This is a genomic window from Streptosporangium sp. NPDC049046, from assembly GCF_040649155.1.
Lineage (GTDB): Bacteria > Actinomycetota > Actinomycetes > Streptosporangiales > Streptosporangiaceae > Streptosporangium.
Genome location: NZ_JBEZEZ010000017.1, coordinates 169620 through 209996 on the forward strand (window position 1 = coordinate 169620; position 40377 = coordinate 209996).

The window sequence follows — 40377 nt, forward strand, 5'->3', positions numbered from 1 at the left end:
CAGGTGCTCGATGGCCGGCTCCGTCACCATGCCGAGGCCGAGCGAGCACAGCGTGATGCCCAGCTGGGCTCCGGCCAGCATCAGGGAGAGCTCCCTGCTGCCGCGCACGGCGGCGCGGGCGGCGAGCCGGGTGAACCGGCCACCCTTGCCCGCCATCTCCTCCAGGCGGTGCCTGCGGGCCGAGATCACCGCGAACTCGGCGGCGACGAAGAAGGCGTTGCCGATCAGCAGGGCCACGCCGAGCAGGAGGGCGGAGACGGTGCTCATCGCCGCCTCACCCCGCTCCGCTCGATCATGGGCGGCTCGGGGCCACGCTGGATCATCCGCGGCGCGTTCATCTCCGGCTCTTCCTCGTCCCCGGTCTTCCCGGGTCTCGTCTCCGTGTCCTGGTCGCCATCGGTCTCCCGTGGCGCGTTGAGCGACAGCCGAACCCACTCGGGGACCCTGCGGTGCACGGAGAGCACCGTGAGCACCGCCTCCTCCTCGTCGACGTCGTCGCTCTCCAGCGGATCGTGCCGCGGCGTCAGCGTGACGGTCGCCTCGTCACCGGGCTCGGTCATCCGGCCGAGGGTGGCGAGCACCAGGCCCGCGACGGTGTCGTAGTCGTCGCTCTCGGGGAGCTGCAGCCCGATGGCACGCTCGATCTCGTCCAGCCGGAGCGTGCCCGGGAGGTCCCAGGTGCCCTCCTCGCCCACGACGACCCCCGCGGGCTCCGGGTCGTTCTCGTCGATGAGCTCGCCGAAGAGCTCCTCGGCGAGGTCCTCGATGGTGACCACGCCGGCCAGGCCGCCGTACTCGTCGATGACGCACGCCAGGTCGTCGCGGGCGGTGCGCATGCGCTCCAGGACGAGAGGCAGCGGTGACGAGGTGGGCACCAGGAGCGCGGGACGGGTGATCTTCTCCAGCCTGCCGTCGGTCAGCCCCGACTTGAGCAGCTCGCGTACGCCGGTGACGCCGACCACGTCGTCGCCGTTCTGGTCGCAGAGCACCGGGTAGCGGGAGTGACCGTGCCTGCGGACCGCGTCGACCAGGTCGGAGATCGGCCGGTCGTCCCTGAGCAGCACCAGGCGGGGGCGCGGCACCATCACGTCCTCCGCGGTACGGTCACCGAACTCCAAAGCCCGCTCCAGCAGCTCCGACAGCCTCGGCGGCAGGTCACCCGCCGTGGCGGACTCGGAGATGATCCGCGACAGCTCCTCGGGGCTCGCGCCGTGCTCGATCTCCTCCACCGGCTCCACGCCGACCCGGCGCAGCAGGCCGGTGGCGGCGGAGTCGAACAGCCGGACGACCGGTCCGGCGATCCGCAGGTAGATCAACGTCGAGCGGGCGAGGAACTTCGCCACGGGCTCGGGACGGGCGATGCCCAGGTTCTTGGGGGCCAGCTCGCCGAAGACCATCTGGATCACCGTGGCGATCGTGACGGCGAGCGCCACGGCGATGCCGGGCACGGCCCCCGACGGCACTCCCGCGTTCTCCAGCCAGGGACGGACGACCGTGGCGATGGCAGGTTCGGAGAGGAAGCCGACGAGCAGGGCGGTCACGGTGATGCCGAGCTGCGCGCCCGACAGCATGAACGACAGCCGTTTCGTCACCTCCAGCGCCCGTGCCGCGGCCGCGTCGCCGGAGTCGGCCTGCTCGCGCAGCACACCCCGGTCCGCCGCGACGAAGGCGAACTCCTGTGCGACGAAGTAACCGGTGGCGAAGGTCAGGAGGAGGATGGCCAGAAGGCCCAAAGCCGTGTTCACCGGGCGACTCTCCCGGTTGGTTCAGTGGTGCCCGTGCGTTCGCACGGGCAGATACTCCACGGGTCCGGAGTGGACACGATCATCCTTTCGAGCAGAGGTAGTCCTCTACCGTAACGATCCGGGTGGGGGTCAATGTTTCCGGATCGGCCGACGATCGCATTGTTGGTCGCTAACCACCTGTCTGAGTACTTTTACATAGGGAAACCTTGGCCGCCTCGCGGCAGGTTCCTGAGCCACGACGTAGCGTCGATAATGACGTTTTCACCATGAGATCGAGAAGTGGCGGGACAAGACGTGGCTGACAGGCCCGAAGACGACGATCGCACCCGCGCGTTGCGATCGCCCACGCCGGGGCCCGTGCCGTCGAGAGCGGCCGGGCAGCCCGCCTACCCCTCGCCTGGCGGCCCGGGGGCGCCCGTCAGGGGGGCGTCGGCCTCCTCACGGGATACGCCCGTCCGACAGGAGACGTCCGCGCGCGAGGTGCCGCCCTCCCGGGGAGGCGGGCGGGTGTACGGCAAGGCCAGATCGGGTTCCGGCCCGGTCAGGCCGCTGAACGCCCCCTCGGCCCAGCCGGGGGGCTCGGGCGGAGGCTCCGGCGGCCAGGGCGGCGGGTTCGCGTCGCGCATGCCCGCCTGGCGGCCGAAGCGCCCCGGCAGGCTCGCCGTGCGGATCCTCGCCGGACTGGTCGTCGTGCTGCTCATCCTGGTCGTCGTCGGGTATTTCACGGTCAACTCGCGGCTGACCCGGGTCGAGGCGCTCACCGACTACGAGGGCCGTCCCGCCGACACCCCCGGCACCAACTGGCTGCTGGTCGGCTCCGACAGCCGTGAGGGCCTGACCGCGGCCCAGCGCAAGAAGCTCGCCACGGGCAAGGCGGTGGGCCGCAGGACCGACACGATGATGCTGCTGCACATCCCCGAGGGCGACGACCGCCCGACCCTGGTCAGCCTCCCGCGTGACTCGTACGTGCCGATCGACGGCCACGGCAGCAACAAGCTCAACGCCGCCTATGCCTTCAAGGGCGGTCAGCAGTTGCTTCCCAAGACCGTGGAGCAGGTCACCGGGCTGCGCATCGACCACTACATGGAGATCGGCTTCGGCGGCTTCGTGGGGATCGTGGACGCCATCGGCGGGGTCGAGATCAACGTCAAGCAGGCGATCAAGGATCCCAAGGCGGGGATCAACCTGAAGAAGGGCCTGCAGACCATGGACGGCGGGACGGCCCTCGGCTACGTCCGCACCCGCGCCACCGGCGCGATCCCCGACCTTGACAGGACCCAGCGCCAGCGCCAGTTCTTCTCCGCGGTGGTGAAGAAGGCGGCGAGCCCCGGCGTCCTGATCAACCCCTTCACCTCCGTCCCGCTCGCGCTGAGCGCGGCCGACTCGGTGACCGTCGGCGAGGAGACCGGCGCGTTCGACCTGCTCTCCCTCGGCCTCGCCATGGGCGGCGACCCGATCACCACGGTCGTGCCCATCGGCTCCCTGCCCACCATCGACGGCCAGTCCGTCGTCAAGTGGGACCGGGAGAAGGCCCTGCGTATGTTCGAGGCCCTCGCCCAGGACAAGCCCGTCCCCAAGGACGCCCTCGGCAAGTGACCTTCTCCCCGGCCTTCCGACTCCCCGGCCTTCCGACTCCCCGGCCTTCCGACTCCCCGGCCTTCCGACTCCCCGGCCTTCCGACTCCCCGGCCTTCCGAGGACCTCGGCCCAGCCCGTTTTAGATCTTCGCGACCCGCTCGTCCCGTGCCGGACAACGGCGTCGGAGGTCGAACGGAGGCGACCGGGCCGCGTCCTTCGGAGACCGGGGAGTCCCGTCGTGTCACGCGGGAGCGGGGCGGGGCGTCGAGGGGCGGCGGGGTCGAGGCGGTCGGCGCCGTCGTGTCACGCGGGAGCGGGGCGAGGACTTCGCGGTCGTAAGCAGTCCGTAATCGATCGAGGGCGGCGCCGCGGATAGCGTCGGCGTCGAGGCCGGAGGGACATCTCGGCTTTCTCCTCGTGGCCGGAAGCCACGGGACCCGACGCCGGAGGTATCCCATGAGAGTCAAGAGGTTGCTCCGACACCCCGTCACCTGGGGCGTCCTGGCGTTGGGCGCCGTCGCGCTCGGTGTCGCGCTGTACCTGTTCCAGCCGTGGCGCCTGTTCACCGTCGTCGAGGTGAACGAGGCGCTGCCCGTGGCGACCGCGCCACCCGGAGCCGAGGCCGCCCCGCAGGGCGAGCCTTCCGCGTCCTCGGAGTCCTCGGAGTCCTCGGAGTCCTCCGCGCCCTCCGAATCCCCTGCGCCCGCTCGGGAGCCGAAGACCCTGTCCAAGGGCACGTTCATCTCCCACGAGCACAAGACCGAGGGCAGGGCGAGGGTGCTGGAGCTGCCCGACGGGAGCCGGGTCCTGCGGATCGAGGACCTGAACACCTCCGACGGGCCTGACCTGCGGGTCTGGCTCAGTGACCAGCCCGTCAAGGAGGGCACCGCGGGATGGTTCAACCTGGACGACGGCAAGCACCTCGAACTCGGCGACCTGAAGGGAAACAGGGGCAACGCCAACTACGCCATTCCCGCCGGAGCCGACCTCGACAGCCTGAAGTCCGTCACCATCTGGTGCAAGCGCTTCAGCGTCTCCTTCGGCGCCGCCGCCCTGACCTGACACAATCTCCGACCCATGAGGGTTTCTGAGGAACTGCACGCGATCGGCCGCCCGCTCGTCGAGGCGCAGCTCGCCCACCCGACGGTGGTGGGCATCGCACGGGGAGACCTGCCGGAGCGGGTGTTCCGGTCGTGGCTGGAGCAGGACTACCTGTTCCTGCTCGACTACGTCCGTGTCTTCTCGCGACTCGCCTGGCAGGCTCCGGACGGGCATCTGGGCGACCTGGTGGACCTGGCGCACGCCACCTTCCACGAGGAGCTGAGCCTGCACCGGTCGCTGTCGGCCGAGTTCGACGCCGACCTCGGCGGCGCGAGGAAGGGGCCGGCCTGCGCGGCGTACACCTCCTTCCTGCTCGACTCCGCGGCCGTCTACGCCGACGGTCTGGCCGCGCTCTACCCCTGCATGTGGGGCTACTCCACGCTCGGCCGCGTCCTGGCGGAGAACCCGCCCGAGGAGCCCCGCTACCGCGCCTGGGTGGACACCTACGCGCACCCCGCCTTCGCCGAGCTGACCGAGCGCATCGCGGTGATGATCGACGAGGTGGCGCCGGACCCCGGCAGGGCGGGGAGGCTGTTCGCCGAGGGGATGGCTCACGAACTCGCCTTCTGGGACGTGCCCTGACTTCTGGGACGTGCCCCGACAGCGGGACGTGGGTGAACGCCTCCGCGGCCGGGTCCTTCCGCCCTCCGCCGATCTGCCGGATTATCGGTTCTCCGTTGGGCGCTCCCGGCCGCCCTCGGTGAACGGCTTCCCCGCCCCGCCGGTGAACGGACAATTCGGCAGGCTGGATGTCCCCAATTAGCCTGCTATCAGGGGAAATTGAAGGTCCGGATGAGGGCATCCGAGCGGCTTCGTGCCCCATCCGGTGGGGGACGTTGGAACAATGAGCGCATGAGTGTTCCTGAAGTTGAGGTGCAGGCCGTGCCGGAAGACGCGTTCCTGCTCGACGTACGCGAGAACGACGAGTGGCGTGCCGGGCACGCGCCCGGTGCCGTCCACATCCCCCTGGGCGAGCTGCAGGCGCGGGTCGACGAGGTGCCCAAGGACACACCCGTCTACGTGGTCTGTCGGGTCGGCGGCCGTTCCGCGAACGCCGCCGCCTGGCTCAACCACGTCGGCTGGGACGCGATCAACGTCGGCGGCGGCATGCGGTCCTGGGACGGCGCGGGACGCCCGATGGTCGCCGAGAGCGGTCAGGACCCCTTCGTCGCCTGAGCCGTACGCACCGGGCGAGGGGGAGCCCTTGCTAGGAAAGGAATGAATGGCATAATCGGGGCGAATGTCTACCGCGGGAGCTCGGGCGTAACCGGGCTGAGAGGGCGGAATCACGCAGAGGGTCTCGAACCCTCCGACGCGCCGCCGACCGCATGAACCTGTCCGGGTAATGCCGGCGTAGGGAGTGTGCGTGATGACGTCTGCCGCCGTTGATTCCACCAAGGGCCCCGGAGATCCCGGGGACTCAGGGGCGGTCGAGGCGCCCCTCACGCTCGGCGAGGCTCCTCCCAAGGCCCTCGGCGTGCTCGACCAGGGCGCGCTCTGGGCCAACCTGGGAGTCAGCCTGCTCGGGTTCTCCGGTGCGATCGCCCTGATCAACCCGCTCGGGGACCGGCCGCTGAGCTTCGTGGCCGCGATCCTGGCCGCCGTCGTGGGCAGCGTCATCGGTACCGCGATGGTCGGCCTGGCCGCGATTCCCGGGCAGCGGACCGGCGCTCCGGCGATGGTCCTGCTGCGCGGCCTCTTCGGGGCCAGGCTCTCCTACCTGCCGACCGTGCTGAACATCATCCAGATGCTGGGCTGGGGGGCCTTCGAGCTGTGGGTGATCGCCCAGGGCGCCCAGGCCATCGCCGGGTCCTTCGGTGTCGAGGTGCCCTACGCGGTCTGGGTGGTCGTCGCGGGGGTGATCACCACCGCGCTCACCATCCGGCCGCTGGGAGCGGTCCGCCTGCTCCGCAGGTACGTCACCGCCGGTGTGGTGATCTCGATGATCTGGTTCACGATCGCGCTCTTCCAGCGGGGACCGGCGATCGGCGGCGGATCCTGGGAGGCGTTCGCCCCCGCGGTCGACTACGTGATCGCGCTGTCGGTCTCGTGGGTGCCGGTCGCGGCGGACTTCGCCCGCTTCTCCCGCTCCGGCAGGGCCGCGTTCACCGGGGTCGTCGGCGGCTACACGATCGCCCAGGTGGCCTGCCTCGTCCTCGGCATCGCGGCGCTCGCACTGGTCGGCAACGACCCGAACCAGGTCTGGGACCCCTTCGTCGCCGCGGCGCTCGGCCCGCTGTTCTTCGGCATCCTGGTGCTGCGCGAGACCGACCAGTCGTTCGTGAACGTCTACTCCACCGCGATGTCGCTGCAGAACCTGCTGCCCAGGCTGGACCGCCGGATCATCTCCGTCGCCATCGGCGTGCTGGTCACCCTGCTCGCGATCTTCGTCAACGCCGAGACCTACACCGGCTTCCTCGGCCTCATCGGAGCGGTCTTCGTGCCGATGTTCGCGGTGCTCGCCGCGGACTACTTCCTGCTCGGCGGCGCCGATCGCTGGGACACCTCGGAGACCGCGCCCTCGCGCCCGCTCATGGTGGTCGCGTGGGTGCTGGGCTTCGTGACGTGGTGGATGCTCGCCGCACTGCCGACCGCTCCGGAGGTCGCGTGGTGGACCTCGTTCTGGAACGGCGTCCGCGACGCGCTCGGCTTCGTCCCGCAGCCGTGGATGAGCGCGTCCGTCGGCGCGTTCCTCGTCGCGGGCCTCGCCACCCTGGCCCTCGGCGCGCTCCGGCGCCGCTCCTGACCGTGCCGGCCGTGCGGTTTCCGGTCGGTGGCATACGAGGGCGTAAGGCTTCCTGTCGCACGGGAGCGTACGCCTTCGGCCGGGCGGGGAGGGACGGGCGAGGCGGTCTACGCGCCGCCGGGCGCGCGGGCCGTGGCGGTGGACTCGATGCGCAGCAGGCGTTCCTTGGCGGCGGACCCTCCGGCGTACCCGCCCAGAACGGCCTCGCTCTCGACGACCCGGTGGCACGGCACGATGACGCACACCGGGTTGCTGCCCAGCGCGTTGCCGACCGCGCGCAGCGCCCGCGGCCTGCCGATCCGCTCGGCGATCTCGCGGTAGGTCGTCACCGTCCCGTACGGCACCGCGAGCATCATCTGCAGGACGGTCCTGGAGAACTGGGTCGCCAGGCGCAGGTCGACCGGTGTGGTGAAGGCGCGGAGCCTGGCGGAGAAGTAGGCGTCCAGCTCCCGGCGGACGGGATCGAGCCGCCGGGCGTCCGGCCCGATGAACGTGCCGACCTCCCTGCTGATCCGTTCGAAGACGACGTTCTCGTCCTCGTAGCTGCAGGCCACCACACCCCTGCCCGTCACCGCGAGGGTGAGACGCCCCAGCGGGCCGTCGAGCGTGCCGAACGCGATGTCGGGATGGCTCGTGCCGACGTAGTCGGGCGAGGTCACCCGTAGCAATGCATCGATGTCGCCGGATGACATGGCCCCACCCTTTCGTATCCAGGTGTGTGGTGACCGCAGAGTATCGGACGGATCGCCCGGCCAGTGGCAACACGTGCGGGACGAAAGTGCCAAGATCAGACCGGTTGAGACGGCACTATGGGTCTGTGGTGGACTACAGGGCCGACAGTGACGGCGGTATCGGCCGTGAGGTCGTCGCCGCGGCGCCCAACGCGATCGTCGCCATCGATCGCGAGCAGACGGTGCTCGCCTGGAATCCCGCCGCCGAGCGCCTTTTCGGCTGGTCGGCGAAGGAGATCGTCGGGCGCCGGGCGCCGGTGGTCCCCGAGGAGCTGACGGCCGAGCACAACGCGGTCCTGGAGAAGGTCCGCACCGGCGGTGAGGTCTCGCTGAGGACCAAGCGGTTTCGCCGCGACGGCAGCCTGATCGACGTACGGGTCGACACCGGCGCGCTGTCCTCGCCGGACGGCGCCCTCCTCGGCTACGTCAGCGTCTACCACCTGGCCCAGGACGACGAGACCGCGAACGAGCGCAGCGTCCGCAGGGCACAGCTCGTCCGCAGGCTCACCGACGTGGTCGCCGACATCAACGCCGAGCTGGAGCTGCCCGCCGTGCTCGACCGGATCGCGGCGAGCCTTGCCGACCTGACCGGGGCCGACGCGGGCGGGTTCGTGCTGATCGAGGGCGACAAACTCAGGCTCGTGGCCTGCCACAACCTTCCCGACACGATGCGCGACTCCACCGCCGACCTTCGCACCAGCTTGGTCGGCAAGCTGCTGCGCGAGGGCAGGACCGTCCTGCTGGAGACCGGCGACCAGAGTCGCCTGGACGATCTGATCTGGTCGCGGCTGCCCGGCCTGCACACCATCGCGCTCGGCCTCGCCGCCATGGGCGGGCGGCCGTACGGCGCGCTGTACGCGCTGTTCGCCAAGCGCAAGGTGAGCCACCTGGAGCTGGAACTGCTGGAGCTCCTCGCCGGTCACGCGGGCATCGCCGTGGGCAACGCGATGGCCTACCAGGAGGCCGTACGCCAGCGCGCCCACGAACGGGCGGTGTTCGACGCCAGCGCCGACGGCATCGCGGTCCTCGACGGCGCGGGCAGGGTCGTCCGGTGGAACCCGGCCGCGAGCGAGCTGACCGGTTTCCACGCCACCGAGGTGATCGGCGGGCCGCCGCCGTTCGAGCTGCCGAGGCCCGGGGACAAGCTCGGCATCCAGCTGCCCTCGGGCACCTGGCTGGACGTGCTCTGCGCGGAGATCGTGGAGACGGGCGAGATCGTGGTCGACTTCCGCGACGTCACCCGCGCGAAGGAGCTGGAGGAGGCCAAGGACCTCTTCCTCGCCACCACCAGCCACGAGCTGCGCACGCCGATCACCGTGGTCCGAGGCTTCGCCAGCACGCTCGACAGCCGCTGGGACGGCATGACCGACGTCGAGCGCCGTGCCGCCGTGCACACCATCGCCGAGCGGGCCCGCTCTCTCGGTCAGCTCATGGACCACCTGTTGCTGGGCTCGCGCGCCGGGGCCGGCGAGCTCGTGCTCAGGATCGAGAGCTTCGACCTGGCCGAGCTGGTCGGGCGTGCGACGCTGGGTCTGCCGATCCTGTCGGACCTGCACCGCATCGAGGTCGCAGTCCCCGACGACCTGCCCCCGGTGTCCGGTGACGCGCTGGCCACCGACATCCTGCTGGCCCAGTTGCTGGAGAACGCCTTCAAGTACTCACCGGACGGTGGCCTGATCAGGGTCGAGGCATGGGTGGACGGCGACCGGGTGGTGCTGGTCGTGGACGACGAGGGCGTGGGAATCGCCCCCGCCATGCGGGAGCGCGTCTTCGAACGTTTCGTCCAGGCGGACAGCGGTGACCGCCGCAGATTCGGCGGGGTCGGCCTCGGCCTCTACATCGTGCGGAGCCTCGCGCGGGCCCAGGAAGGGGAGGTCACGGCGCATCCGCGCCCCTCGGGCGGCACCCGGATGAGGTTGGCTCTTCGTATTGCCGACACGCCGAGCGCTCTTACCTGATCGACACGCCGAAGCGGTAACGAGCCGGTAACGGATGTGCTGATCTATTGTCGAATGTGCACAAGCTGTAATTGGTGTGCGGTTTCCAAGACTATCTAACGGGGCATTTCGGTCGTACTGGGGTGAGTTCCTCAGGGGGGAACAGGCATACGGGGAGGTGAGTGCGTCGAGCGTCGTTCTGTTGCCGTATGCACCGTCCAGCGTCGCTGTCGCACGCCAACGCCTCTGCTCTGACCTGCAGGAACGGGGTGTGTACGAGTCCGCCATCGATGACGCGGTGCTCGTGGTCAGCGAGCTGCTGAGCAATGCGCTGCGTCACGCTCACCCCCTGCCATCAGGGCAGATCAGGGTGTCATGGCGCTGGACCGAGGAGCATGTCGAGGTCGCTGTGAGTGACGGTGGCGCCGCCACCGAACCGCGGGCGGGACGCCCGGCGCTCTCCTCCCTGGGAGGGCGAGGACTCGGAATCGTCGAATATCTGGCCTCCACCTGGGGCGTCAGGCACGAGGGAGACATCACCACGGTGTGGGCGTTGGTCGCGGCGGTCGACACGGTAGGTAACGGCCGTGTTTCCACCCCCGAACCCGCCCTCAGGGAATGCGGGTAACGCTCCCGACGGTGTCCCGCCCCACCTCACACGTCACGAGGCAGGGCGGGATCCCGATCTCCGCGTGCTCACCCGGGGCCCGCCGGGCGGCGTTGTTCGGTGGGCGGCTACGCGGGTTCTACGCGTAGAGGAACCACTTGTCGTACTGGGGGACGCAGCTGTACGAGGTCCACCAGCCGCTCTGGATGCCGAGGTTTCCGACCCGGTGGCAGTCCCAGTCGTAGTAGTAGACGTTTCTGAGAGTGGCGGCCTGTGCGGGCGCCGCGCCGACGGACAGTGTCAGGCCGGTGGCCAGCACGGCCGAGGCGAGCAGGGTCAGGGTCTTGCGCATCATTCCTCCTGGGGCATGGACGAAATGCGGTTCCGCGAAGACGTGCGATCACTCCGTCGGGCCGGACGGCACCGGAAGTATCACATCGGCACTCGCCAGGAAACAGATCACCGTCCCCGTCCCGGTCCGCGGAGCGGGCCTGACCTCGTGACACCGGCGAGGAGACGTGCGGCGAACGTGAAACGTTCACGGTGGTTTTTCGCGGGTGCCGAGCCGGTGTGACGGTGGTTCTTTCGCGGGCGTCGAACCTGTGTCGCGGTGCTTCTTTCGTGGGTGTCCGAAGCGGTGTGACGGCGCCTCCTTCGCGGATGTCGAGCCGGTGTGACAGTGGTTCTTTCGCGGGTGCCGACCCCATGTCGCGGCCGTTCTTTCCTGGACGTCGAAGCGGTGTGACGGCGCTTTCCTCGTGGAGGCCGAACCGGTGTGACGGCACTCCCTCGCCGGTGCCGAGTTCGGTGGATCCGGGGACGGGACCCTCACGCCCCGGCGAGCGCCGGGCGGTGCAGCACCGCCTTCTCCCCGGCCGTCCAGGCCGTCGAGACGAGGAGGTAGATCCCCGCCGCCAGCGGCAGCACCATGGCGACCAGAACCGTCCCGTACGGCAGCAGGGGCAGCATCCGGCGCAGCGCCGCGGGCTGGAGGTCCTCGCTCATCGTGCGCCGCATCCGGCGGGAGGTGACCCACGCCACGGCGACGAGCAGCAGGAAGAGTCCGGCGAACACCATGGTCGGACCGCTGATCAGCCCGAATCCGGCCACTGTGCCCGCGAACTGCTGCCCGAGCGGCACCCCGAGGAGCCCGTGGGTCAGGAGCGTGTTGGCCTGCCCGGCGATCGTCGAGGAGACGAACACCTGGTACGTCACCATGAGGAACGGCATTTGTGCCACGGATGGCAGGCACCCGGCCAGCGGCGAGGTCTTCTCCCTGGCGTAGAGGGCGGCCATCTCCCGCTGGAGCCGCTCGGGGTCGCGGCCGTACCGCTTCTGGAGTTTCCTGAGCTCCGGCGCGAGGCGGGTCCTGACCCGCTCGCCCCTCGCCTGCATGACACCGAGCGGAAGCAGCATGAGCCGGACGAGGAGGGTGAAAACGACGATCGCGAGCGGGGCCGAGCCCAACGGCCCGGCGAGCACGGCGATGAGACCGGCGGTGAACGAGATGACGGGGTCGAACATGGAAGGGCCCTTCTGAGCGGAGTGAAGACGGCGCAGAAGGCACCCGCGAACCGCGAGGATCTTTTCGGGACGCGTGCGCGGCGCGCGAAGGCCGGGTGTCCCGGAGACATGCCGATCACGCATGTACGGGGTTACCGGTCATGTGCGCGGGTGACACACGGCGATCGCGTGCGCGTGGGCGCACGGCGACCACATCTGTGCGGACACACGGTGATCAAGAACACGGGGGACACACGGCGATCACGCGCGTCGGGCACGGAGGTCGCGAGAGGTCGCGGGGGTTACGCGGGCGCCGGGCCCACGGAGGGTGCTCTGGGCCGGGACCTCCCGGCCGCGTCGGGGTCGCACTGCCGGACGAACATCGTCAGCCTGGCCCGGTCGCGCCGGGACAGCGGTGACCGTGACCCCGTACCCGAGGTGACGGGCGCCGGACGCAGCGCCCAGGCGAGCAGGAGCACGCCCAGCCCGACCACGGCGGCGGCCGTGAGGACACCGCCGCCGTCGAACATCCAGACCGTCAGGGTCTGGACGGCGAGCAGTAGGTTCACTGCTTGAGCTTGCCGACCACGGTGACCGCGGCGACGACCACGAGGGCGAGCACCCCGAGCACGAGCGCGAACTTCAGCAGCCCGAAGAGGGCGGGCAGCACGAGCCCGAACACCACGTAGAGCGCGAGCAGGACGCCCAGAACCCCGAACACGATACGACTCATACGCTCTACCGTACGTCGGCCTGGGAAACGGCGAGGGCCTTGATCATAACGAAGGTCATAACGATCCAGTCCTTACGGACCGATGACACGAATGAGGGATCGTTCCCTCGCGGGCCTACCGTGGAGGCCATGAACGCGCGGATTCTGGTGGTCGAGGACGATCCGATGGTGGCCGAGGTCGTGGCCCGCTACCTGGAACGCGACGGTCACGCGGTCGACTGCGTCGGGGACGGCGCCGAGGCGCTCAGGCGCGCGCTGGCCAACCCGCCCGATCTGATGGTGCTCGACCTGATGCTTCCGAAGATGGACGGACTCCAGGTCTGCAGGAAACTCAGGGAGCGCTGGCCGGTCCCGGTGATCATGTTGACCGCGCTCGGCGAGGAGCTGGACAGGGTCGCCGGCCTGGAGACCGGTGCCGACGACTACGTCACGAAGCCGTTCAGCCCGCGTGAGCTGGCCCTGCGCGTACAGTCCGTGCTGCGGCGGGCGCGCGGCGCCTCCCTGCCCGCCGGTACCGGCGTGCTCAGGGACGGCGAGCTCACGGTCGACGTCGGCGCCCACGAGGTGCGCCTGCACGGCGACGAGGTCCTGCTCACCGCCCGCGAGTTCGACCTCCTCGCCCACATGATGCGCAACCCCCGCCAGGCCTTCAGCCGCTCCGCCCTGCTCGACCAGGTATGGGGCTGGTCCTTCGGCGACTCGTCCACGGTGACCGTGCACGTCCGCCGCCTCCGCGAGAAGATCGAGCCCGACCCGACCGCCCCCCGGCGCATCGTCACCGTGTGGGGCGTCGGCTACCGCTACGAACCGCTGGCGGAGTCGTGATCCCCGAGATCCTGCTGATCGTCGCGGTCACCGCCGGGCTGGGCCTGCTGGTCGCGCTGGCCGGGCTGGGCGCGATGCGACTGCTGCGCGAGCGGTCGATCGGCGTGATGCTCGCGGTGGTCGTCGTGGTGACCGTGGTGGCGACGGTGGGCGGAGTGGTCGCCATCACCCTGAAAATGATCATCGAGGGTACGCCGAGGGACATCGTGCTCAGCGTGGTCGTCGTGGGCGGCCTGGTCGGGCTGGGCGTCGCCACGGTGCTCTCGCGCCGGGTCGTGACGGCGAGCCGCAAGCTCGTCGACGCCGTGCACGCCGTATCGCCCTCGGGGGAGTTCACCCCACCGAGGGGATTGCCCGCCGAGCTCGGCACGATCGCCGGGAGCCTGGACCAGGCGTATCGGCGGCTGCGGCTCGGCCACGAGCGCGAGCGCGCCCTGGAGAGCGCCCGCCGAGAGCTCGTCGCCTGGGTCAGCCACGACCTTCGCACCCCGCTGGCGGGCATGAGGGCGATGGCCGAGGCCCTGGAGGACGGGGTGGTCTCCGACGAGGAGACCGTCCGCCGCTACCACCGGCAGATCCGCCTGGAGGTGGACCGGCTGTCGGGCATGGTCGACGACCTGTTCGAGCTGTCCAGGATCCACGCCGGGACACTGCGCCTGTCGCGCAGCAGGATCGGCCTCGGGGATCTGGTCGCCGACGCGCTGGCCGGGGTCGAACAGCTGGCCAGGGCGAAGGGGGTGCGCCTGACCGGCGAGGCCGACCAGGTGGTCCCCGTCCAGGCCGACGCCGCCGAACTCTCCCGGGCGCTGCGCAACCTCGTGGTCAACGCGATCAGGCACACCCCGGGCGACGGCACCGTCGTGGTCCGCGCCTCGGCCGAGGACGACATCGCCTGCCTGTCCGTCGCCGACTGCTGCGGCGGCATTCCGGCCGACGACCTGCCCCGCGTCTTCGACGTCGCCTTCCGCGGTGAGACGGCCCGTACCCCCAGCGCCGACGGAGCCGGAGCGGGCCTCGGCCTGGCGATCGCGCGAGGCATCGTCGAGGCCCACGAGGGGTCGATCGGCGTCGTCAACGCCGACGCCGGCTGCCGCTTCGAGATCCGGCTGTCACTCTCCGCCTGAGCGGCCGGGTGCCGGGTGCTCCTTCGTCCGGTTCGTCCGGGCTTCGTCCGGGCGGCCAGGTGCTCCTTCGCCTGGGCGTTCGTGTGTTGAACGGTCGAGCCCAGGTGCGGGGGCAGGACGGTCGAGGGACGGTCAGTTCGCGCCCGTGCCGTTGGAACCCGTGCCGCCGGCGGCCGGCGCGGGCGTGACGTGGTCATCGAGGTTCTCGGGTCTCACAGCGACCATGAGGGCCATCTGCGCGCACTCGTCACCCTCGGTGTCGCGTTCGACGTGCTGGCAGGAGGTCAGCCTCCTGGTGGTGCCGAGAGATTCCACCATCGCCCGGAACGTCGGGCACGGCCAGCGCCACATGCAGCTGCGGCAACGCAGGATCGGATGCGCGGTGTCGCTCGTGACGCCGCCCGCGTCGCGCGGCCGGTGCAGGTCGAGCAGCCTGACGCCGAGCGTGGCGAAGTCGAGGAGCTCCTCACGCGCTCCCTCAAGGAAGTCCAGGTCCTCGGTCGACAGGCGGGTCCTGATCGGGATGTGCCCCTCGTGGTCCACCAGTTTTCGCAGTGAGCTCGCCGCGTCGCGCCACGAGGTGGCCTTGTCGGTACGAGTGATCATGGACTCCAGGTGCTCCCGGAGCCGCTTCCGCTGGAGATCTTCGGGTAGGTCGGTGTTCATGATGCGTTCGAGCCCGTTTCTTGTGACTCAACGGCCGCCACTGACGTGGCGCGGGGTGATCGGGAGGTGCCGGGTCTCCTCCCTTTCGGGCCAAGCCGTTGTTGCGTAGTGTCAAGCTTCGCGCACTCAGGGTTTCCGTGAGACGGAAACGGGGGACAAAGGGCCGGACGACTCGGGTTGTTCAAGAGAACGTGACCAGCGGCTCTCGCGCCGATAGTGTGCCCGCTGTGGAGCTAAAAGTCTCAACTCGATCTCATGCCGGGCACACCGTCGTGACCATCGTTGGCGAAATCGACCTATACACCGCGCCTCGCCTGCAGGCCGAGTTCACCCGGCTGCTTGGTCAGAGCCAGACCATGCGTGTCGTCCTCGACATGTCCGCGGTGGAGTTCTGCGACTCCACCGGCATGAACGTGCTGCTGTCCGCGCTCAAGCGGTTGCGGGAGCGGGGCGGCACACTGGAGGTGGCGGCGCCCCGGCCCGCCGTACGCAAGATCCTGCAGGTCACGGGTCTCGACTCCGTCTTCGTCGTGCACGAGACCCTGCCGGAGAAGCTGCTGACCTCCGATTCCCAAGGATGACGTCCTCCCCACGGCTGATGCCCGGGGTCACCACGCTGGAGGTGTTCGATGGCCGGCACGGCGGCGATCATTCCCGCCAAGGATGAGGGCGACAGGATCGGGGCCACCGTGGCCGCGGTCCTGGCGCTGCCCGGCGTCGACCTCGTCGTGGTCGTCGACGACGGTTCCGGCGACCAGACGGGACGGGTGGCCAAGGCCGCCGGCGCCCGTGTCGTGCGACACAGCCACAACCGGGGCAAGGCCGCCGCCATGGAGAGCGGTGCCCACGCCGTGCGCCAGCTCGACGGCGAGGAGCCCCGGCACCTGCTCTTCCTCGACGCCGATCTGGGCGACACCGCCCGTACGGCCACCGCGCTGATCGAGCCGGTCGCGGCGGGCGAGGCCGACATGACGATCGCCGTCTTCGTCACCCGGGTGAAGCTCGGCGGCCACGGGTTCGTCGTGAGACTCGCGCGTGAGGGCGTCGAGCGCGCCACCGGCTGGACCCCCACCCAGCCGCTCAACGGGCAGCGCTGCCTGACCCGGGCGGCCTTCGAGGCCGCCCGCCCCCTGGCGCGCGGTTTCGGCGTGGAGACGGGTCTCACGATCGACCTGCTCAGGAAGGGCTTCCGGGTGCGCGAGGTTCAGGTCGAGATGGCACACCGGGCCACGGGTACCGACTGGAAGGCCCAGATCCATCGGGCCAGGCAGTTCCGCGACGTCGCCCGCGCCCTCCTGGCACGCCGTTAACCCGGCATCCGGGTCCGGCACCCGGTCGACCAGGTCGGCGGGCCTGGAAGCCCGCGCCGAACCGGGCACCCCGCCGGGTGTGCTGGAATTTGCGGGTGACTCGGGATGCGTCGGTCGTCGACGCCAGGCGGAGCCCCGCCGGCGATACGCCGCGAAGGCTCGGCATCGCCGCGTTCGCAGCCGTGGGGCTCTCGGCGGCGACGACGGTTCTGATCGGGCTGCTCGGCCCCTCGGCCATGGTCCCGAGGCTGCCCGGCCCTTCCTGGCAGCCGCCGTACTCGCTGGACGTCCATCCCGGCACCCATCTGGTCATCGCCATGGGCGCCTTCGCGATCGTGCTGGGCGGGCTCGGACTCGTCGGCGCGCTCAGGTCACGGTGGGGCCCCGACCCGCGCCTGCTGCTCGCGGCCGGTTGCGCCGTGTCGGGCGTGCTCGCCTTCCTGTCGCCCTCGGGCTCGGCCGACCACCTCAACTACGCCGCGTACGGTCGCCTGGTCACGCTCGGCCTGGACCCGTACGCGATCACCCCCGCCACCCTGCCCGGCGACCCCGTCACCGGCGCGGTGGAGGAGTGGGCCGGCGTGACCAGCGTCTACGGCCCGGTCGCCACCGCAGTACAGGCACTGGCGAGCCTCGTGGGGGGTGACTCGGTCAGGCTCACGGTCTTCGTGATGGCCGTCGTCAACGCGGCGGCGTTCGTCGGTACGGCGCTGCTGCTGCACCGTTTCGCCAGGGGGGACGCGAACCTCCAGCGGCGGGCGGCGCTGCTGTGGGTGGCGAACCCGCTGATGATCTACCACCTCGCCGCCGGGATACACGTCGACACCCTCGCCGTCGCCTGCATGGTCGCCGCGCTCACGGTGCGCGGCGCAGCCTCGGGGCTGATGCTCGGTGTGGGCATCGGGGTCAAGCTCAACGCCGGGCTCGTCGCCCTCGGACCCGCGTGGGAGTTACGTCGCTCGCCGGGCAGGCTCGCCGTGGTGGCGGGGACCGCGACGGCCACCGTGGTGGCGATCTACGCCGTCGCCGGGCCGCACGTGCTCGATCAGGTGAGCGCCGCCAGTAAGAGGGTCTCCCTCGCCACCCCCTGGCAACTGGTCAAGGTGGGGCTCCAGTCGCTCTTCGGGCCGGGCGCGTACTCGGCGTGGATCCAGATCGGGTCCCTGCTCCTGATGGCCTGCCTGGCCTGGCTCGTGCTGCGGGCGCTGCCCGCCGACACCGTGCCGGCTGCGGGGCCGAATGTGGGTCCGTCCGTGGCCGCCGCGATGGTGGTCGCCTGGCTGTTCGCCGCCCCGTACGCGCTGCCCTGGTACGACGGGCTGGCCTTCGCGCTGCTGGCGATGGCGTCCTGGCCCGCGTTGGAGGCGTTCATGGTGGCCAGGGTCGCCGTGCTGTCGCTCGCCTACCTCCCGGCCAGGGAGATAGCGCGGCCCGATGACCTGCTCTGGACCAAGACCCTGCTCAGGGAGACGGTGGTGCCGTGGACGCTGCTGGCACTGACGATCGCCCTGGTGTGGTGGGCGGCGAGAGCCGGACTGCGCGCACGCAGGCGGCCAGCGTCAGCGGCACCGCGACCGTGAGCGCCATCGCGGGGATCGCGATGCCCGAGTCGTTCATCAGAAACCCGATCAGCGAGCAGGCCAGCGCCCCGATCAGCCCGGCGCGCAGCGCGGGCGCGAGCGTGTAGGCCCGGCCCAGGGCCGAGGCTCCCCACCGCGAAGGGCGGTCGAGCACCAGGAACAGGAACGCCAGCGCGACCAGCGTGAGCAGCGACAGCGACCAGTTGCCGACCGTGACCCCGATCATCGCGCCGAACTTGCGGCCGACCACGGTCCAGGCCTCCCCGTCCAGCACCTGCTGCACGAAGGCACCCAGGTGGGTGCGTTGGTCGGCGGGCCGCATCCAGTCGGCCACTGCTATGGCGCCGATCAGCAGGCTGCCCGCCAGGCCGACCAGGATCAGTCTCATCGGTGAGACCCGCCCGCCGGACACCAGGATCATGAGGATCGCGACCCCCACCAGGAACGCCGGGACCCCGCCGAAGTCGGCGCCCCACGCGGGCCAGCCGTCGGCGAACACCGCCAGTCCTCCGTACGCCGCGCACACCGCGAGCGCGAGCGTCCGACGGCCACCCGAGATCAGCCACTGGGCGATTCCGGCGAGGGCGAGGATCGTGCCGGCGGCGTAGACGGCGAAGGCGATGTTGCTGAAACCGTAGAAGCGTCCGCCGGTGACCGGCTCGTAGCCGGTGACCGCGTTCACCTGAAGTGCCGAGCCGGTCATCACGTCGGCCAGCAGCGCGACCGAGGTGATGGCGGCGACCACCGTCAGCGGGCCGAGCGGGTGCGCCCGCCACGGTCCGGAGAGCGCCACCCCGGCGACCGCGCAGGCGAAGCCGAGGATCGTCACGATCACCCAGACCATCGGCGCGGGCAGGCTCCACCAGGGGATCAGCTGCGCCAGGAAGGTGGAGACCGCGATCGCCCCGCTGACCACGGCGACGACCTGGATGGCCGTCAGGGCACGAGAACCACCCCAGCCCCGGCGGATCGCGACGGCGGCCAGCAGGTAGAACAGGATCTGCACCGCCACGAACACCGCGAAGAACGGCCCCCTCACCTCGCGCAGCACCTGGCTCGCCAGGTCGTCGTCGGCGAGCTTCTCGACCGTCGCCGCGACCGGCTCCTCGCTCGCCCCGCCGCCCTGCCAGGCGCGTCCCACGACCCCGTTGGGGGACTGGAGGCCCAGCAGGCCGATCGCGGTGGCGGTCAGGTCGGTGTTCGTGACCAGGCCGTCCTGGCGGGTGGAGGCGGCGGTGAGGTAGCCGCGCGGGTACGTTTCCCCGCCGGGGGACGGCCCCCGGGCGATCGCCACGTGCAGGTGAGGCGCGACCGAGGTGTCGGCCAGGCCGGCGACCAGGACCGTGGTCCCCGTTCCGGGCGCGGCCGTTCCGGGGACGGTGCCTTCGGAGGGCGTGGCCTCGGGCGTCGTGGCTCCGGGAGCGGTGGTTTCCGGCGTCGTGGTTTCCGGTGCCCGGGTCCCGGATGCGGTGGTTTCCGGTGCCGGTGCCGGGGTTTCGGGCGCGGTGGTCTCCGGGGCCGTGCTCGCCGTGGGCGACGCCGGGGTCGTGCCGTCGGCGAGCGAGGGGGGCAGGCGGTCGAGGACCGTGCCCACCACGCGGTCGGCCCTGGCCACGGCCTCCCGCCTGGCCTGGGTGGTCATCGTGGCGAGGACGTCGTCCGCGGCGAGGGCGTCACCGGTCCAGGCCCTGGCGAGGTCATCGGCCTCGACCACGATCAGCCCGTACAGGGACAGGTCGCCCAGCTCCTCGACACTCGCCGCGTATTTCCCGATTTTTCCGGACTTGTCGGCGGCGGCGAGGGCGGCTCCCGGCCCGACGGCCGCCACCTTCAGACCCGCCTCCGCCGCGAGCCCGCCCAGCTGCCCGAGAACCGGCCGGTAGGAGGTGGTGGCGTTGAAAGCGGTCAGCTCGTCCCAGCCGGGCACGCTCGCCCCGCCGCCGGGGGTCGCCTCCGGTGCCCGAGGGGGCTCGCAACCCGTGCCGGGAGCGCCCGCGCGCTGGCCGGCCGACACCGTCAGCCAGCCCGCCGCCGGGCAGGTGATCCCCCGTTCGGGCGGCGGGACCGCCCGGGTGGACATGGACGCGGACCCGCCCTCACCCGCGAGCCTCCACAGGTTCGGGGTCCGCTCCCGGTCGAGATCGCTCCACTCCAGGCCGGGCACCCCGATGATCACGACCCTTCCGGGAGGCGTCACCGCCGAGGCGCCCGTCACGCCGTCACCGGAGCCCCCCGAAACACCGGAGCCCCCCGAAACACCGGGGGCACCCGAGGCGCCCGTACCGGCACCCGAGGCGTCGAGGGCACCCGAGATCCCCTGGGCTCCCGAGGTATGGGGAACAGCGGAGGCGGCGAAGGCCTCCGGAGTGCCCGGGAGGCCGAGCAGGACGAAGAGCAGGGCCGACAGCAGGGACGCGGCGGTCGGCACGGTCCCGGCGACCCGGCGGAACGCCGGCCGTGTCGCGGGTCCCCCGGTCGCCGGGCACGCGCGCCCGTGACCGCTGTGTGCCGAAGCCATCCGGTTCCCCCTGTCCGTGCCCGTTGGGCGGCCACTTTTCCCCGCCCCCACGGTAACCTGCCTGCTCGTGAGGACTGGCGAGGCGACCACGACCGAGCGGCGCCCATGGACGTGGCCGTCGTGGTCGGCGTGGCTGCCCTGGCTGCCCGCGCTGCTGCTCGTCGCCGCCGCGGTGGCCCCGCTGGTGCTCCACTGGCTGGGCAATGTGGACGACCAGCGTCTGGTCGACCTGGATGTGTACCGTACCGGCGGAGCGGCGATCTTGGAGGGTCGGTCCGTCTACGGGTTCGTCACGCCCGCGCCGCAGTTGCTGCCCTTCACCTATCCGCCGGTGGCGGCGCTGTTCGCCACGCCGCTGGCGGCGGTGTCGTGGACGACGGCGCAGTGGGCGTGGACGGCGTTGATCTTCCTGACACTGGGGGTCTCCGTCCGGCTCTCCTTCCGCGCCGTGTTCGACGGGGTGGGTGGCGTGCCGGGGAGGTCGGGAGCGGCGGACGAGGTCCCGCTCTCACCGGGTTCCGCTCCCCGCGCGCCCGGTGGGGATCCGGCGCCGACGGAGGGGAAACTCCGGGGCGTACGCACCCGACTGGTCGGTTCGGGGAGATTCGGCGGGCTCGGTGGGACGGGCGGGGGGCGGCTGTGGACGCCGCTGCTGTTCGCCGCCCTGATGATCGCGTGCACCTACCTGATGCCGATCAGGGACCAGGTCCGCTTCGGCCAGGTGGACATCCTGCTCGTCGCGCTCTGTCTGGCCGACTGCGTGGCCAGGCGCCCGCTGTGGCCGCGCGGCATGCTGATCGGCCTGGCCACCGCGGTCAAGCTCACCCCGGGTGTCTTCCTGATCTACTTCCTCATCGCCGGTTTCGGACCCGGCGCGAGACGGGAGCATCGAGAGACCTTCCTCGTGGCCGCGCTCACCGCCGCGCTGCTGACCCTGCTCCCGTTCCTGGTGATCCCGGCGGACGCCGCCGACTTCTGGTTCCGCGCGTTGCTCGACCCCGAGCGGCTCGGTGCCAACGCGGCGACCACCAACCAGTCGATGCGCGGCATGCTCATCCGGCTCTACCTCCCCGACGTGCTGACGAGCCTGCTCTGGCTGGCGCTGGTCGCCGTGGTCGCCTGGTACGGCTTCCGCCACGCCCGTAGAGCGCTGCTCGACGGGCACCTCGTGAGCGGGGTGGCCCTGGTCGGGCTGATGGCCGTACTGCTCTCGCCGGTCGCCTGGATCCACCATCTGGCCTGGGTGGTCGTGGTGCTCGGCGCGTTGGCCGGTGACGGGCGCGACCCGGTCAGGCTCCGGGTGGCCGCCGGGGTCTGGCTCTACTACGTGCTGCCGATCCCCTGGTGGGGAGTGACGATCAAGGCGATGGAGATCCCGGTGCTCAGCCCGGTGCTGGGCAAGATCGTGCAGAACGGATTCGGGCTGGGCGCGCTGGCCCTGGTCTGGGTGCTGGGAGTGTGGCTGCCCCGGCGAAGGGCGACGTTCGAGGCGCTCTCCCGGCGGGATACGGCCCCGGAGACGGAGCGGCCCGGAAGGGACGGGGGTCCCGGACGTGAAACGGCCGTCGAGGGGACCTGAGCGGGAGGGGGCACGGTGCGCGGCGGCCGTCGAGGGGAAGATCAACGAGGAAACGACCTCTGACGTGGGACGACTTCGACTGATCGGGTAGGATTCGGTCGTATCGGTATGTAATCCTGCGCGCATTTTCTGACAGTCGCCGGATACCCTGGGGCCATGCCGAAACTCGCTTACCTGGGACCGGAGGGGACCTTCACCGAGGAAGCCCTGCGCATCCTGGCGCCTGAGGCCGAGCGCCTGCCGAGCCCGAACGTCACCGCGGCCCTCGATGCCGTACGGCGCGGCGAGGCCGACGGAGCCGTCGTCCCGATGGAGAACTCGCTCGAAGGCGCGATCACCACGACCCTCGACGAGCTCGCCCGGGGTGAGGCGCTGCTCATCACCGCCGAGCTGCTGCTTCCCGTCGAATTCTCGCTCCTGGCGCGTCCCGACACCGAGATCGGCCACATCAAGAGGGTCTTCACCCACCCGGCGGCCATCACCCAGTGCCGCAACTTCATCGCCCGCGAGCTGCCCGACGCCGTGGTGGTCGCCGCCCCGTCGACCGCCGCCGCGGCGCAGGAGGTCGCGCTGCCCGGCTCGCCGTACGACGCGGCCATCGCCGCGCGCATCGCCGGAGAGCACTACGGACTGGTCGAGCTCGCGTCCGGGATCGGCGACCGCACCGACACCGTCACCCGGTTCGTCCAGGTGTCGCGTCCCGGACCGCTGCCGGAGCCGACCGGTGCCGACCGCACCTCCCTGGTCGTCTTCCTCGCCGACGACCACCCGGGCGCGCTGCTGGAGATGCTGACCGAGTTCTCCGTTCGCGGCGTCAACCTGTCCCGCATCGAGTCGCGGCCCACCGGCGACGGCATCGGCCGCTACTTCTTCCACTTCGACTTCGAGGGCCACGTCGCCGACGCCCGCGTCGGAGAGGCGATCTCGGGTCTCCACCGGGTCTCCGCCGAGGTGCGCTTCCTGGGCAGCTACCCGCGTGCCGACGGTCTCTTCCCGCAGATCAAGCGTGGTACGAACGACGGCGACTTCACCGAGGCCGCCAGCTGGCTCGGCAGGATCCGCAACGGTCAAGTCTGACCGTCACCCGGCTCGCGAGCCGGGGCCGATCCCAGGGGGCAGCCGGAGTATGCCCTTCGAAGGCGCCCTCCGAGAGGGATCCGGAGTGTGCCCGCCGAAGGCACGCCAGAGGGGGGCGGGGCCGGTGCGTACCCCCGCCGAAGGCGTCCGACGGGCGGAAACGGGGTCGGTGCGCCCGCTCCAAGGCGTCCCAGGGAGGCTCCAAGGCGTCCCGGGGAGGAAGACGGGGCCGGTGGGTGCCCGCCGAAACGTCCCGCCGGGCGGGAAAGCGGGTTCCGTTCCCGTGGCGCCACCCCGCCCCGGAGGGCGGGCGGTCAATCCGGGCGCGGGCGCGGGCAGTACATCGGTAGCCTTGTGGCTGTGATTGACCTGCGTACCCTTCGTGAGGATCCCGACCGGCTACGGGCGTCGCAGCGTGCCCGCGGTGAGGACGACTCTGTCGTCGACACGCTGCTCGACCTCGACGAGCGGCGGCGCGGCGCGCTGAGTCGCTTCGAGACGCTCCGCGCCGAGCAGAAAACCATCGGCAAGTCGGTCTCCCGTGCCTCGGGTGAGGAGAAGGCGACCCTGCTGGAGCGGGCGAAGGATCTCTCCGCGCAGGTGAAGTCCGCCGAGGCCGAGGCGGAGAAGCTCGGCTCCGAACTCGACGGCCTGCTCTACACGGTGTCCAACCTCGTGGAGGAGGGGGCTCCCGCCGGCGGCGAGGACGACTACGTCGTGCTGGAGGAGATCGGCGAGAAGCCGTCCTTCGACTTCGAGCCCAAGGACCACCTGGAGCTGGGAGAGCTCCTCGGCGCGATCGACATGGAGCGCGGCGCGAAGGTCTCCGGCTCGCGGTTCTTCTTTCTGAAGGGTGTCGGCGCCAGGCTGCAGCTCGGGCTGCTCAACATGGCCATGCAGCAGGCGATCGAGGCGGGCTTCGTCCCGATGATCACGCCCGTGCTGGTCAAGCCGGAGTCGATGAAGGGCACCGGTTTCCTCGGCGCCCACGCCAGCGAGGTCTACCACCTGCCCGACGACGACCTTTTCCTGGTCGGCACGAGCGAGGTGCCGATGGCGGCCTACCACGGCGACGAGATCCTCGACGGCTCCGCGCTCCCGTACCGCTACGCGGGATGGTCCTCCTGCTTCCGGCGCGAGGCCGGCTCGTACGGCAAGGACACCCGGGGCATCATCCGGGTTCACCAGTTCGACAAGGTGGAGATGTTCTCCTACGTCCGCCCCGAGGACGCCCACGCCGAGCACCTGCGTCTGCTCGCCTGGGAGAAGGAGATGCTGGCCAAGGTCGAGCTGCCCTACCGGGTGATCGACACCGCGGCCGGAGATCTGGGGTCCTCGGCCGCGCGGAAGTTCGACTGCGAGGCGTGGGTGCCCAGCCAGGGCAGCTACCGCGAGCTCACCTCGACCTCCAACTGCACCGACTTCCAGGCCCGCCGTCTCGGCGTTCGCTTCCGTGACTCCGGTGGCAAGCCCCAGCACGTGGCCACCCTGAACGGCACGCTGGCCACCACCCGCTGGATCGTCGCCATCCTGGAGAACCACCAGCAGGCCGACGGCTCCGTCGTGCTCCCCAAGGCGCTGCGCCCGTACGTCGGCCTCGACGTGCTCGAACCCGTCAAGTAAGCCCGCGCCGCGCGAAGAGACTCACAGTGAAGGCCCCGCCGCGGCGGGGCCTTTTCGTGGTCACGCCGGATGTTCCGCCGCTTTTGTCGCTTCCTCGGTCGGCGCGGCGCCCGCCCAGCCGACCAGGACGGACCCGCCGACTCCGATCGCGCCGACGAGCCAGGCGAGGAACCCCGCCGTCGGATAGTCGTCGATGACGCCCGCCTCCCAACCGGTGAAGAGCGTCCATGTCGCGAACGGCGTGCAGCAGGCGATGGTGACGAGCGCCAGCCAGGTCCGGGCCGGTACGCGCGCCCGGATCGCCGCCACCGACACGAGAATCGTCGCGGTGAGGGCGCAGGCGCCGCCGAGCAGGGCCATCAGAGCGCCGATGTCGATGACGTGCGGTTCGCCGGACGGCAGGGCGAGCACGAAACCGACCGCGGCGAGGAAGTACGCGGGCCCGGTCACGCCGGTGATCCGCCGTGTATGACGGCGTGCCACGGCCATGCCGGACATGAAGCCGAGCAGGCCGACGAAGAGACCGACGCGGTGCTCCGTCCTCAGATCGACTCCCGGCGCGTCGAGCGGGATCGCCGCGTTCGCGGAGAGACCTTCGTCGAACAGGCCCATCCGCCGCCAGTTTCCCCGCGCGTCCCGTACGGCGATGCCATCCTCACCGTTGGCCGCCACCACCACGTGCCCGTCCGGTACGCGCTGGACCGCGATGGCCGAGGAACCGTGCCATGGCCTGTCCTGCGTGCCCGCCGCCCGCCGCCGAAGGGCGTCCTCACGCCCTGGGGAGACCGCCCACACCGTTCTCCAGCTGTTCCCGCCGTCCCGCGACTCGTCCACCGCCAGCCGAGGTGGGACGACGCGGTAGCAGTGCAGGGGGTCATCGGGCAGGCAGCTCCGGGTCGCGGGGGCCTGGACGGGCGAGGAACCGAGGTCTGGGAGGCCCGAGTCCGGTGAGGGCGAAGAGATCCGGGTGCTCCGCTCCTGTGCGGGGTGACCGATCCACGTACGGCCGCCGTCACGGGAGAGGAACTCGGCACCTTGGTCCAGGACCACGGCGATGACCTCGCCACGTATGAGGACCTGCGTCGCCGCGGGCGGCCGCGGTTCACCTGCGGTGGCGGTGACCCCGACAAGGGCGATCGGGACGATGATCAACACGCGGACCCGCGATACCGGGTGACCGGTACCGCACCGGAGCCAGATCAGCCACGCGGCGCCCAGCGCCGGCAGGGCCACCAGGTCGGTCGGGTCGGCCAGGACAAGCGACGGGCCGGCGGCCAGGGTCCACGCTCTGGAGGCGAGTGCCGCGCCCGCCTCCGTGGTCTTGACCAGGGTGAAGCCGACACCGGTGGCGGTGATCGCCACGAGGGCGGCGAGCCGGATGGGGGCGAGCGAGGCGCCGCCTCCGGAGCGGGCGAGGACCAAGGAGAAGAGGAGAGAAAGAACGAGGGCGAGTACGGGCGGGGCGACCAGCAGCCCCGCGACGTCGCTCAGCTTGCCGGTGACGAGCCCCGGCCACAGGGCCTTGAGGAGATGGTCGTTGATCAGCAGCACGAAGGTGGCGACCACGGTCGCCGGATGCCCGATCCAGGCAAGGAGGGGCTCTCGCGGGCTTTCCACGGCCGGGTAGATCCACCGCGACGAGGCTTGGTTCGGGATTGGTGGCATTCGTGATCGAGGTGTGTCCCGAAACCCGAGCGATCCGCACGTCCCGGTGCCGGGCGAGTTCGGTTCGCCGGTGACGCCGCGCACGTCCACAGTCCCGCGGGAGGGCACGGAATGATTCCTCCCGCTGTCGCCCTGGCGAAGCCCTTACGGTCGCTCTCAGAGGCGGAGAGAGGGCGCTGGACCGCTAGGTCGCGGCCCGCCGCCCCATCGCACTCCAGGCCGCCACCCTCACCGGGCGGCTTTCAGGCCGGCCGACGTGAACAGGCACCCGCGACCGCTCGGAAACCTCGTTCTGCGGCTCCTGGCGCTCAGCCCGGCCTTTCTTCGGCGTCTCGCCTGGCGGCTCTCGGATCCGGTCCGTCGGTGAGCCCCGCGGGTCTGGCCCGGGGCCGGTGCCCTCAAGGGGGAGAATCGGCCTCCGCGGACGAAAGTGAGGCGAGAACACGCGGGGCGGTACGCCGGGGCGCGCTCCGCAGGGCGGGGGCCGGTGCCCGAAGTGCCGCGGGACGCCCCGAAAGGTCCGGGAACAGAAAGACGGGGTTCGCTAGAAGCGAACCCCGTCTTCCCGGTTCAACCAAGAGGTCTATGCGTCAGACGGCGCGGACCTGCGAGGCCTGCGGGCCCTTCTGGCCCTGGGTGATCTCGAACTCGACCCGCTGGCCGTCTTCGAGGCTACGGTAGCCGTTGCCCTGGATCTCGGAGAAGTGCACGAACACGTCCGGTGCACCGCCGTCCGGTGCGATGAAGCCGAAGCCCTTTTCAGCGTTGAACCACTTGACGGTTCCCTGAGCCATTAAAGCTCTCCCTCAGGATTTGAAACTTTGGGATTCACACCTCATGAACCCCATGTGTCGTACAGCGGGCCCCGGGGTGGCTCAGTCAAACTGGTTTTCACAACGGGATTCAGCTAATACAACGCCATCACATCTAACACTATCCGGCGCGGGCGTGTTCCCGCCATGAGGAAGATTCCTCGGACCGGATCCCGGGGCCGACAGACCGGCTATCACAGTGCAGACTGGGACGTGTTATGCAAAGCCCCAGGTTGATCGCCACAGACCTCGATGGCACCGCTCTGCGCTCGGACGGTACCGTCTCGCCCCGTACGGCCGCCGCTTTTGCGCTTGTGGAGAACGCCGGGGCCACGCTGGTCTTCGTGACCGGCAGGCCACCCCGCTGGATGAGCATGGTCGCGGGTGCCGTACGCCGTCGTGGGCTGGCCATATGCGCCAACGGAGCCCTCGTCTACGACCTGCACAGCGAGCAGATCGTCAAATCCCACCTCATCCACCCGGACGTGCTCGAAGAGGTGGTGAGACGCCTCCGCGAAAAGGTGCCCGACCTCGCCTTCTCCGTGGAATACGAGGGCGGATTCGCCCACGAATCGGACTTCCGTCTCGGAAGATGGGACAGCAAGACGGTCGTCGGACGCCGTGTCGGAACGGACGCACTTACCTCGCGGCCCTGCGCCAAGCTTCTAGCGCTGCATCCCAGAATGGACCCCGACATCCTCCATGAGGCGGTTTACGGGCTGGTCGGTGACCTTGTCACCCCCACCCATTCCAGCGGCCGGGCACTGATAGAGATGAGCGCGCACGGTGTGACGAAGGCATCGGCACTGGCCCATCTCGCTATGACGCTCGGTGTCGTGGCCGAAGAGGTGGTCGCCTTTGGCGACATGCCCAATGATCTGCCGATGCTCAGGTGGGCCGGCACCTCGTACGCCGTCGCCAACGCACACCCGGAGGTGCTGGCCGCGGTCGATCACGTGACCGCGGCCAACAACGACGACGGGGTCGCCGGAGTCCTTGAGGAGCTCTACAAGGGGGACGGGTTTCGCGACCCCCATGAAGGCGTCCCGTGAAGGCTCCGCGGGCGGGGGCGGCCACCGGCTCTCGCCGTACTCTCGCCGGATCGCGGGCCTTCTACAGGTAGGGGCCCGCGTTACCCGCGGGTCCTCCCTCCTGCTGCTGTAGGGACATGCCACCGGGCAGAGCCCTGCGCATGTTCTCCAGCTGGGCGCGAGCCGCCATCTGCTGGGCGAACAAGGTGGTCTGTATGCCGTGGAAAAGCCCCTCAAGCCAGCCGACCAGTTGCGCGTGGGCGACCCGGAGCTCGGCCTCGCTGGGCGGGGTGCCGTTGACGTCCTCGGTGAACGGCAACGAGAGCCGTTCCAGCTCCTCGACCAACTCGGGCGCCAGACCGTCTTCGAGCTCCTTGATGGAACTCTCGTGGATCTCCTTGAGCCGCTTGCGGCTGGCCTCGTCCAGAGGAGCCGCCCGGACCTCCTCAAGGAGCTGACGGATCATGCTGCCGATGCGCATCACCTTGGCGGGCTGCTCGACGAGGTCGGCGATGGACCTGCTCTCGCCCTCCTCCTCGCCCTTGGAGCCCTGGGGACCCACGACCACGATGTGCGGAGTGCTCTCCTCAGCGTTCATAGCCTCAACTTACTAGCAGGATTTTCCCGACGTGTTCTCCAGACTCCAGGATGCGGTGAGCCTCGGCCGCCTCCCTCATCGGCACCCGGGCATGCACCACCGGCCGGATCGCCCCGGCGTCGAGCAGGGGCCAGACGTTGTCGACGACCCCGCGCACGATGACCCCCTTCTCGTCGACGGGCCGGGAGCGCAGCGTGGTGCCGTACACCGAGGCCCGCTTCGCGAGCAGGGCTCCCAGGTTCAGCTCGCCCTTCGCGCCGCCCTGCAGGCCGATCACGACCAGCCGCCCCCCTGTCTTGAGAACCTTGATGTTTCCCGGAAGATACCTGCCGCCCATGATGTCGAGGACCACGTCGGCCTTGACCTTCTCCGAGAAGTCCTCCCGCCGGTAGTCGATCCCCTCGTCGGCTCCCAGCTCCAGGCAGCGCTCGATCTTCTCGGGGGACCCGGCGGTGACGACCACGCGCGAGCCGAACGCCTTCGCCAGCTGTATGGCCATCGTGCCGATCCCGCTGGCACCGCCGTGCACGAGGAGGGTCTCGCCCTTCCGCAGGCGTCCGGTCATGAAGACGTTGGACCAGACCGTGCAGGCCACCTCGGGCAGCCCGGCGGCCTCGACCAGGTCGACGCCCTCCGGCACCCGCATGACCTGCTGCCAGGGTACGGCGACCTTCTCCGCGTACCCACCTCCGCTGAGCAGCGCGCACACCCGGTCACCCGGCGCGAACCCCTCCACGTCCTGGCCCACCGCCCCGACCACGCCGGAGCACTCCATGCCCGGGTACGGTGAGGCGCCGGGGGGCGGATCGTAGAAGCCCTGACGCTGGAGCGCGTCGGCCCTGTTGACCGCGGAGGCGGTCACGTCGATGATGACTTCGCCACGTTCGGGTAGCGGGTCGGGAACCTCCCGCCACGTCAGAACTTCCGGTCCGCCTGGTTTATCGATCACGATGGCGCGCATGTGAGAAAAGGTATCCGCTGAGCCCCAACTTGGTGGTTGCACGCGTTGACATGAACACAGGGCGTTAACCTGCTATGTGTTTGCTGCCCTTTTATGCCCATCCCGAGGGGGAACACGGTGGCAAGACACGATCGTGAGGAATCTCTCGAGGAACAGCTCGCGTGGCTGGATGCCATCAAGGAGCAGGAGGAGGAGGCGCCCGCCCTGGCGGTGAAGGCCACCGCGGTGGACGACGCCGTCGTCTCGCCGTACCCGAAGGATCCCTGGAGTCTGGTCCCGACCGAGCCCGACACGACGTCCTCGCCGCTGTTCCGTGCGGCTGTCGACTCGGCCCACCCGGACACCGATCCGCCGGTGGAGGACGCCGACGCGGCCGAGTGGATGGAGGCCTCCGACACGGTGACGTCGTTCACCGTGCCCGCCCCGGCGTCCGGCAAGCAGGACAACGACGGTTTTCTCGAGCCGCTCAAGCCCCTGCCGCGCCAGGAGTCGGCCGACACCGGCGAGTACGGCGCCGGCGACTTCACCGAGCCGCACATCCGCACCCCGTTCGCGGCGCCCGCCCAGGAGCCGTCCCGAGGGCTGTTCGAGCAACCCCAGCGTCCGGCGGAGCCGACCGCTTCCGCTCCCGCCCCGGCGGAGCCCTCCGACCTGGAGCCGCTCAGGCCGTCCTCCTCGGACACCGAGCGGTTCACCTTCGGCAGTAAGGAGTTCGGCGGCACCGACTCCGACCGCTTCTCCTTCGGAAGCGGCGACACGCGCCCCGCCTCGGGGGACAAGGACTTCTCCTCGACCAGCGGAGATCTCTCCACCGGAAGCACCGACTCCGACCGGTCCCCGTCCGGCGCCTCCGGCACCACGGGATCCGGCACGTCCGGTGCATCCGACACATCTGGTTCGTCCGGCGTGTCAGGCCCTTCCGGTACGTCTGGTTCGTTCGACGACGGCGACCGATTCTCGTCAGGGGCCGCAGAGGCCGACCGCTTCCCCTCCACCGGCGCCGAGCACGACCGCGACCGTACGAGCTTCGAGCCCTTCGGATCCTTCGACTCCACGGTGACGTCGGCGGCGAAGGAGTCGCCGTCGCCCAGGCAGGCGTCCGAGCGTTTCGAACCCGCTCCGGATCGCTTCGCCCCTGTTCCCGCGCCCGTTTCTCCGCCCGGTTCCGAGCCCGAATCGGAGTCGGAGTCGGAGTCGTTCCAGGCATCCGAATCCTTCGGCACCGACAGGCCGGAAGCGGCCGCGTCGCCGGAGCGCCCCTCCACGGCGGGTGCCTTCGGCTCGAAGCCCACCTCGGGCGCCTTCGGTGACGCTCCCGGTTCCTCCGGAGCCTTCAGCTCGTTCGGCTCCTTCGACACGGAGCGTTCCAGCTCACCGTCGTCTTCTTCCTCCGGGTTCGCCGCCTTCTCGGGCCCCACGGCCTTCTCGCCGGGCCGGGACGCGCCCCCCGCCCCTGAACGGGAGACCCCTTCACCCCAGAAGCGCGGTCGGGACACGGCGGAACGGGAGAATCCTTTCGCATCCAACCGGGACACGGCGGAACGGGAGAGCCCTTTCGCACCCGGTCGGGACGCGGCGGAACCGGTTCGGGAGCCGTACCAGGCACGCCGCCGCCAGACGGCCCCGGCACCCGCCTTCGGCGCACCGGCCAGGCAGCAGCCTCCGGGCACGGCTCCCCGGCCGTCCGCCGACAGCCTGGATCCGGAGTCGCTGCTGAGGGGCCGCCGCAACGCGCCCGCCGGCGGCTGGCGGAAGCTCGTCTACAAGGCGTCGGCAGGGTTGATCAAGCCGGGCGAGTCCCCGGAGGTCCGCCGCCGCAGAGAGCTGGTCGGCCGCGCACGCACCCCGGTGGCCACCGGCCATCACCGTGTCGCCGTACTCAGCCTCAAGGGCGGTGTCGGCAAAACCACCACCACGGTCGGCCTCGGCGCCACCCTGGCCCAGGTACGCGGCGACCGGGTCATCGCGGTCGACGCCAACCCCGACCGCGGCACCCTGTCGGACAAGGTCGAACTCGAAACCTCCGCGACCGTCCGCGACCTGCTGAACGAGCGTCAGCAGATCAAGAGGTACGTCGACATACGGGCCTTCACCTCCCAGGCCCCGTCGCGCCTGGAGATCCTCGCCTCAGACCGGGACCCGTCGGTCTCCGAGGCCTTCAGCGCGGCCGACTACCAGTCGGTCTCCCAGGTCCTGGAGAACTTCTACTCGATCTGCATCACCGACTGCGGCACCGGCCTGCTCCACTCGGCCATGTCCGGCGTGCTCGGACTGGCCGATCAGCTCGTCCTGGTCAGCTCCCCCTCCGTGGACGGCGCCCGCGCCGCCTCGGCGACCCTCGACTGGCTGGAGGCCCACCACTACGAGGAGCTCGTACGCTCCGCGACCGTGGTGCTGTGCAGCGTCCGCCCGCGCTCGAAGTCGACCGTCGACCTCGACCGCCTGGAAGCCCACTTTGCGGCCCGCTGCCGCGCCGTCGTCCGCGTCCCCTACGACCCGCACCTCGAGGAGGGCGCGGAGATCGACCTGGAAAGACTCCAGGCCGGCACCCGCGAGTCCTACCTCCGCCTGGCCGCCTCGGTCGGTGACGGTTTCGCCGGCCCTCAGCCCTGATCCACACACGATCCTCGGCTTGGCCCACACACCGGCGGGCGCCGCGACTCCAGATCGGAGCCACGGCGCCTGCCGGGTCCGGGCACGCTCGGGCCAATGAGAGACTAGGGTGCAATCTGACACGTTCTTTGGACGTGTCACCAGGAGAGCTCGCCTAGTGGACGATGGCGGCGGTCTTGAAAACCGCTAGGCCGGGTGACCGGTCTCGTGGGTTCGAATCCCACGCTCTCCGCTCAGCTCGGAAAACGGCGTCTGACCAGGGACTTCCCTCGGATCGGGCGCCGTTGATCGTTTCCAGGATGCGTAACCGTAGGCCACCGTGAGCGGCTCTCGGCCGGTGTTCGCGGGATATGTGCGGGATGAATCTTGAGGTGTTCTCCCATGTCGCGCGCGAGAATCTTGCCTCGAGAACCGTGAGGGGACATCGACATTCTGTGCGTTGGTGAGCGGTGAGCTCTGAAGCAAGACCGGGGCCTGTGCGGGTTGCTGGGGTCACGAACTGCTGATCGCGTCGGCGGTCACTCCGGACCGACTTGACGCACCCCGCCCATCGGATGTCTCAGCTCCGGCTCAACGGAACGCGTGACTGGGCCGTCATACTGACGTTGCGACCCCTCGCAGGGGCGATTAACCACCGGATTTCCCGTCAGAACGGTTCCGGACTCGACACGCTCAGGACGGTCGCTATCAGCACTGAGTCAGGTCGAGCTGCACACCTCGCTCACGGCAACACTTACCGATCGTGCCAGACAGCACCTCGCTCCTGCCATAGCCGAGGAAGGCATTAGTGCATCAGCCGAAGCCGCCGCTCCCATCTACCCAAGCTTTCATGCTTCAGCCGTTAGCTATGGATACCAGAATCTCTATCGCCCCCGTCTGCGCACCGCATCTCGCCAATACTCCCCCTTAGCATCGCGATGCTGGTGGCTTAAGATCGGCTTTGGAGCCCCCAGCCATACATGGAGCGAATGGAACTCGACAGGCTCCAGCGTGGCGCTGGCCTCGTCGCGCCCCCGAGCATATGCCCTGATTCGATAGTCACCAGCACCTCGAAAATTTATCAATGGAAAGTGGTCGGCGCCACCACCATATAACGTCTCAAGGAAAAAATTTTCATCGGCATGAAAACTAAAGTCAACAATTTCATCCCACAGGCCAACCTGGATAGGCGGCTCGGAAGAATGAAATTCTAGACGTAGATTAATTTCCCCATCATCCAATCCTGTGATAATTCTCACCGAACCTGTATAGATATCTACCAAACCATTCCCGCCTGCGGTATGTATGCTTTCGATGTTGATAGAGTGAGTAATCAGATACTGGTTCTTGTAAGCCAGGATTTCGCCTTCGAATATCTGCGGTTCGGCCTTGCGGTTAAGTGACATCATTGCTCCTTGTCTGATTCAAATGACTCTACGTGGTACACCACTGTGACCGCCCGTCCTCCTTCAGTCGGTCACAGTGGTGTCGGGTGGTCGCTAAGAAACGTTACTGAGGAAGAGCGAATCCGAGTTATCAGTTAAGCTGCTGTCCACACCTGCATTCCCGGTGTAGTTGCGCTGCTCGTTGAATGCCCAGTCAGCGATTGGGGCGCCATTATACTCCATGTGCTTGAACGAGTTCCCCGAACTTCCGAAGCGGAACACCCTGCCGGGGTCATCATAGTAGTCGACGTATGCACCTTCGATGCTGCCCAATTGCTTCTTGAGGGTGTTATTGTAGAAGACATTGTTTGGCCCAGAAGATCCTGACCATTTAACGGCCTTCAGTCCCGTTGCCCACCAGATCGGGAACCAGTCGGAACTATCTGGTGCGCTATTACCCTCGTCCCCGCAGTTGCTCTTGCAACTTCCAGGGCGGTGAGAATATGACGTGGAGACCTGATTCAACTCGAAGAGATTGTTACGCTCCCAGCCTCCATGAAGATTGAGATCGGAGTCGAAACTGTTTCCGATCGCGACATTTCCAGACGCCGACCATTGGAATGTGAAATGGCGCAGGTATCGTGTTGTGTTGCCCGCATACAGGGAATCCCAGACCCGGGATCCCCGGAAGTATCCGTTCCCGCCTTTACCTTTGTTCCAGGAGGCGGCTGAATCCAATTCCAGAGGTTCCGCCCTCCCGAGTCGACGCCATAGGATATTCATCACAGGTTTTTCCTGCGGTAGCGTTATTTCTCTTCCACGTCCTTGTACAGGCTGCCGCACGGTTCTTCTCGCCGAGACCGGTATTGCCGCGGGTGAGCGGCACCCCATCATCCTTATTCGGAAACCCCGGCGCACCCGGGAGGGGGCCACCGCCTGTTCGACCTGGAGTCCCTTGGCCGTTCTGCGCGTCCTGAATGTGTTGAGCTAGTTCGGGGAATCCATTTGGCGCATTGGGGTTGAAGCTGTATTCCATAACTGGGCGGAATGAGTCAAAGACACAGCCCTTGGTGTTGTTATTGCCTGGTAGCGCGTTGTCGCAACGGATTACCCGGGTCGCGAGAGCCTTAGGTTCACCCTTCCAGTCTAGTGGACTGGCGCTATGGAGTTCGAAAGTGCCATACGGGTACTCGTACAAGATCATGTTCGGCTCGGCGGGCGTAAACTCGAATGTCCACACGCCAACTGCTGGTGGCCCTCCGGGAAGTAGCTCTTGCTGATCGAATCCCCCGCTGACGACTGCACAGCCGTCGCTGCTCGCGCAGTCTGCCTCGCTGGTAATGGTGAGTCCCGGCCAAACGGCCACCGGCCCGTGAATTACGGTTATAACCGTCTGAGTCCCCGGATCTTCTGGGTTCAGCCACGCTCTGTGCGAGTAGACATATTGCCCTGGAGCCGCGATATTATCCACGGTGATCTCAAGTTCGTGGAAAGTGTTTACTTGGCCGATTTTCCGCGGAACAGGTAGCGGCCCTTGCGGATAGATGATCTCTACGACATCCGTCGTTTCTTCTACTTGCCTACACGAGTAGGTGCGCGTCTCGTACCAACCTACGGTTCCGCACTCCGTTGCATTGTTCAGCGTCGAGTGCCCTTCCGCATCCCGGTAAGCGGAGCGCGCAGGGACCTTAACCGAAGAATCCCAGCCAGGGCGGGAACAGGTGAGAATGGTTCCTGCCGGCGGCTTCTCTTTAGCGATCTTCTTTTCGAGACCCTTGCAGGTATCCTGGCTGGGCTTGATTCGAGCGTCTCGGCTGAGTAGCGGTTTGTTTGCGAGACTCAGTTCTTTGGTGTCGACGACCGGCGTAGGCGTAGGCGCGGGACTTGCAGTGGCAAAGGCCTGTGGTATGGCATTGACGAATGTGAGTGCCATGATTAAGGCACTGAGGACGGCCAGGCTTCTCTTTCTCATTGCACCTTCCTTGATACGGCCCGGGAATGGGTCAGCAAGAAACATGTGCGCTTCGAAGTCCGAGAGGGCATGGTTGTCTTGTCTGCGGTACACGATTCACAGACGGTAGTCGGGAGGAGTATCAACGGATGATGTAGCGACAGACGTCATACATGGCGGTTAGAACGCAGGCCAAAGAGAGGTCTTCGCGTCAGGTAAGGGACGGGGACCTTGCAATGTCGAGGATTCGAGTTTCTCGAAAATTTGTGCGTGCCCGTCTCGAATGAGAGAACGATATGCCTGAAGATTATTTCCGACAATATGACCTTAATCACATTACTGAGCGATCAGGATGGTTTACTGTCTACGCAACTCGGGCCGCAGGATATCTCCATTACGGAAGACCGGATCTCCGTGACTTGAAATCTTGTGGATAACGCCACGGCTGCACAGCCGGAGGTCATAAAGGTTCACGGCGCTCGCCTTTCCTCAACCGATCGAATACGCCGAGACGACACCAGCGTTCTATGTTGATCAGCGGCTCATGGATGCAGGGGCGGTCATCTTCCGTGAATGCCGGACGGCGACGCCTCGACTGATCAAGATCACCGCGCCGACGAGCAGGGTCACCACTCCTGACAGCTCGGCGAACGCCGCCATGACGTATTCGCCGTCCGGATCGCCGACTCCGGAAGGCCAGCTGTTGAGCCATCGTGACGTGGCCATTGCCTGTGACAAGACCAGAGCTCCGAACGCGATGGTGATCCCTCCCAGGACGAAGCCCGGGGGCACCGGCCGGGTCCGCTTGCTGAAGAAGCCGACCCAAAAGACTCCGACCACCAGTGAGGTCGGGACCATGAGAAACCAGCCGATCTCCAGGTTCATGATCGCATCCAAGCGCAGATGCTCGAATCCCTCGCCCCGTGGGGAGTGCAGGAGCGGGATCATCACGGTCCCGCTGAGGAGCCCGATGGCGAAGAAGCGGAAGAACCACATGATCGACATGGTCTCGGACGGCCTGGGGAGCAGGTCAAGAGTTGGGGAGGAAAAAGCTTCCGTTGGTGGGGAAGGAATGATCCGCGGCACCAGCCATGGTGATCGGAGACCAGGAGCCCGTGGGATATGCGCGGGATGATCTTCCGTGGCCGAGATCCGAGAAGAGCCTCATGGCCTGGTCAGGGGCCCTGTCATTGCTCGGAAGGCAGCCCTCTTGAAAACCGCTAGGCCGGGTGACCGGTCTCGTGGGTTCGAATCCCACGCTCTTCGCCCAGCTCGGAAAACGGCGTCTGACCAGGAACTTCCCCCGGACCAGGCGCCGTTGATCGTTTCCAGGGTGTGCAGCCGTAGGCCACCGTGAGCGGCCCTGAGTCGGTGTTCGCGGAATATACGCGGAGTGATGTTGGTCGCGTCCGCGCAGGTAGCGCCAGGAAAGCAGAAGAGGCCTCGGGGGGTTCCGGAGCCTCTTCGAGGGGTGATCGATCATGCGGCCAATGCGTCGTCGATCCTGCGATTGGCGATCTCCGTGCCGCCGTCGATGCACTTGGCGTAGACCTTGAGAAGTACGTCCACCCCGTGCCCTGCCCGCTCTGCCACGTCGGGGGCCGCCACCCCGGCATTGAGCCAGAGGGACATCGCCGCGTGGCGCAGGTCGTACGGCCGGGCCGCCAGGGGGGAGACCTGCTGTTCGGGAGTCAGGGCGAAGGCCCGCGCAGCCTTCCACACCTCGCAGTAGGTCCCGATGGAGATCACGCCCCCGCGCGAGGTACGGAACAGCCGCCCGTCCTCGTGGACGCCGAACTCTTCGATAAGGGACGCCTACGGGAAACGTGAGGCACCGTATCCATGGCGAGGGCGGTGAGGCTGCGGCGCGCGAGGTCGTCACTTCACGAGAAGCTCATCTCCGCCAGACCTTTCTCCACTGTCACGTCAGGCGAGTAGCCCAGTTCCCTCCGCGCGGCGGTGATGTCGTAGGAACGGTCACGGCCGGTGAAGCTCACCAGCCAGTTCGTCAGCGGGGGCGCCGTCTTGCGGCGAAGCAGGCGCGCTGTGCGGTCCATCATCGCGGCCATGGGCGCTGCCATCGCCAGAGGGACGCTGCGGCTCTTGGACAGATCCACGCCGCGGGTCGCCAGCAAAGGGGTGAGGAAGTCTCGAATGGGCATAGGCGTGCCGTCCGTCGCGTAGTACACCCCACGGTGGCGGCCCCGTGTGAGCGCGAGGATCGCGGCAGCGGCCAGGTTTTCGACGTGCACGAAGTCGACGATGTGCTTACCGTGATCGATCCAGGCGAACCGCCCCGCCTCGGCGACCTTGACCATTTCGTTGATCGTCGTCATTCCGCGACCCCAGATGAACGGCGGGCGGAGCACGACCAGCTCGGTGTTCTCGCTGTTGGCTTTCAACAGTGCGCGCTCGGTGGCCAGCTTGACCCGGCTGTAGGCGATGTTCGGCCGGCCTTCCGGCGTCGACTCGTCGACGACGGGACGACGTTGACTGCCCGTGGAGACGGACGCGGCGCTGATGAGCACGAAGCGTCGCACCTCGGCCGCGACGCTCGCGGCGTGCAGAGCGACGGTCGGCACGTGATTGGCCTGCTCGAAGAGCGAGTCGGGCCCCCAGAACTCCATGTGAGCCGCGACGTGCACGACCGCGTCGGCCTCGCGCAGCTTGGTGAGCCAGATCGGCGCCGGGGAACCGGCAGGGCCGAGCTTGGCGAGATCGCCGGGAACGGCATCGGCTCCGGCCGCACGTACCCGCTGAATGCTCGAGCCCGATCTGGCAAGCGCCATGACCTCATGTCCTTCGGCGACGAGGCGACGGACGAGAGCGCCGCCGACGAAACCGCTGCCACCAGTGACAAAGACCTTCATGATTGCACTCCCTGTGATTGAGTACGCACTTCTCGTACACGCCCGGTTGTCGGTGCTGCTCGGCGCGCGATCCCGACCGCCTTCCGGATTCATAGCCATCAAATAGTTTGATGTCAATGCATCGATGTCTATGTAACCTCCCGTACGATGGGGGCGTCAAGTGGAGGTGGGCGATGCCGCACGCGAGGAAGAGCGTGACCGCAGCACAGGTCGCTGACGAGTTCAGTCGTACGGCGAAGGTGCTCGTACGTCACTTCAACGAGCGTCTGGGCGAGCATGGGGTGTCGACACCGAGGTCGCGCCTGGTGGTGGAGGTGGCACGTTCGCAGCCGGTTCGGCTCACCGAGCTCGCTCTCGCGGTCGGTATCGCCCAGGGGACCGCCTCCACCCTGGTCGACGCGCTCGTCCGTGACGGACTGCTCGAACGCCAGGCCAGCGCGGACGACCGCCGGTCCGTACTCCTTCGAGTGACGGCGCAAGGGGCCGCACTGGCCCAGGACTGGACGGCCGGCTATGAACTGGCGGCGGAAGAGCTGTTCAGGCCACTCACCCCCGAGCAGCTGTCGACGCTGGTCGACATATTGCGGACCCTCAGCGCCGACGAGGCGTCGCCCGCCGACGGCTGAAGAAGACATCGCCGGCGCGTGGATTACCGGAGCGTCGCTCGCCACTGATGACCTGCGATCGCGAAGTCGCAGGTTGTCCAGGTCCTCCCTGAACCTCCAGTCATCCCTTCGTTGTTTTCCTATGAGGCGGTCGCGGAGTTTGTCATAGTCCTATCGGCCCTCGCTCCAGCACCGCCCGCGTGGAGGAGCGCCCATATGGGACATCATCCGATCCCGACTCCGGTCGGGGATTTCTGCACAAAACATACACATGAGTACGGCGGAATCCCCACGAGCGACCGTTACGGTCACACGGTGGACGCAACGAATGATCTTCCTGACGCGCATCATCCGCGTGCTCCCATTGATGTCAAAGGTGGGGTGTGGGTGACGGTCGCCGTATTGCTGGGATTTGGGATGATGTATGCGACGAGTGCTCCCGGATGGCACTATGCATGGTTCATGCTTGTTGGCCCCGGCTGGCTGTTTTTCGGCGCCGGCTGGCTGATCGTGCTCGGTGTCCTCCTTGTTATGCCTGGGAGGCTGGTCGCATTACGTCGAAACTGGCCGTTCTGGGCCGTGCCGCCCTTGATTGTGGTGCTGGTCGCCTCATTGGTCTACGTCGGCGCACCGGTCAAGATGCGTTTCGAGTTGTCGCGCGCCGACCTCGACCACTTCGCGAAGACGATGTCAGAGGGGACGCCACCTGGAAAGCGGAATTGGATCGGCTTATATCCTGTCGAGTACCTCGAAGGATCCCCCAGCGCCTTCAGCTTCATGATCGATGACACGGGTTTCTTCACCAGTTATGGTCTCGCCTGGGTTCCGAACAGTGAGCTGATTCCAACCTGGTGTCGCAGGTCGTGAGCTTGCTGTGGGTTGCTGGGTTCGGCCCTGACGTAGAGAAGCCCCTGGTATAAGGGTT

Annotated in this window: 38 protein-coding genes, 1 tRNA gene, 1 pseudogene and 1 riboswitch (1 of these 41 cut by a window edge); of the genes and pseudogenes, 21 read left to right on the forward strand and 19 right to left on the reverse strand. The window is 68.5% G+C overall.

The genetic code is table 11. From position 1 onward, the window contains the following. Together AB0B96_RS24495 and AB0B96_RS24500 are read right to left on the reverse strand one after the other, a co-directional pair. A protein-coding gene (locus tag AB0B96_RS24495) for a hemolysin family protein (protein ID WP_350942017.1) crosses the window boundary here: on the reverse strand, positions 1 to 267 show its start. 768 nt of this gene lie to the left of the window's left edge; only the first 267 of its 1035 coding nucleotides appear in the window; the start codon lies at positions 265 to 267; its stop codon lies off the left edge, out of view. Then, positions 264 to 1745, reverse strand: coding sequence for a hemolysin family protein (locus AB0B96_RS24500; protein WP_362902102.1), 1482 nt, complete (start codon positions 1743 to 1745; stop codon positions 264 to 266). Before AB0B96_RS24500 ends, AB0B96_RS24495 begins: the two co-directional genes overlap by 4 nt. A 507-nt stretch (positions 1746 to 2252) precedes the next feature. On the opposite strand from AB0B96_RS24500, the gene AB0B96_RS24505 reads away from it, so the two are divergent. From AB0B96_RS24505 to AB0B96_RS24525, 5 genes are all read left to right on the forward strand, one after another. Beyond that, on the forward strand, positions 2253 to 3341 hold the full coding sequence (locus AB0B96_RS24505; protein WP_362902104.1) for an LCP family protein: 1089 nt from the start codon (positions 2253 to 2255) through the stop codon (positions 3339 to 3341). Positions 3342 to 3778: 437 nt separating this feature from the next. After that, positions 3779 to 4384 carry a DM13 domain-containing protein gene (locus AB0B96_RS24510; protein WP_362902106.1) on the forward strand — a complete coding sequence of 202 codons (606 nt, stop codon included), beginning with the start codon at positions 3779 to 3781 and terminating at the stop codon, positions 4382 to 4384. Positions 4385 to 4399: 15 nt separating this feature from the next. Beyond that, entirely contained in the window at positions 4400 to 5005 is a 606-nt protein-coding gene (locus AB0B96_RS24515; RefSeq protein ID WP_362902108.1) for a transcriptional regulator, read from the forward strand. A 270-nt stretch (positions 5006 to 5275) separates the two neighbouring features. Next, on the forward strand, positions 5276 to 5599 hold the full coding sequence (locus tag AB0B96_RS24520) for a rhodanese-like domain-containing protein (RefSeq protein WP_350942023.1): 324 nt from the start codon (positions 5276 to 5278) through the stop codon (positions 5597 to 5599). Between the two features lie 63 nt (positions 5600 to 5662). Continuing rightward, positions 5663 to 5801: riboswitch (TPP riboswitch) on the forward strand. Beyond that, on the forward strand, positions 5793 to 7169 hold the full coding sequence (locus AB0B96_RS24525) for a cytosine permease (RefSeq protein WP_350942025.1): 1377 nt from the start codon (positions 5793 to 5795) through the stop codon (positions 7167 to 7169). (Overlaps the previous riboswitch by 9 nt.) 107 nt (positions 7170 to 7276) lie before the next feature. Here the strand turns inward: AB0B96_RS24525 and AB0B96_RS24530 are convergent, their stop codons facing one another. After that, positions 7277 to 7861: a methylated-DNA--[protein]-cysteine S-methyltransferase gene (locus AB0B96_RS24530; RefSeq protein ID WP_362902111.1), complete on the reverse strand. Its 585-nt coding sequence runs from the start codon at positions 7859 to 7861 to the stop codon at positions 7277 to 7279. Between the two features lie 125 nt (positions 7862 to 7986). Here AB0B96_RS24530 and AB0B96_RS24535 point away from each other — a divergent pair, with 125 nt between their 5' ends. Continuing rightward, the gene (locus tag AB0B96_RS24535; RefSeq protein WP_362902113.1) at positions 7987 to 9858 is read left to right on the forward strand and encodes a PAS domain S-box protein; all 1872 of its coding nucleotides are present in this window, start codon (positions 7987 to 7989) and stop codon (positions 9856 to 9858) included. Between the two features lie 157 nt (positions 9859 to 10015). Next, entirely contained in the window at positions 10016 to 10465 is a 450-nt protein-coding gene (locus tag AB0B96_RS24540) for an ATP-binding protein (protein WP_362513493.1), read from the forward strand. Between the two features lie 118 nt (positions 10466 to 10583). Here AB0B96_RS24540 and AB0B96_RS24545 read toward each other — a convergent pair whose 3' ends face one another. The 4 genes from AB0B96_RS24545 to AB0B96_RS24560 form a co-directional block, all read right to left on the reverse strand. Further along, on the reverse strand, positions 10584 to 10796 hold the full coding sequence (locus AB0B96_RS24545) for a hypothetical protein (RefSeq protein ID WP_350942030.1): 213 nt from the start codon (positions 10794 to 10796) through the stop codon (positions 10584 to 10586). A 476-nt stretch (positions 10797 to 11272) separates the two neighbouring features. Then, entirely contained in the window at positions 11273 to 11968 is a 696-nt protein-coding gene (gene yidC, locus AB0B96_RS24550) for a membrane protein insertase YidC (protein ID WP_362902115.1), read from the reverse strand. A 281-nt stretch (positions 11969 to 12249) separates the two neighbouring features. Beyond that, on the reverse strand, positions 12250 to 12516 hold the full coding sequence (locus AB0B96_RS24555) for a DUF6412 domain-containing protein (protein WP_362902117.1): 267 nt from the start codon (positions 12514 to 12516) through the stop codon (positions 12250 to 12252). Beyond that, positions 12513 to 12680: a hypothetical protein gene (locus tag AB0B96_RS24560; protein ID WP_350942034.1), complete on the reverse strand. Its 168-nt coding sequence runs from the start codon at positions 12678 to 12680 to the stop codon at positions 12513 to 12515. Before AB0B96_RS24560 ends, AB0B96_RS24555 begins: the two co-directional genes overlap by 4 nt. A 129-nt stretch (positions 12681 to 12809) precedes the next feature. Between AB0B96_RS24560 and AB0B96_RS24565 the strand changes: the two genes are divergently transcribed. Both AB0B96_RS24565 and AB0B96_RS24570 read left to right on the forward strand, forming a co-directional pair. Beyond that, on the forward strand, positions 12810 to 13505 hold the full coding sequence (locus tag AB0B96_RS24565) for a response regulator transcription factor (protein WP_350942035.1): 696 nt from the start codon (positions 12810 to 12812) through the stop codon (positions 13503 to 13505). Next, positions 13502 to 14629 (forward strand): HAMP domain-containing sensor histidine kinase, encoded by a 1128-nt coding sequence (locus AB0B96_RS24570; protein WP_362902120.1) that lies wholly within the window; start codon positions 13502 to 13504, stop codon positions 14627 to 14629. Before AB0B96_RS24565 ends, AB0B96_RS24570 begins: the two co-directional genes overlap by 4 nt. A gap of 132 nt (positions 14630 to 14761) precedes the next feature. Here the strand turns inward: AB0B96_RS24570 and AB0B96_RS24575 are convergent, their stop codons facing one another. Continuing rightward, a complete protein-coding gene (locus AB0B96_RS24575) occupies positions 14762 to 15295 on the reverse strand; it encodes a hypothetical protein (RefSeq protein WP_362902122.1) in 534 nt (177 codons plus the stop codon). Positions 15296 to 15522: 227 nt separating this feature from the next. On the opposite strand from AB0B96_RS24575, the gene AB0B96_RS24580 reads away from it, so the two are divergent. The 3 genes from AB0B96_RS24580 (at position 15523) to mptB (ending at position 18185) form a co-directional block, all read left to right on the forward strand. Continuing rightward, complete coding sequence (locus AB0B96_RS24580; protein ID WP_350942041.1) at positions 15523 to 15876, forward strand: STAS domain-containing protein; 354 nt, start codon at positions 15523 to 15525, stop codon at positions 15874 to 15876. A gap of 48 nt (positions 15877 to 15924) precedes the next feature. Beyond that, positions 15925 to 16605, forward strand: a complete 681-nt coding sequence (locus AB0B96_RS24585; RefSeq protein ID WP_350942042.1) for a glycosyltransferase — start codon at positions 15925 to 15927, stop codon at positions 16603 to 16605. A 95-nt stretch (positions 16606 to 16700) separates the two neighbouring features. Further along, complete coding sequence (gene mptB, locus AB0B96_RS24590) at positions 16701 to 18185, forward strand: polyprenol phosphomannose-dependent alpha 1,6 mannosyltransferase MptB (protein ID WP_362902124.1); 1485 nt, start codon at positions 16701 to 16703, stop codon at positions 18183 to 18185. Here mptB and AB0B96_RS24595 read toward each other — a convergent pair. Next, positions 18067 to 20703 carry a hypothetical protein gene (locus AB0B96_RS24595; protein ID WP_362902126.1) on the reverse strand — a complete coding sequence of 879 codons (2637 nt, stop codon included), beginning with the start codon at positions 20701 to 20703 and terminating at the stop codon, positions 18067 to 18069. The genes mptB and AB0B96_RS24595 overlap by 119 nt on opposite strands. Before the next feature lie 67 nt (positions 20704 to 20770). On the opposite strand from AB0B96_RS24595, the gene AB0B96_RS24600 reads away from it, so the two are divergent. The 3 genes from AB0B96_RS24600 (at position 20771) to serS (ending at position 24982) form a co-directional block, all read left to right on the forward strand. Beyond that, positions 20771 to 22282 (forward strand): glycosyltransferase 87 family protein, encoded by a 1512-nt coding sequence (locus tag AB0B96_RS24600; RefSeq protein ID WP_362902128.1) that lies wholly within the window; start codon positions 20771 to 20773, stop codon positions 22280 to 22282. Positions 22283 to 22438: 156 nt separating this feature from the next. Then, positions 22439 to 23359, forward strand: coding sequence for a prephenate dehydratase (pheA, locus tag AB0B96_RS24605; RefSeq protein WP_350942047.1), 921 nt, complete (start codon positions 22439 to 22441; stop codon positions 23357 to 23359). A gap of 360 nt (positions 23360 to 23719) precedes the next feature. Beyond that, entirely contained in the window at positions 23720 to 24982 is a 1263-nt protein-coding gene (gene serS / locus AB0B96_RS24610; protein ID WP_362902130.1) for a serine--tRNA ligase, read from the forward strand. A gap of 60 nt (positions 24983 to 25042) precedes the next feature. On the opposite strand, the gene AB0B96_RS24615 is transcribed toward serS, so the two are convergent. Continuing rightward, positions 25043 to 26599, reverse strand: coding sequence for a hypothetical protein (locus AB0B96_RS24615; protein ID WP_362902132.1), 1557 nt, complete (start codon positions 26597 to 26599; stop codon positions 25043 to 25045). Positions 26600 to 26701: 102 nt separating this feature from the next. Between AB0B96_RS24615 and AB0B96_RS24620 the strand changes: the two are divergent. After that, positions 26702 to 27328, forward strand: a pseudogene (locus AB0B96_RS24620) (hypothetical protein); the annotation flags it as partial. Here the strand turns inward: AB0B96_RS24620 and AB0B96_RS24625 are convergent. Further along, the gene (locus tag AB0B96_RS24625) at positions 27238 to 27441 is read right to left on the reverse strand and encodes a cold-shock protein (RefSeq protein WP_012886943.1); all 204 of its coding nucleotides are present in this window, start codon (positions 27439 to 27441) and stop codon (positions 27238 to 27240) included. The pseudogene AB0B96_RS24620 and the gene AB0B96_RS24625 overlap by 91 nt on opposite strands. Positions 27442 to 27692: 251 nt before the next feature. Between AB0B96_RS24625 and AB0B96_RS24630 the strand changes: the two genes are divergently transcribed. Beyond that, the gene (locus AB0B96_RS24630; protein ID WP_362902134.1) at positions 27693 to 28511 is read left to right on the forward strand and encodes an HAD family hydrolase; all 819 of its coding nucleotides are present in this window, start codon (positions 27693 to 27695) and stop codon (positions 28509 to 28511) included. Positions 28512 to 28572: 61 nt separating this feature from the next. Here AB0B96_RS24630 and AB0B96_RS24635 read toward each other — a convergent pair whose 3' ends face one another. Both AB0B96_RS24635 and AB0B96_RS24640 read right to left on the reverse strand, forming a co-directional pair. Beyond that, positions 28573 to 29088, reverse strand: coding sequence for a bacterial proteasome activator family protein (locus AB0B96_RS24635; protein WP_350942052.1), 516 nt, complete (start codon positions 29086 to 29088; stop codon positions 28573 to 28575). 4 nt (positions 29089 to 29092) lie between these two features. Next, on the reverse strand, positions 29093 to 30049 hold the full coding sequence (locus AB0B96_RS24640; RefSeq protein WP_350942053.1) for an NAD(P)H-quinone oxidoreductase: 957 nt from the start codon (positions 30047 to 30049) through the stop codon (positions 29093 to 29095). A 117-nt stretch (positions 30050 to 30166) separates the two neighbouring features. Here AB0B96_RS24640 and AB0B96_RS24645 point away from each other — a divergent pair, with 117 nt between their 5' ends. Then, the gene (locus AB0B96_RS24645; protein ID WP_362902138.1) at positions 30167 to 32662 is read left to right on the forward strand and encodes a MinD/ParA family protein; all 2496 of its coding nucleotides are present in this window, start codon (positions 30167 to 30169) and stop codon (positions 32660 to 32662) included. Between the two features lie 143 nt (positions 32663 to 32805). Further along, positions 32806 to 32894 (forward strand) — tRNA-Ser (locus AB0B96_RS24650). A 631-nt stretch (positions 32895 to 33525) separates the two neighbouring features. On the opposite strand, the gene AB0B96_RS24655 is transcribed toward AB0B96_RS24650, so the two are convergent. The 6 genes from AB0B96_RS24655 to AB0B96_RS24680 form a co-directional block, all read right to left on the reverse strand. Further along, a complete protein-coding gene (locus AB0B96_RS24655) occupies positions 33526 to 34047 on the reverse strand; it encodes a hypothetical protein (protein WP_362902140.1) in 522 nt (173 codons plus the stop codon). A 93-nt stretch (positions 34048 to 34140) separates the two neighbouring features. Next, positions 34141 to 34764 carry a hypothetical protein gene (locus tag AB0B96_RS24660; protein WP_362902142.1) on the reverse strand — a complete coding sequence of 208 codons (624 nt, stop codon included), beginning with the start codon at positions 34762 to 34764 and terminating at the stop codon, positions 34141 to 34143. Next, positions 34733 to 35998: a hypothetical protein gene (locus AB0B96_RS24665; protein ID WP_362902144.1), complete on the reverse strand. Its 1266-nt coding sequence runs from the start codon at positions 35996 to 35998 to the stop codon at positions 34733 to 34735. Before AB0B96_RS24665 ends, AB0B96_RS24660 begins: the two co-directional genes overlap by 32 nt. 513 nt (positions 35999 to 36511) lie before the next feature. Then, positions 36512 to 37063 (reverse strand): hypothetical protein, encoded by a 552-nt coding sequence (locus AB0B96_RS24670; RefSeq protein WP_362902146.1) that lies wholly within the window; start codon positions 37061 to 37063, stop codon positions 36512 to 36514. 393 nt (positions 37064 to 37456) lie between these two features. Next, the gene (locus AB0B96_RS24675; RefSeq protein ID WP_362902148.1) at positions 37457 to 37726 is read right to left on the reverse strand and encodes a hypothetical protein; all 270 of its coding nucleotides are present in this window, start codon (positions 37724 to 37726) and stop codon (positions 37457 to 37459) included. A 134-nt stretch (positions 37727 to 37860) separates the two neighbouring features. Beyond that, entirely contained in the window at positions 37861 to 38847 is a 987-nt protein-coding gene (locus AB0B96_RS24680) for an NAD(P)-dependent oxidoreductase (RefSeq protein WP_362902150.1), read from the reverse strand. 194 nt (positions 38848 to 39041) lie between these two features. On the opposite strand from AB0B96_RS24680, the gene AB0B96_RS24685 reads away from it, so the two are divergent. After that, the gene (locus tag AB0B96_RS24685) at positions 39042 to 39473 is read left to right on the forward strand and encodes a MarR family transcriptional regulator (protein ID WP_350942060.1); all 432 of its coding nucleotides are present in this window, start codon (positions 39042 to 39044) and stop codon (positions 39471 to 39473) included. A 294-nt stretch (positions 39474 to 39767) separates the two neighbouring features. Continuing rightward, positions 39768 to 40319: a hypothetical protein gene (locus AB0B96_RS24690; protein WP_362902153.1), complete on the forward strand. Its 552-nt coding sequence runs from the start codon at positions 39768 to 39770 to the stop codon at positions 40317 to 40319. Positions 40320 to 40377: the final 58 nt, after the last annotated feature.

Bases quoted from the DNA above. Each gene is read 5' to 3' on its own strand.
- AB0B96_RS24510 (WP_362902106.1), top strand. From the start codon at position 3,779: ATGAGAGTCAAGAGGTTGCTCCGACACCCCGTCACCTGGGGCGTCCTG.
- AB0B96_RS24515 (WP_362902108.1), top strand. From the start codon at position 4,400: ATGAGGGTTTCTGAGGAACTGCACGCGATCGGCCGCCCGCTCGTCGAG.
- AB0B96_RS24520 (WP_350942023.1), top strand. From the start codon at position 5,276: ATGAGTGTTCCTGAAGTTGAGGTGCAGGCCGTGCCGGAAGACGCGTTC.
- AB0B96_RS24525 (WP_350942025.1), top strand. From the start codon at position 5,793: ATGACGTCTGCCGCCGTTGATTCCACCAAGGGCCCCGGAGATCCCGGG.
- AB0B96_RS24530 (WP_362902111.1), bottom strand. From the start codon at position 7,861: ATGTCATCCGGCGACATCGATGCATTGCTACGGGTGACCTCGCCCGAC.
- AB0B96_RS24545 (WP_350942030.1), bottom strand. From the start codon at position 10,796: ATGCGCAAGACCCTGACCCTGCTCGCCTCGGCCGTGCTGGCCACCGGC.
- yidC (WP_362902115.1), bottom strand. From the start codon at position 11,968: ATGTTCGACCCCGTCATCTCGTTCACCGCCGGTCTCATCGCCGTGCTC.
- AB0B96_RS24560 (WP_350942034.1), bottom strand. From the start codon at position 12,680: ATGAGTCGTATCGTGTTCGGGGTTCTGGGCGTCCTGCTCGCGCTCTAC.
- AB0B96_RS24565 (WP_350942035.1), top strand. From the start codon at position 12,810: ATGAACGCGCGGATTCTGGTGGTCGAGGACGATCCGATGGTGGCCGAG.
- AB0B96_RS24575 (WP_362902122.1), bottom strand. From the start codon at position 15,295: ATGAACACCGACCTACCCGAAGATCTCCAGCGGAAGCGGCTCCGGGAG.
- AB0B96_RS24585 (WP_350942042.1), top strand. From the start codon at position 15,925: ATGGCCGGCACGGCGGCGATCATTCCCGCCAAGGATGAGGGCGACAGG.
- AB0B96_RS24595 (WP_362902126.1), bottom strand. From the start codon at position 20,703: ATGGCTTCGGCACACAGCGGTCACGGGCGCGCGTGCCCGGCGACCGGG.
- pheA (WP_350942047.1), top strand. From the start codon at position 22,439: ATGCCGAAACTCGCTTACCTGGGACCGGAGGGGACCTTCACCGAGGAA.
- AB0B96_RS24625 (WP_012886943.1), bottom strand. From the start codon at position 27,441: ATGGCTCAGGGAACCGTCAAGTGGTTCAACGCTGAAAAGGGCTTCGGC.
- AB0B96_RS24635 (WP_350942052.1), bottom strand. From the start codon at position 29,088: ATGAACGCTGAGGAGAGCACTCCGCACATCGTGGTCGTGGGTCCCCAG.
- AB0B96_RS24640 (WP_350942053.1), bottom strand. From the start codon at position 30,049: ATGCGCGCCATCGTGATCGATAAACCAGGCGGACCGGAAGTTCTGACG.
- AB0B96_RS24655 (WP_362902140.1), bottom strand. From the start codon at position 34,047: ATGTCACTTAACCGCAAGGCCGAACCGCAGATATTCGAAGGCGAAATC.
- AB0B96_RS24665 (WP_362902144.1), bottom strand. From the start codon at position 35,998: ATGAGAAAGAGAAGCCTGGCCGTCCTCAGTGCCTTAATCATGGCACTC.
- AB0B96_RS24680 (WP_362902150.1), bottom strand. From the start codon at position 38,847: ATGAAGGTCTTTGTCACTGGTGGCAGCGGTTTCGTCGGCGGCGCTCTC.